The sequence below is a fragment of the Candidatus Campbellbacteria bacterium genome (assembly GCA_034521025.1).
Classification (GTDB): domain Bacteria; phylum Patescibacteriota; class Minisyncoccia; order Phycocordibacterales; family JAXHMZ01; genus JAXHMZ01.
The window spans coordinates 1-57,671 of sequence record JAXHMZ010000005.1 but is presented as its reverse complement, the minus strand read 5'-3'; the positions used below and the strand labels follow the sequence as shown (position 1 = coordinate 57,671).

Annotated in this window: 57 protein-coding genes, 2 tRNA genes, 1 other RNA gene and 1 pseudogene (1 of these 61 running past the window's edge); 39 read left to right on the top strand and 22 right to left on the bottom strand. The window is 45.9% G+C overall.

All coding sequences use genetic code 11. The annotated features are described in order from the left end of the window. From U5L75_02655 to rpsR, 13 genes are all read left to right on the top strand, one after another. Nucleotides 1–819, top strand: the end of a protein-coding gene (locus U5L75_02655; GenBank protein ID MDZ7726457.1) for a class I tRNA ligase family protein. It extends 2,844 nt beyond the left edge of the window; only the last 819 of its 3,663 coding nucleotides appear in the window; its start codon lies beyond the left edge, outside the window; the stop codon is at nt 817–819. 9 nt (nt 820–828) lie between these two features. Then, nucleotides 829–1,413, top strand: a complete 585-nt coding sequence (recO, locus tag U5L75_02650; protein ID MDZ7726456.1) for a DNA repair protein RecO — start codon at nt 829–831, stop codon at nt 1,411–1,413. Nucleotides 1,414–1,459: 46 nt separating this feature from the next. After that, complete coding sequence (locus U5L75_02645) at nt 1,460–3,361, top strand: hypothetical protein (protein ID MDZ7726455.1); 1,902 nt, start codon at nt 1,460–1,462, stop codon at nt 3,359–3,361. Nucleotides 3,362–3,366: 5 nt separating this feature from the next. Continuing rightward, a complete protein-coding gene (locus U5L75_02640; GenBank protein ID MDZ7726454.1) occupies nt 3,367–4,737 on the top strand; it encodes a glycine--tRNA ligase in 1,371 nt (456 codons plus the stop codon). 2 nt (nt 4,738–4,739) lie between these two features. After that, nucleotides 4,740–6,017 carry a pitrilysin family protein gene (locus U5L75_02635; protein MDZ7726453.1) on the top strand — a complete coding sequence of 426 codons (1,278 nt, stop codon included), beginning with the start codon at nt 4,740–4,742 and terminating at the stop codon, nt 6,015–6,017. Nucleotides 6,018–6,069: 52 nt separating this feature from the next. Further along, nucleotides 6,070–7,149 (top strand): AI-2E family transporter, encoded by a 1,080-nt coding sequence (locus U5L75_02630; GenBank protein ID MDZ7726452.1) that lies wholly within the window; start codon nt 6,070–6,072, stop codon nt 7,147–7,149. A 23-nt stretch (nt 7,150–7,172) separates the two neighbouring features. Further along, a complete protein-coding gene (metG, locus tag U5L75_02625; GenBank protein ID MDZ7726451.1) occupies nt 7,173–8,615 on the top strand; it encodes a methionine--tRNA ligase in 1,443 nt (480 codons plus the stop codon). 68 nt (nt 8,616–8,683) lie between these two features. Beyond that, nucleotides 8,684–8,971 (top strand): AAA family ATPase, encoded by a 288-nt coding sequence (locus tag U5L75_02620; protein MDZ7726450.1) that lies wholly within the window; start codon nt 8,684–8,686, stop codon nt 8,969–8,971. Then, nucleotides 8,968–9,834, top strand: coding sequence for a replication-associated recombination protein A (locus U5L75_02615; protein ID MDZ7726449.1), 867 nt, complete (start codon nt 8,968–8,970; stop codon nt 9,832–9,834). Before U5L75_02620 ends, U5L75_02615 begins: the two co-directional genes overlap by 4 nt. Nucleotides 9,835–9,881: 47 nt before the next feature. Beyond that, a complete protein-coding gene (locus U5L75_02610; protein ID MDZ7726448.1) occupies nt 9,882–10,682 on the top strand; it encodes a TatD family hydrolase in 801 nt (266 codons plus the stop codon). Nucleotides 10,683–10,883: 201 nt separating this feature from the next. Beyond that, complete coding sequence (locus U5L75_02605; protein ID MDZ7726447.1) at nt 10,884–11,318, top strand: 30S ribosomal protein S6; 435 nt, start codon at nt 10,884–10,886, stop codon at nt 11,316–11,318. A 4-nt stretch (nt 11,319–11,322) separates the two neighbouring features. Next, a complete protein-coding gene (locus U5L75_02600) occupies nt 11,323–11,811 on the top strand; it encodes a single-stranded DNA-binding protein (protein MDZ7726446.1) in 489 nt (162 codons plus the stop codon). Between the two features lie 22 nt (nt 11,812–11,833). Continuing rightward, nucleotides 11,834–12,067, top strand: coding sequence for a 30S ribosomal protein S18 (gene rpsR, locus U5L75_02595; protein ID MDZ7726445.1), 234 nt, complete (start codon nt 11,834–11,836; stop codon nt 12,065–12,067). A 63-nt stretch (nt 12,068–12,130) separates the two neighbouring features. Here the strand turns inward: rpsR and U5L75_02590 are convergent, their stop codons facing one another. Genes U5L75_02590 through U5L75_02575 form a run of 4 tightly spaced genes read right to left on the bottom strand, consistent with a single transcriptional unit; the run spans nt 12,131 to nt 16,544 of the window. Beyond that, nucleotides 12,131–12,700 carry an elongation factor P gene (locus U5L75_02590; protein MDZ7726444.1) on the bottom strand — a complete coding sequence of 190 codons (570 nt, stop codon included), beginning with the start codon at nt 12,698–12,700 and terminating at the stop codon, nt 12,131–12,133. A 46-nt stretch (nt 12,701–12,746) separates the two neighbouring features. Further along, entirely contained in the window at nt 12,747–13,802 is a 1,056-nt protein-coding gene (gene recA / locus U5L75_02585) for a recombinase RecA (GenBank protein MDZ7726443.1), read from the bottom strand. Nucleotides 13,803–13,811: 9 nt separating this feature from the next. Then, nucleotides 13,812–14,174 carry a hypothetical protein gene (locus U5L75_02580; protein ID MDZ7726442.1) on the bottom strand — a complete coding sequence of 121 codons (363 nt, stop codon included), beginning with the start codon at nt 14,172–14,174 and terminating at the stop codon, nt 13,812–13,814. 18 nt (nt 14,175–14,192) lie between these two features. After that, nucleotides 14,193–16,544 (bottom strand): DNA translocase FtsK, encoded by a 2,352-nt coding sequence (locus U5L75_02575; protein ID MDZ7726441.1) that lies wholly within the window; start codon nt 16,542–16,544, stop codon nt 14,193–14,195. Between the two features lie 209 nt (nt 16,545–16,753). Between U5L75_02575 and U5L75_02570 the strand changes: the two genes are divergently transcribed. From U5L75_02570 to U5L75_02535, 8 genes are all read left to right on the top strand, one after another. After that, complete coding sequence (locus U5L75_02570; GenBank protein ID MDZ7726440.1) at nt 16,754–17,617, top strand: hypothetical protein; 864 nt, start codon at nt 16,754–16,756, stop codon at nt 17,615–17,617. A gap of 919 nt (nt 17,618–18,536) precedes the next feature. Further along, complete coding sequence (locus U5L75_02565) at nt 18,537–20,546, top strand: peptidoglycan-binding protein (GenBank protein MDZ7726439.1); 2,010 nt, start codon at nt 18,537–18,539, stop codon at nt 20,544–20,546. 479 nt (nt 20,547–21,025) lie between these two features. Beyond that, nucleotides 21,026–21,763 (top strand): peptidoglycan-binding domain-containing protein, encoded by a 738-nt coding sequence (locus tag U5L75_02560; protein ID MDZ7726438.1) that lies wholly within the window; start codon nt 21,026–21,028, stop codon nt 21,761–21,763. Nucleotides 21,764–21,975: 212 nt separating this feature from the next. After that, a complete protein-coding gene (locus tag U5L75_02555) occupies nt 21,976–22,269 on the top strand; it encodes a hypothetical protein (protein MDZ7726437.1) in 294 nt (97 codons plus the stop codon). A 118-nt stretch (nt 22,270–22,387) separates the two neighbouring features. Then, complete coding sequence (locus U5L75_02550) at nt 22,388–23,281, top strand: hypothetical protein (GenBank protein MDZ7726436.1); 894 nt, start codon at nt 22,388–22,390, stop codon at nt 23,279–23,281. Between the two features lie 183 nt (nt 23,282–23,464). Next, nucleotides 23,465–25,108, top strand: coding sequence for a peptidoglycan-binding domain-containing protein (locus tag U5L75_02545; protein ID MDZ7726435.1), 1,644 nt, complete (start codon nt 23,465–23,467; stop codon nt 25,106–25,108). A 125-nt stretch (nt 25,109–25,233) separates the two neighbouring features. Beyond that, nucleotides 25,234–25,923, top strand: coding sequence for a tetratricopeptide repeat protein (locus U5L75_02540; protein ID MDZ7726434.1), 690 nt, complete (start codon nt 25,234–25,236; stop codon nt 25,921–25,923). 70 nt (nt 25,924–25,993) lie between these two features. Continuing rightward, nucleotides 25,994–26,164, top strand: a complete 171-nt coding sequence (locus U5L75_02535) for a hypothetical protein (GenBank protein MDZ7726433.1) — start codon at nt 25,994–25,996, stop codon at nt 26,162–26,164. A gap of 13 nt (nt 26,165–26,177) precedes the next feature. Here U5L75_02535 and U5L75_02530 read toward each other — a convergent pair whose 3' ends face one another. Both U5L75_02530 and U5L75_02525 read right to left on the bottom strand, forming a co-directional pair. Beyond that, nucleotides 26,178–28,658 carry an AAA family ATPase gene (locus U5L75_02530; GenBank protein MDZ7726432.1) on the bottom strand — a complete coding sequence of 827 codons (2,481 nt, stop codon included), beginning with the start codon at nt 28,656–28,658 and terminating at the stop codon, nt 26,178–26,180. A gap of 2 nt (nt 28,659–28,660) precedes the next feature. After that, nucleotides 28,661–29,041 (bottom strand): hypothetical protein, encoded by a 381-nt coding sequence (locus U5L75_02525; GenBank protein ID MDZ7726431.1) that lies wholly within the window; start codon nt 29,039–29,041, stop codon nt 28,661–28,663. Between the two features lie 377 nt (nt 29,042–29,418). Between U5L75_02525 and rplJ the strand changes: the two genes are divergently transcribed. The 3 genes and pseudogenes from rplJ to U5L75_02510 all read left to right on the top strand — a co-directional run bounded on the left by rplJ (nt 29,419) and on the right by U5L75_02510 (nt 31,210). Next, complete coding sequence (rplJ, locus tag U5L75_02520) at nt 29,419–29,910, top strand: 50S ribosomal protein L10 (GenBank protein MDZ7726430.1); 492 nt, start codon at nt 29,419–29,421, stop codon at nt 29,908–29,910. Nucleotides 29,911–30,137: 227 nt separating this feature from the next. Continuing rightward, a pseudogene (gene rplL, locus U5L75_02515) lies at nt 30,138–30,494 on the top strand (50S ribosomal protein L7/L12). 89 nt (nt 30,495–30,583) lie between these two features. Beyond that, complete coding sequence (locus U5L75_02510) at nt 30,584–31,210, top strand: hypothetical protein (GenBank protein ID MDZ7726429.1); 627 nt, start codon at nt 30,584–30,586, stop codon at nt 31,208–31,210. 73 nt (nt 31,211–31,283) lie between these two features. Here the strand turns inward: U5L75_02510 and U5L75_02505 are convergent, their stop codons facing one another. The 4 genes from U5L75_02505 to secG form a co-directional block, all read right to left on the bottom strand. Further along, nucleotides 31,284–32,468 (bottom strand): MFS transporter, encoded by a 1,185-nt coding sequence (locus tag U5L75_02505; protein ID MDZ7726428.1) that lies wholly within the window; start codon nt 32,466–32,468, stop codon nt 31,284–31,286. A gap of 1 nt (nt 32,469) precedes the next feature. Next, nucleotides 32,470–34,389 carry a ribonuclease J gene (locus U5L75_02500; GenBank protein ID MDZ7726427.1) on the bottom strand — a complete coding sequence of 640 codons (1,920 nt, stop codon included), beginning with the start codon at nt 34,387–34,389 and terminating at the stop codon, nt 32,470–32,472. Between the two features lie 30 nt (nt 34,390–34,419). Beyond that, nucleotides 34,420–36,099 (bottom strand): peptide ABC transporter substrate-binding protein, encoded by a 1,680-nt coding sequence (locus tag U5L75_02495; GenBank protein MDZ7726426.1) that lies wholly within the window; start codon nt 36,097–36,099, stop codon nt 34,420–34,422. Nucleotides 36,100–36,183: 84 nt separating this feature from the next. After that, nucleotides 36,184–36,423, bottom strand: a complete 240-nt coding sequence (gene secG / locus U5L75_02490) for a preprotein translocase subunit SecG (protein ID MDZ7726425.1) — start codon at nt 36,421–36,423, stop codon at nt 36,184–36,186. 103 nt (nt 36,424–36,526) lie between these two features. Between secG and U5L75_02485 the strand changes: the two genes are divergently transcribed. The 8 genes from U5L75_02485 (at nt 36,527) to U5L75_02450 (ending at nt 43,306) form a co-directional block, all read left to right on the top strand. Further along, nucleotides 36,527–36,976, top strand: a complete 450-nt coding sequence (locus U5L75_02485; GenBank protein MDZ7726424.1) for an NUDIX domain-containing protein — start codon at nt 36,527–36,529, stop codon at nt 36,974–36,976. A 282-nt stretch (nt 36,977–37,258) separates the two neighbouring features. After that, nucleotides 37,259–37,594 (top strand): co-chaperone GroES, encoded by a 336-nt coding sequence (locus tag U5L75_02480; GenBank protein ID MDZ7726423.1) that lies wholly within the window; start codon nt 37,259–37,261, stop codon nt 37,592–37,594. A 6-nt stretch (nt 37,595–37,600) separates the two neighbouring features. Further along, entirely contained in the window at nt 37,601–39,265 is a 1,665-nt protein-coding gene (groL, locus tag U5L75_02475; GenBank protein MDZ7726422.1) for a chaperonin GroEL, read from the top strand. Between the two features lie 91 nt (nt 39,266–39,356). Continuing rightward, a complete protein-coding gene (locus U5L75_02470; protein ID MDZ7726421.1) occupies nt 39,357–39,977 on the top strand; it encodes a LemA family protein in 621 nt (206 codons plus the stop codon). Nucleotides 39,978–40,053: 76 nt separating this feature from the next. Further along, the gene (locus U5L75_02465; protein MDZ7726420.1) at nt 40,054–40,953 is read left to right on the top strand and encodes a M48 family metallopeptidase; all 900 of its coding nucleotides are present in this window, start codon (nt 40,054–40,056) and stop codon (nt 40,951–40,953) included. 236 nt (nt 40,954–41,189) lie between these two features. Next, a complete protein-coding gene (locus U5L75_02460) occupies nt 41,190–41,576 on the top strand; it encodes a hypothetical protein (protein ID MDZ7726419.1) in 387 nt (128 codons plus the stop codon). 6 nt (nt 41,577–41,582) lie between these two features. Further along, nucleotides 41,583–42,959 carry an MBL fold metallo-hydrolase gene (locus U5L75_02455; protein ID MDZ7726418.1) on the top strand — a complete coding sequence of 459 codons (1,377 nt, stop codon included), beginning with the start codon at nt 41,583–41,585 and terminating at the stop codon, nt 42,957–42,959. Nucleotides 42,960–43,045: 86 nt separating this feature from the next. Beyond that, nucleotides 43,046–43,306 carry a hypothetical protein gene (locus tag U5L75_02450; GenBank protein MDZ7726417.1) on the top strand — a complete coding sequence of 87 codons (261 nt, stop codon included), beginning with the start codon at nt 43,046–43,048 and terminating at the stop codon, nt 43,304–43,306. A gap of 171 nt (nt 43,307–43,477) precedes the next feature. Here the strand turns inward: U5L75_02450 and rplT are convergent, their stop codons facing one another. From rplT to U5L75_02430, 4 genes are all read right to left on the bottom strand, one after another. Continuing rightward, nucleotides 43,478–43,822: a 50S ribosomal protein L20 gene (gene rplT / locus U5L75_02445; protein ID MDZ7726416.1), complete on the bottom strand. Its 345-nt coding sequence runs from the start codon at nt 43,820–43,822 to the stop codon at nt 43,478–43,480. A 31-nt stretch (nt 43,823–43,853) separates the two neighbouring features. Then, nucleotides 43,854–44,045: a hypothetical protein gene (locus tag U5L75_02440; protein ID MDZ7726415.1), complete on the bottom strand. Its 192-nt coding sequence runs from the start codon at nt 44,043–44,045 to the stop codon at nt 43,854–43,856. 10 nt (nt 44,046–44,055) lie between these two features. Beyond that, nucleotides 44,056–44,598, bottom strand: coding sequence for a translation initiation factor IF-3 (gene infC / locus U5L75_02435; protein MDZ7726414.1), 543 nt, complete (start codon nt 44,596–44,598; stop codon nt 44,056–44,058). 119 nt (nt 44,599–44,717) lie between these two features. Continuing rightward, complete coding sequence (locus tag U5L75_02430) at nt 44,718–45,800, bottom strand: serine hydrolase (GenBank protein ID MDZ7726413.1); 1,083 nt, start codon at nt 45,798–45,800, stop codon at nt 44,718–44,720. A 107-nt stretch (nt 45,801–45,907) separates the two neighbouring features. Here U5L75_02430 and U5L75_02425 point away from each other — a divergent pair, with 107 nt between their 5' ends. The 4 genes from U5L75_02425 (at nt 45,908) to U5L75_02410 (ending at nt 48,040) form a co-directional block, all read left to right on the top strand. Next, nucleotides 45,908–46,543: a hypothetical protein gene (locus tag U5L75_02425; protein ID MDZ7726412.1), complete on the top strand. Its 636-nt coding sequence runs from the start codon at nt 45,908–45,910 to the stop codon at nt 46,541–46,543. 145 nt (nt 46,544–46,688) lie between these two features. After that, on the top strand, nt 46,689–47,351 hold the full coding sequence (locus tag U5L75_02420; protein ID MDZ7726411.1) for a hypothetical protein: 663 nt from the start codon (nt 46,689–46,691) through the stop codon (nt 47,349–47,351). 22 nt (nt 47,352–47,373) lie between these two features. Beyond that, complete coding sequence (locus U5L75_02415) at nt 47,374–47,748, top strand: hypothetical protein (GenBank protein ID MDZ7726410.1); 375 nt, start codon at nt 47,374–47,376, stop codon at nt 47,746–47,748. A gap of 25 nt (nt 47,749–47,773) precedes the next feature. Beyond that, the gene (locus U5L75_02410; GenBank protein ID MDZ7726409.1) at nt 47,774–48,040 is read left to right on the top strand and encodes a hypothetical protein; all 267 of its coding nucleotides are present in this window, start codon (nt 47,774–47,776) and stop codon (nt 48,038–48,040) included. 308 nt (nt 48,041–48,348) lie between these two features. Here the strand turns inward: U5L75_02410 and U5L75_02405 are convergent, their stop codons facing one another. After that, the gene (locus U5L75_02405; protein MDZ7726408.1) at nt 48,349–48,951 is read right to left on the bottom strand and encodes a hypothetical protein; all 603 of its coding nucleotides are present in this window, start codon (nt 48,949–48,951) and stop codon (nt 48,349–48,351) included. A 709-nt stretch (nt 48,952–49,660) separates the two neighbouring features. Here U5L75_02405 and U5L75_02400 point away from each other — a divergent pair. Continuing rightward, nucleotides 49,661–50,026, top strand: coding sequence for a hypothetical protein (locus tag U5L75_02400; protein ID MDZ7726407.1), 366 nt, complete (start codon nt 49,661–49,663; stop codon nt 50,024–50,026). A gap of 330 nt (nt 50,027–50,356) precedes the next feature. On the opposite strand, the gene ssrA is transcribed toward U5L75_02400, so the two are convergent. Together ssrA and smpB are read right to left on the bottom strand one after the other, a co-directional pair. Continuing rightward, nucleotides 50,357–50,744, bottom strand: a transfer-messenger RNA (tmRNA) gene (gene ssrA / locus U5L75_02395). Between the two features lie 146 nt (nt 50,745–50,890). Next, a complete protein-coding gene (smpB, locus tag U5L75_02390; protein MDZ7726406.1) occupies nt 50,891–51,343 on the bottom strand; it encodes an SsrA-binding protein SmpB in 453 nt (150 codons plus the stop codon). A 104-nt stretch (nt 51,344–51,447) separates the two neighbouring features. Between smpB and ftsH the strand changes: the two genes are divergently transcribed. Continuing rightward, a complete protein-coding gene (gene ftsH / locus U5L75_02385) occupies nt 51,448–53,421 on the top strand; it encodes an ATP-dependent zinc metalloprotease FtsH (GenBank protein ID MDZ7726405.1) in 1,974 nt (657 codons plus the stop codon). 37 nt (nt 53,422–53,458) lie between these two features. On the opposite strand, the gene U5L75_02380 is transcribed toward ftsH, so the two are convergent. The 5 genes from U5L75_02380 to U5L75_02360 all read right to left on the bottom strand — a co-directional run bounded on the left by U5L75_02380 (nt 53,459) and on the right by U5L75_02360 (nt 57,251). Continuing rightward, nucleotides 53,459–53,935, bottom strand: a complete 477-nt coding sequence (locus U5L75_02380; GenBank protein MDZ7726404.1) for a hypothetical protein — start codon at nt 53,933–53,935, stop codon at nt 53,459–53,461. Nucleotides 53,936–53,999: 64 nt separating this feature from the next. Further along, the gene (locus tag U5L75_02375; GenBank protein MDZ7726403.1) at nt 54,000–54,368 is read right to left on the bottom strand and encodes a hypothetical protein; all 369 of its coding nucleotides are present in this window, start codon (nt 54,366–54,368) and stop codon (nt 54,000–54,002) included. A gap of 91 nt (nt 54,369–54,459) precedes the next feature. Beyond that, nucleotides 54,460–54,532: transfer RNA gene (locus tag U5L75_02370), tRNA-Ile, on the bottom strand. A 130-nt stretch (nt 54,533–54,662) separates the two neighbouring features. Then, nucleotides 54,663–56,816 (bottom strand): ATP-dependent DNA helicase RecG, encoded by a 2,154-nt coding sequence (gene recG / locus U5L75_02365; protein ID MDZ7726402.1) that lies wholly within the window; start codon nt 56,814–56,816, stop codon nt 54,663–54,665. Nucleotides 56,817–56,834: 18 nt separating this feature from the next. Continuing rightward, the gene (locus U5L75_02360) at nt 56,835–57,251 is read right to left on the bottom strand and encodes a hypothetical protein (GenBank protein ID MDZ7726401.1); all 417 of its coding nucleotides are present in this window, start codon (nt 57,249–57,251) and stop codon (nt 56,835–56,837) included. A 334-nt stretch (nt 57,252–57,585) separates the two neighbouring features. On the opposite strand from U5L75_02360, the gene U5L75_02355 reads away from it, so the two are divergent. Next, nucleotides 57,586–57,671: transfer RNA gene (locus tag U5L75_02355), tRNA-Ser, on the top strand.

Sequence of the window (57,671 nt, the reverse complement as noted above, 5' to 3'; positions counted from 1 at the left end):
TCTAGACTCTCCAAAACCGAGCAAATGGTGCGACACTCGCTTGACAACTACGAGTTAGATAAAGCCACGAGACCCCTCTTTGATTTTGTGGAAGATCTGTCTACTTGGTATCTTCGCCGTTCCAGAGATCGTTTCAAGGGTGAAAATTCAGAAGATGGAAAGATGTCTCGTCGCGTGCTTTATACTACTCTAAAGACTTTTGCTTTGATATCAGCTCCGTTTATGCCATTTTATGCCGACTACCTATATCGTTCTCTCAGGGGTGAGAGCGATCCGGAAAGTGTACACCTCGAGTCTTGGCCTACTTTAAAGAAGCCAAACGGAGATATCTTAGAGAAGATGAAAAGAGTTCGTGAAATAGTCTCCGAAGGACTTGAGGAGCGGAATAAAGAGGGGATAAAAGTGCGCCAACCTCTCGCCTCGCTTTCTTATGGGGGCGAAAAGTTAGACGATACTATGGAATCTATAATCTCCGATGAGATGAATGTTAAGTCGGTCAAATATGAAGAAGGCAAAAGCGAGGTTGAAATAGATAGTCATATAACAGAAGAGCTCAGAAAAGAAGGTATCGCCCGCGAGGTCATCAGGACTGTCCAAAATGAACGCAAAAACTTAGGTTTGAATCCGCGCGACCTGGTCAACGTCTATTTCCATTCGGACAAAGAAGAATTCGACTCTATAGTTGAGGAGTATAAAGAGGAGATAAAAGAAGCTTCTAATGCCGAAAAGTTAATTGTCGGTCCTATAGACAATACTCAAACAGGCACAACCCAATCAATAGGAGATTTCGAGGTAACGCTAGTGGTAGAGAAGCTTTAATGGAGGTTTATGGCAAATACAGTTTATACCACAGACTCTTTCGTGCTGTCGGCTCGTAATGTCGGAGAAGCCAACAGAATTTTCACTCTATTAACCAAAGACATTGGGACAATAACCGCGTCCGCGAGAAGCATTCGCCTGCAAAAGTCAAAGTTACGCTACGCTTTACAGCCGTTCTCCTTTGTGGAAGTGTCTCTCGTTGAAGGTAAAGGCGGGTGGAGGATCACTAACGCATATCCGTTTGAGAATATGTTCTTTGCCACGACGGAGGGCGAAAAAAGAACGCTTGTGGTAAAGATCTCGGTTCTTTTAAAACGCCTTTTGGTGGGGGAGTCGCCGGACATTGAACTATACGAAGTCGTGGAAAAGGGTTTTCTTGGAATGAAAAATGTATCCAATGACCACCTCGATATCTACGAGCTTGTATTTGTCTCCAAAATTCTTCAGGTGTTGGGATACGGAACCGACTCCGATGTTTTTTTGCGGGTGTCAAATATGCCTCTGGGAGAGAACGAGAGCGAATACATTGATGGAAAAGAAAGAAGGACTCTCATAAAGGAAATAAACGAAGTACTCGCCGTCAGCGGTTTGTAGCTGGTGTTGTTTATATTTTTTGCTCAGTCTTTGCTATACTCAGTGTATGTACGAAGATGATGATTCTTTGGATAAAATGAAAAGAGGTTTGTATTCGCGTAAGTCCGTGCGTAACTCAAAGCGAGCGCGCCGCGAGAAAAGCGATGAAAGCGATGGAGAGGACCTGGCTAAAGATTGGGAATATAAAGAGCCGGAACGCCCAAAAGAGACAATACAGAGAGAAAAGCCAAAGTCAAACGTAAACTACCTCAAAATATTTTTTATAATTTCGACTGTACTTTTAATAGTAACTGCCGGAACCGTATTTTATAAATTCTTTATAGCTGGTTCTTTGATCTCTTCCCGTAATGTCAATATAGATATTGATGGACCAACTACAGCCAGAGCGGGAGATGAGATCAAACTAACGGTTTCTATAGAGAATACGAATAAAAGCGCTCTGTCTAATCCTTCCTTGGCTATGACATTCCCGGAAAATTCTCTTTCGTCTGATGAAAGCGGAGAGGAGATGGACCGTGTCGTACGAGAATTAGGGACGATAGAGGAAGGAGAGACCGTAGAGGAGGAATTCTCGGTATTTCTTTTTGGTGAAGAAGGAGAGGATATAGAAATAGATCTTTTGCTCGAATATACAACTAACGTTTCCTCCGCTGAATTCTCTAATGAAGATAAGCATATCGTGCGCATTAGCTCATCGCCCCTGTCCCTTTTGGTGGCGCCTAGCGTGGATGAGGCGCAATCCAGAGATACTTTTGAAATAGAAATCGATGCTTCTTCAAACACTAGCGCAAACCTGAAAGATATACTTGTTGAAGCTGAATATCCCGGTGGTTTTAGCTTTGTCTCCTCAAACCCCAGTCCGATTGAAGGAAACAACACGTGGAGGATTGGCGATATTGAACCTCGGCGCACAGAGTCTATTACTATAGAGGGTTACCTGGAAGGACAAAATAACGAAGAAAGACACTTCACTTTTAATTCAGGCGTAGAAGGCAGTGTAAACGGACAAATCGGGCGCCTCTATGCTTCTTCGCGGGCAATAGTTACTATTACACTTCCGCAACTTTCTCTAACAACGAACATAAACAAAAGTAGCGCTCCGACTGTGTCTGTATCAACTGGAGAAAGAGTAAGGGTTGATATTAACTGGGAAAACACAACAGCTAATACGTTGCAAGATCTTGAAATAAAAGCATTTCTCGACAGCGAGTTTATAGAAAGAAACTCTATCAGTGTAAGGAATGGATTTTATCAATCAGCTGAAAATACTATTACTTGGAATCAATCCACGGATTCTGACCTAAGATCGGTCGGGCCAAGAGATAATGGGTCTGTATCTTTTTCCTTTGAGACTGTAGGAGGAAATGAGCTGGGCGGAGCCTCTAATCCCGAAATAGACATAGATGTAGATGCGAGCGCCAGTGAAGCTCAAGCTCCCGGAAACAGACGCAATGTAGAAAGTGAACTTGAAAGAGTTGTGAGAATCGCGTCTGACCTGGCGGTAACACAAAACTTAACTTACAGTAGTGGTCCTTTCACTAATTCAGGTCCTACGCCGCCAAGGGTAGAAGAGGAAACGACCTATACCGTCAACTGGTCGGTCAACAACACGGGCAATACGGCTACAGATACTACTGTAAGAGCCGCGTTACCGGCGTATGTGGAGCTGGTTGAGGTTGAAGACAGTGCTTCGGTTAGCTATAGCCAGTTGACGAACGAAGTGGTGTGGAATGTCGGCAGAGTAGAAGAAAATACCCGAGGAGAGACCACTTCATTCCAGATCTCAATTACTCCTAGCAGTACTCAGGCGGGTACAGCGCCTACTCTCGTTCGTGAAGCTGTGATAGAAGGTACCGACTCCTTTGCGGGCTCAACTCTTCGAGGTTCGGCAGAATCCTTAAATACCGAAGATCTAGCTGAATTTGGAGCCGGAGTTGTGGTAGAGTAGTGACTATGAGTGAAAACAAAAAGGAAGAAATGGATACACTGGTTGCACTACTGAAACGTCGTGGTTTTATCTATCCAACCGCTCTGATCTATGACGGAGTCGCCGGATTTTTTGACTACGGACCGTACGGAGCGGCAATGAAAGAAAATATCAAGCGCGTATGGTGGGAGCAGTTTGTCTCTTCAAGAGAAAATATATATGGCATAGACGGAGCTATAGTTCTGCCTAGAGTAATGCTTGAAGCGTCAGGACACGTAGGCGGCTTTTCTGATCCCATCACGGAAGACACAGAGACCGGGGAGCGTTTTCGCGCCGACCATCTATTGGAAGAAGCTGGAGTAGACACGGAAGGTATGTCAACTGAAGATATGACGGAAGCAATAGAAGAGGGAGAGATAAAAAGCCCGGCTGGTAACCCACTCTCGGAGGCGCGCGATTTTAATCTAATGCTCAAAACTCAATTGGGGTCTGATAGCGGTCCCAGAGGAGAAGCTTACCTGCGCCCGGAGACCGCGCAAAGTATTTTTGTTAATTTTAAAAATATACTTGATTCTTTTTCTCCCAAGCTTCCTTTTGGGATAGCCCAAATTGGGAAGGCCTTTCGCAACGAAATATCACCTCGTAACTTTGTTTTTCGCATACGCGAGCTAGAACAGATGGAGGTAGAGTATTTTGTGCGCGAAGAGGAGTGGTCAGAGCACTTTAGTGAGTGGCAGAACATTATGAATGAGTTCGCCTCAAGGGTAGGTATTGATCCGGACAAACTCCACGAAGTGGAAGTGAGCGAAGCGGATCGCGCCCACTATAGCAAACGCACTATAGATTTTGAGTTTGAGTATCCGTTCGGCCAAAAAGAACTGTGGGGTCTTGCTTATCGTACGGATTACGACCTTTCGCGTCACATTGAGCACTCGGGCGCGAAGCTGGAGTATTTTGACCAAGAATCGGGAGAGCGTTTTGTTCCTCATGTTATTGAACCTTCTCTTGGTATAGAACGAACTATGCTCGCAATTTTCCTCTCGGCTTATTCCACGGATGAAACAGGCGAGGAGTCGCGCGTGTTTCTAAAGCTCCCTTATGAGATCGCTCCAGTGAAAGTCGCTGTTTTCCCGCTTCTCAAAAACAAACCGCAACTTACGTCCAAAGCAAGAGAGATCTTCTCCGAGATCAAAAAAGAAATACCGGCAACTCATTTTGACGACAACGGTAATATCGGCAAACGCTATCGCAGGCAGGATGAAATAGGTACGCCATTTTGTATCACCGTTGACTTTGACACTCTTGAAGACGATTCGGTGACCGTTCGCCATCGCGATACGGGAGAGCAAGAGCGAGTCGCGGTTTCGGATATTATCGCCAAGATAAAAAATAGTTAATTATGACAGCAAAAGAGGAAGTAATAGAACTCAAAAATGGAGTGCGCATTCTATATGTGCCCATAAAAGGTAACCCCGCAGTGACGGTGATGACCTTGGTTAACGTAGGTTCTGAATTTGAGCGCAAAAACGAAAGTGGCTTATCCCACTTTCTCGAGCATATGATATTTAAGGGCACGGAGAAGCGTCCGCGCGCTATGGACATTTCACTCGAGCTCGACAGCATCGGAGCCGGTTACAATGCTTTTACGTCTCACGAATATACCGGCTACTATATCAAGGCAGCGAAAAGACATTTTGAAAAAGTTACCGAGGTACTTGCCGATATGACCTTGAATCCGGCTCTGCGCGAAGAAGATATAAATATGGAAAGAGGGGTCATTCTAGAAGAGATCAATATGTATCGAGACACGCCCCAAGACAAAGTCTATGATAATTTTGTCTCGCTTATTTATGGTGATCAGCCGGCTGGTCGGGATATACTAGGGAACAAGGACACGATAAAAAACTTTTCTCGACGTGATTTTGTCTCGTTTGTTGATCGTTATTACAAAGCCAACAATACCGTAATTGTGGTAGCCGGAGACATCAAAAAAGAAAAAGTCGTTGATACTATTAGCGCTCTTTTCAAGGGATTAGAGAAAGGAAAGGAGGCCAAAAAACCAAAAGTACATTTCAAACAAAAAGAGCCACGACTTCACCTGGAGCGCAAGAAAACAGACCAAACCCACTTGATCCTGGGAAGTGAGACCGTATCGCTTGACCATAAGGACGCTTCACCTCTTCACTTGTTTGATACTATTTTGGGCGGCGGTATGAGCTCTCGCGTCTCTCAGAAGTTGCGTGAGGAAATGGGAGTTGCGTATTACGCCGGTTCAGGTCTCCACCTGGGGAGTGACCATGGAATAGGAGCGATATTTGCCGGCGTAACTCGTTCTCGCGCAAAAGAGGTTGTCTCGATATTGACGGAAGAACTGAGGAAATTAAGAGAGGAGGTAGTTTCTGAAGAAGAGCTTAATAAGGCCAAAGAGTATATTTTAGGACGCTTGCTTTTGGGGCTTGAGACCTCCGATTCTTTGGCGAGGTTTTACGGACTTAGAGAGGTTTTGAAAAAAGAGAGAAAAAGCATTGAAGAAATAAAAAAGGAGATCAATGCTGTTTCCGCCGAAGATGTACGGCGTGTTGCTAAGAAATATTTCTCACCCGAGAGACTCAACTTGGCGATAATTGGAAACCATAGCACAGAAAACAGTTTCAATAAGATCTTATTAGAGAAGTAATTTTCTTGGTTATTACAGATGACTAACAAAATTGACGTGCTACAATTTGGGTATGAATAACAAAACTGTCATTTCCATTGATACGGCAACAATGATCAGAGCGGCGGTGGTTGTTATAAGCATCCTTCTGCTTTTTGTCGTTCGTGATATTCTACTCATTCTTTTAGTAGCGGTTGTTCTCGCTTCCGCCGCTAGTCCTGCCGTGGATCTTTTAGTAGAGAGAAAAATACCCAGAGTTGTTTCTGCCGGTATTATTTACGCGACTGCCATAGGAATGTTTGTTCTGTTTTTCTACTACTTTGTTCCCATATTGGCGAGCGAAGTTTCCGGTTTTTTGAATTCGGTACCCGAATATTCTTCCGAGCTTTCGGAGGTAGCCAACAGTGAAGACGTAGAGGTACTTTCCCTCGAGAACCTCACGGAAGGTATTCGTAATATGATGAGTAATCTTACGGATGGTATTTTGGGCAGTATCGCGACTGTTTTTGGAGGGCTGTTTAACTTTATCCTGATTCTAACTATTTCGTTCTATCTTTCTATTCAGAAAAATGGCGTTGATAATTTTCTCGCCTATGTAACGCCGGCGCAATATTCTGAATACGTGGCAAATCTATGGAAAAACTCTCAGAGAAAGATCGGAAAGTGGTTTCAGGGTACCTTGGTTTCTTCCGCTCTGGTTGGGCTGTTGGTCTATACGGGGCTGTTGATACTCGGAGTTCCTTATGCGTTCTTCTTTGCCGTTCTTTCGGGTCTTTTGAATTTTATACCGATCGTTGGTCCTACGCTTATGACCATACCGGCCGCTATCGTTGGTTTGGTAGAAGGCGGACTTGTTTTGGGAGTTTTAGTGGTAGTGCTCTTTATATTAGTTCAAGCAATTGAAGGCAATTTTGTATATCCACTGGTGGTAGGAAGGGCGGTTGGAGTATCGCCGATCGTGATCATTATGGCTGTTGGTATTGGAGCTAAGCTTGCTGGCTTTCTCGGTGTTATATTGGCCGTACCTGTTTCGGCGGTTCTTGTCGAATTCATTACAGATATGCAGAATAGTGGCAAAAAAGAGAAAGAAACAAAAGAGCTAGAAGGTAACAATGAAGAAGATGAAGAAAGCGAAAGAGAAATTCCCACCTAGTAGATAAGTAAACAAAAAAGATAATGTCAGAAAAAGCCAATACCAGATACGTTACTACTACGTTGCCATATGTTAATGCCGACCCTCACTTGGGGCACGCGCTTGAATTCGTGCAAGCCGATTGTTTTGTGCGTCACTCCCGATTATCCGGATATGAGACATTCTTCAATATCGGAACCGATGAGCACGGACTCAAAGTATTGCGAAAAGCAGAAGAGAACGATCTAGAGCCACAAGAATATGTGGACCAATACGCCGAGAGATTCCGTTCTTTTGCCGATGAGCTCAACATAGATTATACGAACTTTATTCGTACCACGGACTCCTATCACAAACACGCCGCGCGCGAATTTTGGAAAAAAGCCAAAGAGGGCGGCTTTATATATAAAAAACATTATAGAGTAAAATATTGCGTGGGATGTGAGTTGGAGAAGACCGATTCCGAGTTGGTCAACGGCCGTTGTCCGGTTCACCCTAATATGGAGATAGAGCTCATAGACGAAGAGAATTACTTTTTCACTTTTTCACGTTTTGCCGAAGATCTTATAAAGCTCTACGAGGAAAGGCCGGATTTTGTTTTGCCGGACTATCGATTGAATGAGATAAAGTTGTTTACCGAGCGTGGCTTAAATGATTTTTCAATTTCGCGCCTCAAAGAGAAGATGCCTTGGGGTGTTGAAGTGCCGGATGACGAAGAGCATGTAATGTACGTCTGGTTTGATGCTTTGGTCAACTATATTTCTACCCTGGGGTGGCCTGACGAGGAAGAGACCTTTAATTCGTTTTGGCCGGTTATCCAGTTCGCGGGCAAAGACAATCTCCGACAGCAGTCAGCTATGTGGCAGGCAATGTTGATGGCGGCGGGAATAGAGCCTTCAAAACAAGTGGTTATCCACGGCTTTATTCTCAACGACGGCGAAAAGATGTCAAAATCCCTCGGCAACGTGATAGACCCGCTTGATCTGGTCAACTCTTTCAGCGCTGAGGCATTGCGTTATTATCTATTGCGCCACGTGCATCCTTTCGAGGATTCCAGTATGAGCGTAGAGTCGTTTGGCGAAAGCTATAACGGAAACCTTACAAATGGCCTGGGTAACTTGGTGTCTCGCATACTCAAAATGTATATCCAATACGAAGTAGAAGTCAGTCTCGAGACCGTTGAAGATATTTATCTTTCAGAAGAGTCTAAAGAATTCAGAGAATTATTGGATGCTTATGAATTCAATCGAGCTATGGATTATCTGTGGAGGGAAATGTCCGAGTTAGATGAGATCATCCAAGAAGAAGAACCATTCAAGCTGATAAAAACCGATCCGGACAAAGCTAAAGAAACAGTGGCGTACTTAGCTATACGTCTCGGCGACATTGCCGCGCTTCTAACAGTAGCAATGCCGGAGACAGGGAAGAGGATCCGCGAACTACTGGAAGAAAGAGAAATGCCCGAACCTCTTTTTCCCAGGAAATAAAAAGAAAAATAAAGTACAAAGCAAAACTTTGTACTTTATTTTTTGCTGCAAAGGCGTAATATCGGGTTATGGAACCCTTAGCTGCAAAAATAAGACCAAAAAATTTAGACGAATTTATAGGTCAAGATCACCTTACCGGCAAAGGGAAGCCCTTGTATCACGCTATAAAGGAGAAAAAGATATTTTCCTTTATCCTTTGGGGGCCGCCGGGGGTGGGCAAAACCACGATTGCGCGAATCTACGCGGAAGCGATCGGCGCGGACTTTTTTGAACTTTCAGCGGTATCCGCCGGTAAGGCCGACATAAAGAACGTAATCGCGAAAGATGGTGGGAGTAAAAGTTCTTTTTCTAGATGAGATACATCGTTTCAATAAAGCACAGCAAGACTATCTTCTTGCCGTATGTGGAGTCCGGTGAAATAGTTCTCATAGGTGCTACCACGGAGAATCCTTCCTTTGAGATAATCTCTCCTCTTTTGTCTCGAGTCAGAGTTTTTTCTTTGAACCAGCTCACCGAGGAGGAGATCAGCCGCATCATTGATAGGGCGGATATAGATATAAGCGACGAAGCCCGAGAGTATCTTTTGAATTTCTCGAACGGTGATGCGAGGGAAGTCTTGATGCTTTTGGAAAATACATACTCGCTTTACGGTGAAATAAACCTGGAGAGTCTGGAGGCAACTGCGATGAAGAATTTGCGCTACGATCGCGCCGGCGAGGAGCACTATAATACTATAAGTGCGTTTATAAAAAGCATGCGAGCCGGTGATAAAGATGCCGCTATGTATTACCTCGCGCGAATGATCTCGGCCGGAGAGGATCCAAAGTTCATAGCCAGGCGAATGGTCATTTTTGCCTCCGAAGACATCGGGTTGGCGCAACCGACAGCTCTGGTGGTGGCAAACGCCGTTTTCCGCGCGGTTGAGACAGTCGGCCTGCCGGAGGCGGGGATAAATCTCGCTCACGGGGTCTCTTACTTGGCCTCCGCGAAAAAAGATCGCAGTGCCTACGACGCTTATAAAGCCGTCCTGGCTGATGCCGAAAAATACGGGAATCTGGCAATTCCATTGCACATCCGCAATGCACCGACCGAGCTTATGAAAAAGGAAGGATACGGCAAGGATTACGAAATGTATCCCGACAAAAAAGGCAAGCAGGCGAGTTTTTTACCGGATAAACTGTCCGGCAAAAAGTATTTCCGTCGAAAAGGGGACAAGTGATGTGATAGTATGCTCGTATTGTGACAAAAATTACTAATTTCTAAGGTATGGAAAACGCAATAAAATACATTGATATTCATTCCCATCTGCATTTTGATAGCTATGATGAAGATCGCGAAGAGTTATTGTCCCGAATGAACGAAGAGGGAGTAGCTACTATATCTATAGGGATAGATTCTGCCACCAGCGTAGAAGAAGTAGAGCTCTCCGAGAACAACGACAATATTTTTACTTCAATAGGTATACATCCGGGAGACTCAAGCGAGCTATTTGAAGACAAGCGAGAAACATTTGAGAGATTGCTAAGATCAGAAAAGGTAGTCTCTATCGGGGAGTGCGGATTTGACTACTCTCACCTTGAGGGCGACATCGAGAAGGCAAAACGTCTACAGGAGAAGAACTTTGAGGCGCAGGTAGATTTTGCTGTTCTGAATGATCTGCCGGTAATGATACACACCCGAGACGCCGACGAAGACACGGTGTCTTTTCTTGAAAGCAAGAAAAGGGAACATGGCGACCGCCTTCGCGGAAACGTGCATTTTTTCACTCAGTCGCTCGAAAACGCTCGGCGATATCTAGAAATAGATTTCACCATCTCTTTTACCGGAGTTATTACTTTCACGGATAATTACAACGAGCCGATCGAATTCGCGCCACTCGACAAGATCCACGGTGAAACCGACGCGCCTTTTGTCGCTCCCGTGCCCAATCGAGGCAAGCGCAATGAGCCAACCTTTGTAAAATACGTCTACGATAGGATCGCGGACATTCGCGGAGAAGATAGGGAAAAAGTACGAAAACAGCTTCTCTCCAACGCGCGCCGTGATTTTGGATTAAACCGGCCGTAGGGCTGTAATTAGCCATTCTAAATGCTTCAATCTATAGATTGAAGCATTAATTGAGGTGTCAACCTGCCAGGTCGACCTGGCAGGTTGACACCTTTTGGTTGTTGAACAACTTCCGAAGTTGTTCAAAGGCGCTATTTAATGGTGTACTCATCTAGTACAAACTATTGAAACCAGACTGTCTCTGTGCTAGAGTAGCCCAGTATGAATGATAAAAACACAGAAGGAGTCGTTTACGAGATCGGTTTCCATCTCATCCCCCTCGTATCAGAAGACGAGGTTGCGTCTCACGTGTCTAAGATCAAGTCTATTTTGGATGACGCGAGCGCGGAGATAGTTTCCGAGGAGTTCCCAAAGCTAATAGAACTCGCGTATCCGATCTCCAAGAAAGTAAAAGGTGGAAGAGAGGATTTTGACACGGCATATTTTGGCTGGATCAAATTCGAATCAGCCACTGACAAGATAGGGCAGATAGATCAAGAGGTGCGAAATATTGACGAAGTTCTTCGTCATATAGTTGTAAAAACACTTCGTGAAGATACCAGGATAAATACAGAGAAAGAGGAAGAAGAACCGGACGAAGAAGAAGTCTCCGAGGAGGAGATGGACAAGACAATTGATGATCTCGTGATAGAATAAAAGTATGTATCTAAATAAAGCAATCATAGTTGGAAACCTTACCCGCGATCCGGAACTAAAATCTCTGCCGTCGGGGGCAAAAGTGACTACGTTCGGCGTGGCTACCAACAGAGTTTGGATGAAGGACGGCGCGAGGCAAGAAGCGACAGAATTTCACAATATAGTGGTATTTGGCAGGCAAGCCGAAACGTCGGCTCAGTATCTTAAAAAAGGCCAGCAGGTAATGATCGAAGGCCGAATTCAGACCCGATCGTGGGAAGGCAATGATGGACAAAAGCGGTATCGAACCGAGATCGTTGCCGATCGCGTACAATTCGGCAACAAAGCCGGAGCCGGAAGCGGTGACAATTACAACCAAAATGACAATGATCAGTCGAGCGATCAATCCGGAGGAAGTAGTAGCAACTCGGGAGGTAATCAGAACGGGGGAGAAGAGCTAGACACTATAGAATATCCGGAAGACGATATTAATCCGGACGATATTCCGTTTTAGTATTGAATAAAGTAAGAATAATATGCAGAACACAACTACTAAAGAAAAAAGAGCAAAGCAAAGCCAATACTTCAATTCCAATCGAGTGAAGTACGTAGACTACAAAGACGTGGACGTTCTTGAACAGTTCGTAGATACGCACGCGCGCATTGTACCCAAACACAAAACAAGAGTTTCCGCTCGTAATCAGCGCCTGATAGCTTCAGCTATCAAGAGGGCGCGCTTTATGGCGTTGATGCCTTACGTGGCTAAATAGGATAGATCCTATCTATCTAGCAAAAACAAAACCGCCGGATATGGCGGTCTTGTTTTTTATTGACTACGCTTTCTCAACCCGTTCGACGTATTCGCCGGTTTCGGTGTTTATGCGCAATATATCACCCGGATTGATAAAGAGGGGCGCGTTTACTGTATATCCGGTTTCCAGAGTTACGGACTTATTGCCACCGGAGGAAGTGTTTCCTTTGATATTGGGTGGCGCTTCTCTCACTTCCAATTCCACCTTGATCGGCAGTTTGATCCCGACTACCTCGTCTTCGTATATTAGCGCGGTAACAATATCGTCTTCACGGATGAATGGTTTGCTGTCCTCGATCCTTTCGTCAGGAATAGAAAAACGGTCGCTCGGATCATCGACTTCGCAAAACCAACTTTCTCCACGTCTGGAGTACAGATACTTTATATCTCTCGTTTCAATGGAGGCCGGTTCCACCTTTTCTGATTGATGTATTGTCGTTTCAGTTTGTTTGCCCGTTATAAGGTTTTTTAGCTTTATCTGATTGACCGGTTTGCGCTGTTGCTTGCGGAATATCTTGGATGACAATACCTCGTTGGGCTCGCCTTGGTGTACTATGTAAGACCTTTCGCGGACTTCGTTGTATGAAAGCATATCTATCTTTGCCGGTTATTTGGTTATTTCTAATCTATAAGTTCTCTTAGGTGCTGAAGTAGTATTCTCTGAGTTTCTTTTTTAGGTCTTTTATAATTCTATTAGTTAGTTTCTTGTCTTCTTTGAGATATACGCGAGCGGCGTCATAACCGCGTCCGAGTTTGATCTCTTCTTCCGGTTCTTCGCCCTCTTTTTTGGGTGGGGGAGCGTAGGAGTAGAACGCTCCGGATTTCTTTATCAAACCGTGTTTTTCGCCGATGGTGAGGATCTCTCCTTCGCGCGAAATTCCTTCGTAATATATGAGATCAAATTCGGTCTGTTTGAAAGGTGCCGCTACTTTGTTCTTTACTACTTTGACTCTGGTTCGCGCGCCGATAACTTCTTCGCCTTTTTTGATCTGTGCGATCCGACGAATGTCGAGACGTACTGAAGTGTAGAACTTCAGTGCTTTTCCGCCCGTGGTTGTCTCCGGAGATCCGAACATAACGCCTATCTTCATTCGGATCTGGTTGATGAATATAACTACAGTTCCGGATTGCGCAGAGATCGCGGTTAGTTTGCGCAGAGCTTGAGACATAAGACGGGCCTGTTTTCCGACTTGAGCGTCTCCCATTTCGCCCTCTATTTCGTCTTTGGGAGTCAGAGCCGCTACCGAGTCTACTACTATCACGGATATTTTACCCGATCGGACCAATGACTCTGTTATCTCGAGAGCTTGTTCGCCCGAGTTGGGCTGGGAGATGAGAAGGTCTTTGACATTTACGCCCAGTTTTCTCGAGTAATCCGGATCGAGAGCGTGTTCGGCGTCAATAAAGGCGCAGACACCGCCTTCTTTTTGCGCTTCCGCCACCACGTGTAAAGCGAGGGTGGATTTACCACTGCTTTCCGGTCCGTATATTTCAACGATCCTTCCTTTTGGCAGACCGCCAATGCCGAGCGCGGTATCTAGGCCGATAGAGCCGGTTGAAACCGAGTCGACGTTGACCTTAGGGCGGTCGCCCAGTTTCATTATTGATTCATCTCCAAACTTGGTTTTTATTTGATCCAGTGTATCTTCAATAGAAGCTCCGCTTTCTTTTTCGGTTTTTTTTGATTTTGCCATAAAAATATATTACTCACCTTCGTACATAAGGTTGAGTCTTTTAGTAGTAACTCTTCCAAAACGATCCTCTGCCTGTAGCTCTATTATATTATGACCGGGAAGTAAGGGCAATTTCTCCTCGAAAACTCCGCTTTCGTTGATATAAATTTGCCGGCCATTAAGTTTGATAAAAGAAATGCGCTCGGCGGTGCCGGTGATCTCGATAGGGGACTCCTTAATAACATCGCCGTTTTCGGGATCACTAAAGGCGATTTCCGGTCCGGCCATAAGCGGTTGTGATTGATAGTAGGCGTAAGACGCCACACCTGAGGCGATCGCGATAAGCAAGATCGCCTTCATTATATTGCGAGCGTTAAAGGCGTTTCCGTTCATGGTTGTTTATATATTCTACTACAAGTCTTCCTCGCTGAGGCCTTTCTGGTTATCTTCTTCCGTGTTCTCTTCGTAGCTCTCGGAGCTGTCTTCCTCAGACTCTTCTCCTTTGGCGAGTACTTCTCGTGGCTTGGAGCCATTTTGTGGTCCAATGATGCCTTGTTCTTCCAGCATATCAATTAACTTGGCGGCTCGTGAATAGCCAACGCCCAATTTGCGCTGTAAGTACGAGGTCGAAGCCCTACCGGCTTCCATAACCGTTTGCTTGGCTTCTTCGAATTTTTCGTCTTCTTCGCTGGATTCGTCGGCAACCACGGAGCTGAAAATGCTGTCAGTGTTGTTTTCGCGTGTCTCGCTATCGAGATCAATGGTATCTGGCAATTGTCCCGAATAGTGCTTAATGAGCCAATCAACAACCCTTTTGATCTCTTCTTCGGTCACGAAACCGGATTGAATACGCGCCGGTTTGGCCATTTCTCCTCCTTGATAAAGCATATCTCCTTTACCGAGAAGTCTTTCCGCTCCCGCTTTGTCTATGATGGTGCGAGAGTCGATCTGTGAAGACACTTGGAGTGCGATACGGGATGGAATGTTGGCTTTGATCAGTCCGGTTATGACGCGTACGTCGGGCCTTTGGGTAGATAGTATTAGGTGAATACCGACTGCACGGCTCATCTGCGCCAATCGCACGATAGCCGCCTCGAGCTCTTTGGGGTAGGCCGACATAATATCAGCCAACTCGTCTATGACGATTACAATATATGGCATTGATTCCGGTAGTTCGTCTTCCACTTCTTCGGAGTCCTTGTTCTTTCGTTTCTTTTCAATGTCTTTTATGGCCGGTTCCAGTATGTTTTTGTGATAAGAGTCTATATTTTGTACTCTATAGCTTTCCAATATGTCGTACCGTCTTTCCATTTCCTTAGCAGCCCACTTCAAAGCGAGGATCGCTTTTTTGGCGTTCTTTATAACCGGAGTTAGCAGGTGAGGGATGTCGTTGTACGGAGTTAGCTCTACTCGCTTGGGGTCAACCATGATAAATCTAAGGTTCTCCGGCGAGTTCCTATACAGGAGAGAAGCTATTAGCATATGCACCGTCACAGACTTTCCGGCGCCGGTAGCTCCCGCTACCAAGAGGTGAGGCATTTTGCCAAAGTCAGCGAATTCGGCTTCTCCGGAGAGATTTCGTCCGAGGGCGACCAGGAGCGGATTGTCGCTTTGAGCAAAGGCGGGATCAGAGAAGAGGGAAGCCAGACCGACTGTTGCTTTAGAGATATTTGGTACTTCTATACCGACCAGGGACTTGCCCGGGATCGGTGCTTCTATCCTTATCGACTTGGCCGCGAGTGCCGCTTGTATTTCTTTTTGCAGTCCCTCTATTCGCGAAAGCTTTACTCCTTCGGCCGGCTTCAAGGCGTAGCGAGTAACAGTGGGTCCGACCGACACCTCGTCCATTTCTACGTCAATACCAAAGTTACTGAGAGTGCGCTTTATAACATTGGCGTTGGTTTTAACATCGCCGACGGACGGCTTGCCGCTGTCCTTGGTCAAAAGCTTCAGTGGTGGAGGAGTAAATGGCGCGCCCAGTCGCGAAGTATCTATCGAAAGCTTGCTGTCTATATCGAGCTCTTTGTCTTTGTTTTGTTTTCCGACCAATCCGCTGAGTATTCCACCTGAAGGTTTCTCCGGCCTTCCTTCTTCCTTGGTGCTCTTTTCGGCGTTCTTGCGTTCTTCTTCGGCCATAGCTCTCTCGGCCTGTTCCGCTCCCGCGGGATGGGCGATAGAGGCGGCGAGATAGTCTTTGTCCTCCTCGTCTTTCTTCCAGAACTTAAGAGAGTTGAAATCAATAGAGGAAAGTTTCAAGTCAAAGAGAAGTACGAACGAAAGGATCATCATTGCCGCTAGAAGTACAAACGTCACATAGAGATCGAACAAAGGCAGAAGCGGGTCCGAGACCAAATTGCCAATGACTCCGCCTTTGCTGTCGGTGGCGATGTTTATAAGTCCAAGTCCGGAGATCATAAAGAGCGTGATCCCGGCTCCGCTTGAGACGGCGAAGTTAACTTTTAGCTTCCGCAAAAAATTTATAGAAAGAATGAACATTGAAAGCGGAAGCAAGAAATATCCGTAACCGAGAAGTCTTTCAAAAAGAGAAAATGCGTGCTCGCCGGCGATGCCCGCTTGCTCAAAATAGGAGAGGGTAAAGAAAACCGCCAACACAAAAAACAAAAGCGCCAAGAGGGCTTGTGCCACGTGTTCCTCAAGGTTCCAGATCAGCATTCCTTCATCTTTCTCGGACTTCTTGTTCTTCTTTTTGGATGACTCTTTAGAGTTCTTGTTTTTCTCTGATTTTGATTTCTTGCGTGCCATTTAGGTTTCTAAGGTAATGATTAAATTTCCACTCTATTGTAACCCCATAGCGCCTCCGCTACAAACGCGACAGAGAGGTGTTAATAACTTTACTTCTGTCCTTTATATTTGTATAATGTCCTTTATAGAGGAATGTGTCTCTAAAGGACAAAAGGACAATTTTTATAAAGGACAAATTATCCTAAAGGACACGATAATATATAAAAGACATGGCAGAAAATACAACCCAGGAACTGCAGTCATACACTCTTAACAAAGCCTTTTTTTACTACGCAGTAAAAAAGACAGAACGTCTCGCCCGTGCCGTATATCTCATAACGAACTTCTTCTCAGAGAGCGAACCCCTCAAGTGGAAGCTACGGTCTGACAACTTAACTCTGCTTGAATATTTCTCCATACTGGCTGATTCTATCGAATCCGAGAGATCAATTGACTTGTCTTTTATAAAAAACTCGCTTTCGACAATTCTTGCCACTCTGGGTGTAGCTCATACTGCCGGACTGATCTCGGAAATGAATTTCTCCGTCTTGCGTCAAGAATACGAAACCCTTTTAAACGCACTTGAAGACCAGGCGGACAAGGAGGGAAAGCACGATCCTGTGTTGTTTCCCCAGAACTTTTTCAATGTCAGCGAGGAAAGACAGACAACGGACTCACTCGAGAAATATCTATTTGGGATAGCTTTTGAAAATCGTTCAGGTGGCAAACTTGAATCAAGCGCGAGCAATAAAGTACAAGGAATAAGTTCTCCCGAAAAAGAGAAAACCGAGAATGCGGAGGAAAGTTCTAAAGGACAAAAAACAAATCAAAAGGACATAAAGGACAACAAAAAGACAAAAATCAAAAGGACACAATTACAGCCGAGCACACTCTCAAAGACACAGAGAAGAGATATCATCATTCAGCTTGTTAAGGACAAAAAGGAGATCACCGTAAAAGACGCCGCTCGCGAGATCCAGGACTGTAGTGAAAAAACGCTACAAAGAGAGATTGTTGGCATGGTTGAAGAAGGCGTACTCGAACGCCTCGGCAGTCGTCGCTGGAGTCGTTATCGCCTCAACAGTTCTTCTTAAGGACACATAAAAGACATTCTTAACGATTTAGTAATTATAGTTTCAAATATTTTCTCCTTTATGTCTTTTATAAATATTAAATGTCCTTTATAGCTTTTTAGTTTTGGTAATTTTTGAACGTTTTGTTGTTGCGTTTTGTTAGAAGAGGATCGCTAACGAGCGCATCTCAAAATAAGGGTAGAATTAAGATTTTGGAATTGACGGTGCGTTGTAAGAAAAGCTTTTTAGGTTCGTCAGAAGTAGTAGAACTGCGAGCACGTGGTACAGACGCGCTTGCTTTGTAAATTTTATGGATAGAAGTCAGTGGGCGTGCCTCTTTAACACCCTATAGGCAAAAGGCGTGTACAAAAGAGGCAAGCGATTTAAAAGCATTTGTCTTTTATAAATCCTTGTATGGCGCGCTCATATGTATGTTTTATCCACACAAATATTTGCAAGAGCAAACGTCTGTACTATAATTGTCTCTAGGTTCAGAGGCGGGGATCGTTTTCCACAATACGTGGGAACACGATCTGTTGCCTGACAAGGGAACTGTGCTAAGATTGAAGGCAAACCTTGTTTAATACAGGTTTTGTTTAGACAGAGCACCGTTCAACCAAAGTTAGGCATAGCGCCACCGTTGAACGATACGGAATGAACGTTGAAAACAGAATATCCCGACAAACATACCGAACGACTGAATACCCGTACGACAAACGTGCATCTAACTCGTTTTCTCCTGGTCGAAATATTAGGAGTAGGCGAGATAGTATGAGCCCAATAAATTGCCGGTGGCGCGCACAGCCTAGGCAACTACGGGCAACATTACAAGGAATTATAAGTAGCGCGGTGCACCTTAGCGGGTGTGCCGCAAAAATGTTTTGCAAAGCATTATATTAATCAAAACGCAAAGCATTCTAATAAGTAGAAAATCATAATTATGAGTTTATACGAAATGCGAAATGCAATTACCTACAAGGTAGTTGGGTTCGTTGCGGTCCTCGCTCTTGTAGCGACATTCGCTTTTGCCGGTGCTTACCAAGCACAAGCACAAAGCGATGCAGACGACCTAGCAGCGATCATTGCACAACTCGAAGCACAGATCGCCGATTTGCAAGCGCAAATTGACGGCCAAGCTTCAGTTAGTGGAGACTTCACTCCGTTCACCCGCTCCATGGGAGTAGGTGCTACCGGAACTGAAGTATTGAGACTCCAAGAGTTCCTCAACGCTAACGGCTTTACAGTAGCCACTAGCGGAGCAGGATCTCCTGGACAGGAGACAAGCTACTATGGACCACTTACAGCAGCCGCTGTAACTGACTTCCAAGGAGCTTACTCTTCACAGATCCTTGCACCCCTCGGTCTTTCCGCGGGAACAGGATACTTTGGACCATCTTCTCGCGCTCAAGCCAACGCTATCATCACCGCAGGTGATGGTGACGACGGTGACGACGGCGACGACGGAGATGATGGTGACGACAGCGATGACTCCGACGACTCGGACGACGAAGGTCTATCCGGAGGTGAAGGATTCCTCGACTTTAACGACCTCAGCGTCGGATCGGTCGAGATCGACACGGGAGACACTGACGTAGCTGTTGAACTCGAAGCTACGGCAGAAGACTCTGACGTCGAGATGAACCGCGTCGACTTTATGTTCGACTCACGTCCATGGCTCTACTTCAATGAAGTCCGACTTATGGTCGACGGAACCGAAGTAGCAGTTCTTGGAGACGATTCAGGTGACTACTCTGAAGTTGGCTCTGAATGGAGAGCACGCTTCTCCGGCCTCGATGAGGTTGTACGAGAAGGTGATACTGTCGAGCTTGCGCTCGAAGTAGAGGTGCACAGCACTCTCGCTGGTACGCGTGATACCGACACAGTCGTCGCTACGATGGATGAAGACGGCGTACGCTTCCTAGACGGAGCAGGTATCATCGGATACGGCCCTAGCGCGGATGGCGACATCGGCGACGTTGACGTCACGTTTGACGACAACTTCGGACAAGGATCACTTGATCTCAGCACGAGCGCTAACACGCCCGACGAGACCGTATTCGTCGTTGACGACACCAACCGAACCGACAACCAAGAGGTGCTTGTGTTCAACGCAGAAGCGGAGAACCAGGACATCGAGATCGACGAGGTTGATGTAAACCTCTCGACCACGACAAGCGCCGTAGAGGATATGGTTCGCCGTGCACGACTCTACGCTGACGGTGATCTCGTCGGAACCGAGACAACAAGCGGCCTCAGTGGTACATCGAACCAGACCGTTACGTTCGACAACCTCGAGTACACGATCCCTGAAGGTGAAGAGCAAGAGATGTCAGTCGAAGTTGACTTCTACGCAACATCAAACACAGGATTCAGCGTAGCCGACACCATCGAAGCTGAGCTTGATGAAATTCGAGCAGAGGACGAAGACTTCGAAGCTGCTAACGAAACGTCGATCGGCATCGGTGCAGGAACAACGCATGATGTTGTAACGACGACGGTGGTAACAGGTGACTGGTCGCAGAGCACCGATATCAACGACGATGCCGACCGAGCGACTCTCAAGCTCACGTTTGACCTTACCGCTATCGAAGATGATTATTATATCAACAATGCTGTTGCGACTGGTGACCGAACAACGGATTCGATTACGACCTCCTCGGAGGAAACTCACGGATCTCGAGAATTCGACATTGACATCACCTTCGGTGCTGATCAGGACAACTCAGTGATGCATATCTCGTTCGCGCGGGAGAGACCGAAACATTCCGCATTCGTGTCGTCGCTGAGAACACTAATACTGTCGGTGTCGCCGGATTCTACGGAATTCAGCTCGCTGACTACAGATCACGACGAACAGCACTGGTGCGAGCGGTTTGACCGAAGTGGATGTAACTGGCGAAAGTATCGAGACCAGATCAAGAGTATCTCAACGACGGATCCTAATCACTAGGGTTCTCGTATAGAGACTCACGTCTCTTGAACAAAACAGCTGAGCGAGGCTCACAAAAAATCCCCAATTCGGGGATTTTTTGTTTTGATCTCATTTATCAAAAAGCCCGATAAAGCGGGCTTTTTGGAATAATCCACACATCAGAGTATGTTGACGGTAAAAATAGATGTATAATATACGGTACGGTAGTACTAATACCGCTTTATAAGACTTACTATTAGAAATAACTTTATGAGTTTATACGAAATGCGAAATGCAATTACCTACAAGGTCCATTGGGTTCGTCGCGGTCCTCGCTCTTGTAGCGACATTCGCTTTTGCCGGTGCTTACCAAGCACAAGAGCACAAAGCGATTCAGAAGACCTAGCAGCGATCATTGCACAACTCGAAGCGAAGATCGCCGAGTATGCAAGCGCAAATTGACGGCCAAGCATCAGTGGCATGAACTTTCACTCCGTTCACCCGCTCCATGGGAGTAGGTGCTACCCGGAACTGAAGTAATGAGACTCCAAGAGTTCCTCAACGCCAACGGCTTTACGACTGTAGCCGCTAGCGGAGCGGGATCTCCTGGACAGGAGACAAGCTACTATGGACCACTTACAGCAGCCGCTGTAACTGACTTCCAAGGAGCTTACTCTTCACAGATCCTTGCACCCCTCGGTCTTTCCGCGGGAACGGGATACTTTGGACCATCAACCCGTACTCAAGCTAACGCCCTCATCACCGCAGGTGATGGTGACGACAGTGAGGACAGCGACGATGGAGACGACAGTGACGATTCAGACGACAGCGACGACAGCGATGACTCCGATGACGAAGGCCTCTCCGGAGGTGAAGGGTTCATCAACGTCAGTGACCTCAGTGTCGGATCCGTTGAGATCGACACAGGTGACTCTGACCTAACGGTTGAAGCAGACGTTGAAGCACAAGATGCAGACGTCGAGCTCAACCGCGTTGACTTTATGTTTGATTCACGTCCATGGCTATACTTCAGTGAAGTCCGACTTATGGTCGACGGAACTGAAGTAGCAGCGCTTGAAGACGATTCAGACAACTTCTCAGAAGTCGGCTCTGAATGGCGAGCACGCTTCTCCGGTCTCGATGAGATCGTACGAGAAGGTGAGACTGTCGAGCTTTCACTCGAAGTCGAGGTACACGATACCCTCGCGGGTAGCCGTGCTAGGCGCCACGGTTGTCGCCGACCATCGATTTCTTGACCGTATCGCGCTTCGTGGACGGAGCAGGTCTCATCGGATACGGACCCGGCAATGACAACGATGTTGCTGATGTCGACATCGACTTCGACGGCGAGCTTCGGAGCCGGAACGCTCGACGTTTCGTCAAGCACGAACTTCGCCCTGATGAGACAATATTCCAGGTTGATGCAAACAACCGAACGAATGACGTACACGTACTCTCGTTCGACGCAATGGCAGAAGACCAGGATATCACTGTCAACACAGTTGATGTGAACTTCAACACGACATCAAGTCCCGTAGAAGACATGGTTCGTCGTGCCCGACTCTACGCTGACGGTGATCTTATTGACACGACGTCAACGAGTGGACTCAGTGGTACGAGCAATCAAACCGTTACCTTCAATGGCAGCGGCGACCTTGAGTACCTCATTGAGCAGGACAGCGAGGTTGAGTTCTCTGTAGAAGTTGACTTCTACGCAACATCGAATACCGGATTCACCGACGGTGATCCCCTTCGAGGTTGACCTTGAAGCGATGACCGCAGAGATCAAGAACTTCGAAACTGTTCCAGGCCTCAGCATCAGCAAACCTTGATATCGGTCGCGGGAACGCAGGCACCAGATGTGACGACAACGACCGTTGTTGTGGAGTGATTGGTCGCAGACGAGCAGCGTCAATGATGCTGCTGATCAGTCGACGCTCAAGCTCACGTTTGACCTGACTGCGATCGAAAGATGGGCTGCTTACATCCAGACGACGCGGCTCGGCAACGTGCGCAAGAACGCTGTCGCAAGTGACAACGGATTCTTCTATACGCTTACCGGTGAAGCAACTCAGGTGGATAGTGAATCAACGTCACTTGCCACAGCAGCTGACACAACCGGTTCTGAGGTCGCGGCAACATCGACCCTTACGGTAGATACGCAGGCGAACCTCGCGAACAATGACTACTTTATTCTCCACGAGGCGAGCAACAACCCTGCCGCCGCAACCGCTGTCTGTTTCTGGTTTGACACGGATGCTGGGTTAACAGACGACACGAGTACGGCAGCAGAATGTCAGGCAGCAAACGGTATCGCGGGTGGTGTAGAAGTTGCCATTGACGGAGATACGACTGCGGCAAATGTCGCAGCGACGCTTGACACAGCAATCGATGGCACCGGCGCTGCGCTTGACGTAACGTCAACCGATAACAGTGACGGTACGTTGACGCTCACGCAAGATACGGTTGGAAGCGTTGGTAACATCTCTCTCAACTCAGCTTATCTAGCTGAAGCGGCTAGCGGAGCTGCGGCTCTCACTGCCTTTACCGGCGGTACGGATACGAGCTATCTCGTTCGTGAAGGACAGAGCGAAACATTTACGCTTACGGCTGTCGTAGATCCCGATATACCTACTCCTGACGCGGCCGGATTCTACGGACTTCAACTCTCCGAATACTGGATCACAACGAATAGCGACGGTACGACAAGTACGGCAGAAGTGGATGTAACCAGTGAGAACATCGAGACGGATAAAGAGCATATCGGATCCTAAGTAAGTTTACTCTCTTACGCGCACAGCTGAGCGAGGCTCAACAAAACCCCCTCCCACATACGTGGCGAGGGGGTTTTTGTGTTGGGATAATCCACATTTTGGACTACGAGAAAAACTGTATGCGGTATAATATTGGAACAACACATTTATACGAGTTTAATCGAATATCAAGATTACAAATTTATGAATTTAGACAAAAATCAAAACACATTCGCGCTGAGATTTCTCGGCCTCGCGCTTGTGGTTGCCTTTATGGCAATGGGGACTTTCTTTAGCTTCAACAAAACAGAGACAGTGAAAGCGCAGAATGATCCGGCAGAGCTATTGAAGGTTATAGAGCAGCTTGAGCTCGCTATTGAGAGACTTCAAGCCCAAGTGGACGCTCAGAACGCTTCAGTTAGTGGAGACTTCACTCCGTTCACCCGCTCCATGGGAGTAGGTTCTACCGGAACTGAAGTATTAAGACTCCAAGAGTTCCTCAATGCGAGAGGCTTTAGAGTTTCTGCAAGCGGAGCAGGATCTCCTGGACAGGAGACAAGTTACTACGGACCACTTACAGCAGCCGCTGTAACTGACTTCCAAGGAGCTTACTCTTCACAGATCCTTACACCCCTCGGTCTTTCCGCGGGAACAGGATACTTCGGACCATCAACCCGTGCTCAAGCCAACGCTATCATCACCGCAGGTGATGGTGACGATGGCGACGACGGAGATGATGGTGACGATGGAGACGAAGAAAGCTCGGAAGAAGAGTCGGAGACGGATGAAGGATCAACCGACGATGAAACCGATGACACAGGGGACGACACCGACGATGATACGACTAACGACGACACAGACGATGAAGAGCCGGGAGAAGAAGACGACACAGAGGACGACACGGCAACTAACGAGACCGAGTCCGGCACGCTCAGCGTTGACCCGAACTCGAACTCCCCAGAGCAAAGCACATTTGTCGTGGAAGATAACTCAGCTACGACTGATGTAGAACTACTCAAGTATAATGTTAGCGCCCAGATCCAGGATATAACTATCAAATCTGTAGAAGTTATATTGAGAACAGATTCTAGCAACGTGGGAGATATGATCTCAGAAGCTCGTCTTTATGGTGATGGTACTCTCTTGAGCTCGGTTTCACCAAGTTCATCCTCCTCTGTAGAGACGGTCACTTTTAATAGTTTGGATTATGAGTTAGTCGAAAATCTAGAGGAGCCGATGACGGTTGAAGTAGACTTTAATCAGGCTTCAAACTTCTCAACACCAGACACCATTGAAGCGGAGCTTGATGAAATTACCGCGCTTGATGAAAACCTTAATGGTGCTGATCAAGAAAACATCGGAATTGGCTCCGGTGTAATACACGATGTGATCTCTGACATTCTGACCATCACGCAGGCTGCCCAAAGTGCGCAAGCAACGGATGAAGGAACTGTTGGAATATTCGAAGTTGTAGTGGAGATCACTTCCAAGTCAGGTACGCACTACATCAGTGACGACGTAGATAATGTGACAAACGGTGGAGACAGTGGATTCTTCTACACGATGACCGGACACGACAACCAAGTAGCGAGTGAGACCGCTTCTATCTCTAGCTCCTCGGCTACTCTTTCTGGGGGCGCCTATGAAATAGCCGAGGGCGCGACTGAAACCTTTGGAATTGAAGTAGAGGCGGACCCTGATGGAGCTAGTGATAACGGTACCGGTACCTACGGAATGAAATTAGAGTCATATTTCGTAAGCACTAACTCAGATGGTACGACCAGCACTACAGAAATAGACGTAAGCGGTGAAAGTATAGACACCGATCAAGTTAATATCTCAGAGTAGACAGATAAAGGTTGAGACGATAAAGACAATAAAACCCGCTATACTTGCGGGTTTTATTGTCTTTTGTTTCTCTTTTGCTACAATTGGGGGCATAGCAAAAGAGACAAAAACTAAACGGAACAAAAATGAAAGAAAAAATTAGAATTATACTTGTAGCCGGTACGGTTCTGGTGGCACTCATAGCGGTGGCCCTGCTGGTGCCGGAAAACGCCCTTGAGAGACGCGATACCGGACTATCCTCAGAGGAGATAGCGCAACAGGAAGAGGTTATCTCTGAGTCTAGAGAGGCGATCAGGGATTTTGACAGAAGGGAAGAAGAGAACGACAAGGCCTACTACAACGAATATATGATAATCGGTAACGCAAGCGCGCGTATAGGGGATTTGCGAGCGGCGCGAAGCGCCTACGAAAACGCCATAGAGTACACCGAAGATCCACAGGAAGCGATCAGGGCTATCTATGATATGGAGGCAGAAGCGGAGAACTATGATCGCGCGAGAGACGTCTTGGTGGAAGCGACCGAAAATCATCCGGAGAACTTCGCCTATTGGAACCTTCTTATAGAGCTCGAGAAAAACCAGTTTGACGTGGGAGGCGAAGAGCTTAAAGCGAGGATAGAGCAAGCCATAGAAGCGACAGATCGCGCTACCGGCTCTCTTGTTACTTACGCCTATTACCTAGAAGACCAAGGGGAATTCGAGGAGGCACTGCAGTACTGGCAAGAGGCGGCCGCGCTGAATCCTCAGTATGACGCCATATATGCTGAGCAGATCGCTCGTCTGGAAGCATTGATAAACGAAGAGAACAACCAATAGAGTTTTCAACAAAACTCCCTCCGCCGGACATTTGGCGGAGGGAGTTTTTTGGTATACTTGAGGTAACTTTATGAAAGACTATCTCAACAGTACTTCACTCAAGTTTATGGTGGTCTTTGTAGTTATCATAATAATCTCGCTGTCTCTCTTTGAGGTACTGTCATACTTGGAAGAAAATAACTCCGGAGTGGAGGTATCGCCGGCCGGGCCCGATAATACAGAGCAAAATATAGTGGAGTAGGGTAAGGACGAGTTTACAGGGCTTTTTCCAGCTCCTCTCTTGAAAGTGACACGGTTGAGCCGGGAAGCGCTTCACCCTTTAATATTTTCTCGGAGAGTACGCGTTCTATGGAGTCTTGTATTACGCGCTTCATTTCTCTTGCTCCGAAACGCGGGTCGTATCCTTTCTCGGCGAGGAATTCTACAAGTTCGTCGGTTATATTTATACGCACTCTGGTTGACTCTGTCCGTTCCGCCAGTTTTTCGAGCTCAAGCTTTGCGATGGCTCGCAGATCATCTTTTGATAACGGCTCGAACAATACGACTTCGTCAAAGCGGTTTAGGAGTTCCGGCCGGAATATCTGATCGTTTATAAGGGTGGAGATCAGTTCGTCTTTGAAAGCCGAGAGATCAGTTGATGACTTGGCGGCCGCTTGTATTTCCTGGTTGCCGGCGTTCGAGGTGGCGATAATTATCAGATTGCTCATATTAACTCTTTTGCCGTGGGAGTTAGCAAAGAATCCTTCGTCCAATATCTGCAAAAACAGGTTATGAACGTTTCCGTGTGCCTTTTCGAATTCATCCAGAAGAAGGATACCGTAAGGGGAGCGATTGATCTTTTCTTCCAATATTCCCGGTGATTTTGAGTCTATGCTTCCGATTAGACGGTCTAGAGCGTTTTCATTCTGGAATTCTGACATATCCAAACGGTGCATAACTCCATTCTCGTCAAAAAGGGTCGCTTCCAAGGAGCGCGCTACTTGGGTTTTGCCAACTCCGGTAGGGCCGAGGAAGAGGAAAGAGCCCATCGGGCGATCGTCTTCTCCGATGCCGGCTCGGTTTCTTCTGAGCGCGTTTGATACGGCCTTGAGTGCGTCAGTTTGGCCGACCACCATAGAGGACAGGTTCTCTTCTAGTTTTAGCAGTTCTTCGCGTTCAGACGCGCTCGCTTTGCCGACTGGTATGCCGGTGCGGTTTGATATCAGAGTCTCTATCTCCGTTTCAGTGATGATAGGAGAGTTACTTGTCTTGGCTCCCGCGGCGGCCTCGTAGAGTATATCTACAGCGTCATCAGGGAGAGTGGAGTCAACTAGCGCGCTCCGTGCCAGATCAGCAGTTTTAGCGAGACTCTGGAAGGTGAAAAATACATCAGAGCGAGCTTCAATATTCAAAGCGGCGTAGGATAACAGCGAGATAAGCTCTTTATTATCGTCTATTTTTACTCTTATCTTTTCAAACCTGGTACGCGTGAAAGGGAAGTCCCTTAGCGAAGTTTCAACTTCTTCGGGGGTGGCGGTAGCTACGAGTTGAAGAGAGTCGCTCGCGAGGAACGGATCAAAGATCTCTCTTACGTCAACGCCGATCGATCTCGCGTTGAGGAGAAAGTCGGATATGTTGTCTATGACGAGAATTATATTGCCGGCGCGAACGCTGTCGTTCAAAAGCTTTAAAAGCTCGCTTTCAAAAGAATGCTTGTCGGGATTGTTGGTGGACAGAGCCACAGAATCCAGTCGGAATATATGCTTTCCTTCAAGCGGCGCCGGAGACTTGCCTTCGTAAACACGAGCGGCAAAATCAGATATTACTTGGTCTCGTCCGCCTCCTCGCGCTCCTACCAAAAGCGCGTTCGCTTCACGTGACTTGGAAAGTATGGTTTCTATTTCATCTCGCGCGTGCAGTACGGAAGTACCGGCATGTGTACGGCGTGCGCGAATTTCTGTCGCGTAGCGGCGCAAAGTATACGCCCCGCCGTACGCCCAGTCCTTGGCGATACCGGATATCTCTCCGAGATTGATACGTGACCACCAGGTAAGGTTGCGCAGGCGCTCGCGGCGCATAACCTCTGTCCATTCCAAAGCGCCGTAGAAAATATCGGAATTTACACCCCGTTTGAAGAAGAAGTCTTGTATGGCGGGGCTTTTGTGGTATGAAAGAGCAATTATATCTCTGATCAAGATCATTTTGCCGTTTTCTCGCAGAGGGAACTCTTTGGGAATACCAAGATCATTTTCCTTGAGAAAATTCCTGAGCTCTCTAAAGGGAATGCCCAAACGGTTTACCAATTCGTGGGCTTGAGCTGATCGGAAGGCGATTTGCGCCAGGTCTTTCTCGTTTCTATGCCCGTCAAGTAGTTTTAAAAGAGCAAAACTCAATCCGTCTCGTCGTTTGTATAGCTCTATGCGACTGATGGTGCTTTTGAACCCGTCGAAATAGTTGGAGTAGTAGAAAAAATCTAGAGTTACGAGAATTAACCACAAGACGGTGAGGATAAATAGGGCGCCGACGAAGCGTGTTATCTCAAGGGCTAGATTATTGAGAATAGAGGGAACGTCGCTCTCGTTTATAAAGTCGCTATTGCCCAAAAAGAACAACATTGCCGTAAATAAACCGAATATAACGATCATTATCGTTACGATTCGGCGAGCGTTGCCTCTGACGCGTCTAGGGAAGACCCGTTCGAGTGTTAGTACGGCGCTGTTTCTTCTCAATGTTCTTTGTATTTCTCTTTCGTTCATATTTACGCGATGAGAAGACTAAAGCCAAAGAATAATAGCACTCCAATGACCGCCGGCCACAGCAACCAAAAGGCGAGATCGATTATCAAACCGAGGAGAGCGAGCGCGAGAACAGCTAGCCCCACGGCTATCATAGTCAGGCGCATAAAGAAGCCGACGAGGCGCATCATTATGTTCACCAATATGGCGGAGAAGAAATCTTCGAGGTCAAAGCCATCTTTGGGCTCCTCGTGCAATCTCTTCCAAGGAGAGAATAGGGTGGAGGCGAGTAAGGGTATGGAGAAAAAGTGCGAAAGAAACCATATAAAATTAGACCAGAGTACAACGATGTCGTGCACTCCCCGCGAGTAATGCCAACTGACATATTGAAGAGCAAACTGCATACATCTTCAGTATATCACCTGTCCGCCCTCAATGTATCCACGTCTGAGACTGTCAGAAAGAACGCAAAATGGCGTGTTAGCGTTTGACTTGTTGGGGTTTGTGGAGTAGTATCTCTCCTGTAAGGCTTGAGACAGCAGGTGGCGGGCAATCTCCCGCGTAAATGACCTGCCGAGGCAACGCTAGCGCCAAAGGGCGCGATGATGCATGCTTTGATTTGAGCCTTTTTACAAAGGTCTTTTTTATTGCCGACGTAGAGCGAGAGGAATACCGAGGCGAAGCCTTGAGTATTTCCGAGCCGAGGAGAGCAATATGAGCTTTAATACCGATTATTAGAAAACCCTAAGTAGAGCAGCAGGTAAGACACTTACCAGAAAATATGGCAATTACACGAGACAAGAAAAAGGAGGTGGCAAAGACAGTAGAAGATATTCTTGATAATTCTTCTACCGTCGTCTTTGTCAACTTCAAAGGACTCGGTGTAGAGGACTCAACGAAGATGCGCCACGATTTGCGCGAAAAAAGCGTCGGCTACTATGTAGCCAAAAAGACCCTTATTCATCGCGCGCTTGATAATAAATCGTTTGAGGGAGAAAAGCCGCCTCTAGAAGGCGAGATCGCCCTGGCTTACTCAGAGGATCATCTGGCTCCGGCCCGAGAAATCTATGAGTTCGGCAAGGGTCTGGGTGGAGCGCTCTCAATAGTTGGCGGTGTATTCGATGGAGTATATTACGATCGATCTTCTATGGTCGATATCGCTACCATTCCATCGCGAGAAACCCTTCTCACGCAGTTCGTTAACGTTATCAATTCACCGATACAAGGATTCGCTTCCGCTCTGCATCAGATAGCGGAGACAAGGGAAGCTTAGTTTAAACAATTATTATGGCAGAAGAAAAAGAAACAAAAACAACAAAAGAAGAAGTCAAACCGGAAGAGGCAACCGAGGAAACGAAAGAAGAGGCTGCTTCTAAAACAGAAGAAGCTCCGGCTGAAAAAGAAGAAGTAAAGGAAGAAGCTCCGGCTGAGGCAGAAGCCGCAGAAAAAGAGGAGTCTTCAGAAGAAAGTGGAGAGAACGTAGAAGTTCCGGAAAAGTTCAAAGCTCTAGTAGAGCAAGTAGAGAATATGACGGTTCTGGAGTTAAACGAACTTGTAAAACTTCTAGAAAATAAATTCGGAGTTTCCGCTCAAGCCGTAGCAGCTGCTCCGGCCGCCGGAGGCGCCGAGGAAGAAGACGAGGAAAAAAGCTCGTATGATGTTGAACTCACCGATGTCGGTGATCAAAAAATAGGAGTTATAAAGGCAGTTAAGGCGGCTCTGGGACTTGGTCTAAAAGAGGCGAAAGACTTGGTTGAAGGAGCGCCGGCAGTACTCAAAGAAGGAATGGCGAAAGAAGAAGCTGAAGAGCTCAAAGGAACGGTTGAAGAGCTCGGTGGAACTATTACACTGAAATAGTTTATCGAGAATCAAGAGAGAGTTCAAAAGAAAACCCGCACCCGCGGGTTTTCTTTTTTTGAATCACTAAATTTGCTATACTCACCGGTATGGATATACTATCGCAACTGTTCGGGGGAGTGGCACGCGTAAAGGTTATGCGCCTTTTCTTGTTTAACGAGAATAAGTATTATACTACCGTTGATATTGCCTCCAAAACCCGCCTTACCAAAACAACCATAAGAAAAGAGCTTAGGGTTCTTGAAAAGACCGGAATGTTAAAAAGAAAAGAGGCGTCCAAGAAGAAAACTAAAGGAGATAAAAAAACGAAAAGTAAACGGTCGAGCAAGCAGGAAACTGAATATATATTGAACCCACGCTTTGTTTACGCGGACGCGCTGAAGCGACTCTTGTCTTTTGATGATACAGTGGCACGCAAAGATATAGCCGAAAAACTCAAAAAGGCCGGAAAACTCAAGTTTGTCGTAATGGCCGGTATTTTCTTGGGAAGAGCAAGCGACCGAGTGGACCTATTAGTCGTTGGAGATAATATCCGCAAAAAGGATATAGAACGCACTCTGCAAATGATCGAAAGCGACATCGGCCGGGAAATAGCGTACGCCTACTTTGATACAGAGGACTTTTACTATCGCTTATCCGTAAAGGATCGCTTGGTGCGCGATATATTGGATTATCCTCACGAGAGGGTAATTGAAAAGATACAAATTAGCTTTTAGGTACGCTAAATAAATGCTTCAATCTATAGATTGAAGCATTTAAATTCGCTTAAATTAGGCCTTTTGGCTTATTTTATCTGGTATCGTGAATTCCCACAGCGTAGATTATTCCGGTGAATACAACAGCTGAAAGTATTATGAACGTATAACGAATGTCCATAAACAGGAGAGCTATAGTCGATACGACCGGAGCCGCTATATAGGCTAGGGGGTTAATACCTCGGAAAAGAGCCACAAGCTCGGATTCTTCCGAGGATATTTTTTTGAAAAAGTATGCCTCGCTCATAACCTCAACCATACTAGCGCCGAAGCGAGTCAAGAAAAGAATTGACGCCCACAACACTACGCTCGGGGTGGTGATGAAGGCCAGAGCAAAAGTCGCGATAGAGGTAATCACAAAACCGGATATCAATAGTTCTTTTTCTCCTATATATTTATCAGCGATCTTTCCGAATGGAATTTCAAAAAGTATAAAAGGAAGTAGCATCACGGTGAAGATCGGTCCGATCTCTGTCCAGTTGAATCCGATTGTTTGTATAAGGTAAATGGGAGTGTAGATCACCATCCACGCGTAAAAAAAGCGAAGCAGAAAGTGGGACGCGAACACATTAAACAGATCTTTATCCTTGAACACTCTGGCGCTCGCATCTAGTGCTTTAATGGGTTCATAAGTCGGATCCTTAAAGTTTCTGAAGTTGCGTAGCAAAAGCAGTACCGCCGGAAGCAGAAAGACAACTGAGACAAGATACATTCTACGGAAAAGTTCTTCCTCGCCAATAATAAAGCTCACCAAAAGTGGGGAGAGCATAAGTGAGGCGTTGAATATGGTCAAAAGTAGACCGCGAATCGACCCCGTGTCACCGTCGAACGACAGACTTTCTATAAAGATATCAAGAGTATAGAAAAGCGCGCGAGCGAGAAAAAGATGTACCACGAAAGCTCCTATGGTCAGCCAAATAATACCGGTCGTACCGAGAACTATGAGAGTCACCGCTTCTAGTATTATCAGACCTAAAACAGTATTGAATATACCGAGTCGTGAAAGAAGGGTTGGAAGGTTAAATAATACTAAGAGCGTCAGTATAGACGCCACGGCAAAGACTACACCTACCGTTTGCGGCGTTAGAAAGGTTTCAAGGAAAGTAGAGTTCGCGTAAGAGGGCAGGAACGCGTGGAACGATAGGAAGAAAGCAAACACGTAAAGAGTTTGCAGTTGGGTGAAAGATATTCTTCCTCCTTGCCTAAATGGGTTCCACATACTATACCCCTATCATAACAGGAATTATTATAGGTTGTTTAGCTGTCTTTTGGTAGAGAAACTTGCCCACTTTATCGCTCACGTCGTTTTTGAGGATGTCAAAGTCGATCGGATTCATATTCTGGGTAGTTTTCTCTACCGTATCTTTTATGATGTTACGCGCTTCGTGCAGAAGGTCTTGGGATTCACGTAGGTAAATGAATCCGCGGGAAATAATATCGGGTGATTTGCGGAGCTTACCTGTTTTTGGATTGATAGAAGCTACAATAACGAACATTCCGTCATCCGATAACGCTTTGCGGTCGCGAATAACAACATCGTGCATTGTGCCGATAGTGAATCCGTCCACCATCATAGGGTCGTGGGGTACGCTCTCTTTTAATTTTCTGATCTTCTCTCCGTTGTCGCTTATTTCTATAACAGAACCGTTGTCGGGGATCACCACGTTGTCTTTGGGCATACCCAACCTTGTCGTGGCCATGTCGGCGTGGACGTTGAGCATATAGTGGTTTCCGTGAACGGGTACAAAGAACTTAGGATTGATCTGTTTGTGTATCCAGACGGCTTCTTCTTGGTTCGCGTGTCCGGAGGCGTGTACGTCAGAGACGCGATAGTGGATTATCTTAACGCCTCTTCGGGCTAAGTTATCTTTTAGCTTTTGTACGGAATTTTCGTTTCCGGGAATGACCGATGAAGAGAGTAGAACCGTGTCGCGTGGAGTAAGCTTGAATTGTTTATGGGTCTTTATAGCCATACGCATAAGAGCGGCGAATTCGTCTCCTTGAGCTCCGGTGGCAAGGCAAACTATTTTGTCCGGCGGGTAATCGCTCATCTCGGAGTTAGAGATGAAGGTTCCGGGTTTCGGCTGTAGTATGTTCAAGTGTCTGATGATCTCCAAGTTTTGCTTCATTGAGCGTCCCTCAACCACGATTTTTTTGTTGTGGCGCTCGGCTATCTCGACGATCTTTACAATACGGTCCATTTGCGAAGCAAAGGTACCGATAATGAGCCGCCCCGGCGTTTCGGCGATTATCTTTTCAAGGGTTTCGTGCACTCTCCACTCGGGTATAGACCAGCCCGGGTTCTCGACATTGGTTGAGTCGGCGATCAAAGCCAAAACTTTTCTGTCTTTGAAGATGGAATAGGCCTTTTCTTCTTTATCCGAAGGTACGCCGTCAACGTGATCAAGCTTCATATCGCCGGTAACGACAATAGATCCGTAGGGTGTATCTACGATGATACCCATAGCTTCCGGTATGGTGTGAGATACCGCGTAGAAGTTGAGTTTGGTATTTCCTAGAGTGATCGAATCGTTGCTCTCGACTGTTCTTATATTGAGCTTGGGTTGGTGAGGGAACTCTGACTGGCGCTTTTCTATCATTACCGTGGTAAGTTGTCGTGAATAGATCGTGGGGTTACCCAAGCGGTGCATAACGTAAGGTATCGCGCCGATGTGGTCGAGGTGTCCGTGGGTGACAACCAAGCCACGGATCTTGTCTTTATTTTCTTCCAAATAAGTTATGTTAGGTAAAACATAATCAATTCCGGGAGTGCTTTCGTCGTGGAATTGAAATCCGGCGTCGATTATAAGGATATCGTCCTTTGTCTCTATGGCGGTCATATTGCGACCAACTTCCTCTACGCCACCGAGCGGAATTATACGAATATCACCATCTTTTATTGGAGATAGTTTTTGATGATTGCGGTCAATATGACTTGCGCTTTGCTCTCGAAACTTTCCACGCGCGTTTCCGCGATGGTTACGTCTATTGTTAGACGAGCCGCCGCGTTTGTTGTTTCTGTTGTTGTTACGTTGATTTCTTCCGTTTTTGTTTTGGTTTTGTCGCGGGCCGGAATTTTGGTGTCCGCCGTTATTTCTTCTTTGTGAAGATCTGTTTCTGTTATCTCTTGTTTCGTTCATAATTATTAATTTTTCTGTTAATTGTTTTGTCTAATCAAGGAATGCGTTCCAAACTGTATCTGTATATACAAACCATTCGTGAACATTTGCAAATCTATTTGCCGAGCGCACTATAGGCGGTATTGAAATGTTTTTGATCCGCTTGTCTTGAATGTATATAAATTCCGGTGAGTATAGAAATACAGCCGGTACGTCCTCTCTCAATTCTTTAACGATCGCATTTAAAAGCTCTCGGCGCTCTCTTTCGTCGCGCTCGCTGCGCAGATCTTCGAGTCTTTCGTCAACGTCGCTTGAAGTATAACGAGCCACGTTCAAGCCCGGGTCGTCTCGTTCCGAAGAGTGCCAAAATGGATACATATCTATGACTCTATCGTATGCCTCTCCAAAGAGAAGCGCCTCATATTCTCTCGGACGTATTACGTCTTGGTTTAGAACCGCTATGTCAAAAGTTTCTATAGTCACACTAAAACCTACTTGTTCTAAAGAGTGTTTTATAAAGTTCGCGACCTCACCAAACATATCGGAGTCAGCCGTAGCAATGGAAAACGAAAGTTCTTCCTCGTCCTTTTCCCGTATGCCTGTCAGAGGGTTTTTTATCCATCCTTCTTCCTCTAGCAATGCGTTGGGATCGGAATTTACTTCGTCGCTCTGGCTAACTGCTACGTCTGTTCCGAAAGGGAGAGGTGTCTCGATGGGTAGAGCATACCCCGAAAAAATACTTTCAGCAAGATTCTCGCGGTTGATCGTCATATCTATCGCTTTTCGTACTGCATCTTCGCTCAATATTTCTGATTCTGCTTGGTTGAAGAACAGTCCGAACGAACGAAGCATTGGGGCGGTAAGTATTCTTTTTCGTGCCAGATTCTGGTTTTCAAGAGAGCGAGGAGAAACCAAAGCCGCTGAATCTATTCTGCCTTTGTCCAGCGCTTCCAGAAGCTCGGCTTCGTTAGAGAAGAAGCGTATTTCTATGTTGTTTAGGTAAGGCCGTCCTTGGGTATAGTCGTCAAACGCCGTTAGCGTGTAGTTTGTGGGTACGCCGACATCCGTACTACGCTCTACGTTCTTTATTTTAAACGGTCCGGAGCCGATGGGAGAGCTTGAGTGCTCTATGAATTCCAGTGAATCTTGAGTTACATTTTCCCAGATGTGTCGTGGGACTATGCCGACCGTGGTTTGCTCCAGAAAACCGGCGTATGGTTCTTCTAAGCTAAACTCAACGGTGGAAGCGTCTAGGGCGCTCACTTCTACATCCAAGAAAGTTGACCTGAGAGGGCTCTCTGAGGCCGGATTTTTAATTTCTTCGATCGTGAATACCACGTCGGAAGCTGTTATCGGTGTGCCGTCATGAAATACCGCGTCGTCCCTGATAGTAAAGGTATAACTGTTCCCGTCCTCACTTATCTCGTAGCTCTCGGCAAGGTCGGTAACAATATCGCCATCTCCGTCTACTCTCATGAGGCCTGAATAGATCAGCGCGGTAAGATCATGCTCGGCGTTGGATTCCGCGTAAATTGGACTTATACTTTCGGGGAAACCGACTATACCCTCGGTGAAAGTACCGCCTTGAGTCGGCACCACCGTACTAAATTGGCTTGAAATTCTTTCTACTCCCAAGAGTAAGGCGATAAACAGGAAAAACAAGATCGCAGAGTACAGGATCTTCTCCACCGAAGAGCTATTTTTGATAAAGGTTAGGAGTCGCTTAGCCAAGCGCGAGCTCTTGAATATTATAGAATTCACAATAAATAGTCCTATTTAGTCAAAACCAAAGTGGGAGTACCGTTTAGTGATAGATTAAAAGAGAAAAGAGACAATGTTAGATAGCGCAAACAGCACAGCTAAAATAACTGTCGCGTTGAACATTTGTCTTTCCGCTCCTCTCCGTGAGAATTGAGTGGAAGGCCCATCTCCTCCGCCTCCGCCGGCGAGCGCTCCGCCCATGCTAGCGTCAGATCTCTGCAATAGTATCCCTCCGACAAGCAAAACAGAGAGTATTATCTGAATATATGGTAGTAATGAAGTGAAAATTTCCATAGCCTGGATTCTAGCATACGGCAATGGTTTGGCAAGACAGTGTACTCTTCTAGTAATACAGACGCTTTACATAGGGCGCAAACTGTTATAATGTTCAGCCAACATGTCTGAATTTAGAGGCCCAAATTCTCATATTCATAATATTGCACGGGGGCTTTTAGTGCAGGGTGGCGACATTATTTTATGTCGTACAAAAAACGCTGAATGGTTTTTCTTGCCCGGTGGTCACATCGAGGATGGAGAATCTGCACATACGGCACTAAAACGTGAGTTAGAGGAAGAGATGGGAGGTATGGACTATTCTGTGTCATCGTTTATCGGCGCATGTGAAAACATATTTCCGCTCGAAGACAATGTTTTTCAACATGAGTTAAATATTGTTTTCAGGGTTGAAGTATCACAGGATTCCCGTATCGGTTCTGTGGAAGATCATATTGAGTTTGTAAACGTGTCCAGTAAAGAATTTCAAGAAGTGAAAGTCCTTCCGCGAGCGCTTCACGAAGGATTGATTGCGTGGCAAGAGACAGGCACTCCATTTTTTAAAGAATTGTAGGTATGTTTATTTGTACAGAAGATGAGATGTTAAGCCAATAATCGCGCTTCGATCATACCCCATTCGGGAGATCGGGGGTATTTTACCGATGTATCTCATCTTTTGCAGACAGAAAACGTCGTTGACAGTGGCAATGGTTTATATAAAATGAATGTGTCGCGGTTTTCTCTCTATTATTGTTATTGTAGTAAATCAGAGCTTCTTATCAGCGGGTGGTATTGCTTGGTGGGAACCGCGGAATTTTATATTATTAACAAAATACGAACGTAATATTAATAAAATATGGCAGGAAAAACAGGGAAAAAGAAGGACAAGGCATCAATAGTTCCGCTCGGTGACAGAGTGCTGATTCGTCCGTTTACACCGGAAGAAACGGAGAGCAAATCTTCTTCCGGTATCATAATACCGGACACGGTTTCCAAAGAACGCCCGGAGCGCGGCACGGTTGTCGCCGTCGGGGAAGGACGACTAGATGAAGACGGAGAAAAAAGAATTCCGGTTTCTGTTAAAGTAGGCGATACCGTGGTGTTTTCTAAATACGGTTTTGATGAGTTGGAGCTAGATGGAGATGAATACATCATTGTTAGGGAAGAAAATATCTTGGCAGTAGTAAAGTAAACAAATATGGCAAAAAAGATCGTATACAACGAAGAAGCAAAACGTGGGCTTAAAAGTGGAATAGATCAAGTGGCAAACGCGGTGAGAACCACCATCGGTCCTCGCGGACGAAACGTGGTTCTTGATAAGGGCTACGGTAGTCCAATGATCACCAACGACGGCGTTTCAATAGCGAAAGAGATCACGCTTCATGACAAGACGGAAAATATGGGCGCTGAAATTGTCAAAGAAGTCGCTAACAAAACGAACGATCAGGCGGGAGACGGTACGACTACGTCAGTCGTGCTTATGCAAGCGATCGTGGATGAAGGAATGAAACACACGACCCTCGGGGTTAGCGCTATGTCTTTGCGCCGTGGCATAGAGAGAGGCTCTGAAGAAGCGGTCAAAGCACTAAAACAAATAGCAAAACCGGTCAAAGGGCGTGAAGAGATCCAGCAGGTAGCTACCATAGCCGCTGAATCTGAAGAGTTGGGCAAAATAATCGCCGACACGATCGATAAGGTTGGCACCGATGGCGTGGTAACAGTGGAAGAATCACAATCTTTCGGGGTTGAGAGCGAGGTTGTTGAAGGGCTTGAATTTGACCAGGGCTATGTCTCTCCATATATGATCTCCAATTCAGAGCGTATGGAGGCAGAAATGAAAAACGCCTCTATTCTCATAACCGACAAGAAAATATCGAGTGTAAAAGAGGTACTGCCGCTACTCGAAAAGCTTTCTGAGTCGGGTAAAAAAGATCTGGTTATCATAGCTGATGAAGTCGAAGGCGAGGCCTTGGCGACGTTTGTTGTTAACAAACTGCGCGGATCGTTCAACGTGCTCGCCATCAAAGCTCCTGGCTATGGAGAGCGCAAGAAAGAGCAGTTGGCTGATATAGCTTTGACGGTTGGGGGTACAGTGATATCTGAGGATGTTGGACTTACCTTTGAAAATGCCGAACTTTCTATGCTGGGTTCGGCGAACAAGGTGGTTTCAACCAAGGACTCTACCGTAATAGTCGGTGGTAAGGGAACCAAGAAAGATATAGAAAGCCGAGTTGCCAGCCTCCGCAAGCAAATGGAGAACTCTGACTCTAAATTTGACAGTGAAAAGCTAGAAGAAAGAATAGCGAAACTTGCCGGCGGTGTGGCTGTGATAAGAGTGGGAGCTTCAACTGAAACTGAGATGAAGTACCTGAAGCTCAAAATCGAAGACGCCGTTAACGCTACCAAAGCCGCTATTGAAGAGGGAATCGTCCCCGGCGGTGGAAGCGCTCTCATCAAAGCAATAGATATATTGAATAAAGTAAAATTAGACGACCTGAACGAAGACGAGAGAACGGGCTTTGATGTTTTGAAGCGAGCGCTTGAATCTCCATTGCGTCAAATAGTTGTGAATTCCGGCAAGCCCGATGGGTCGGTGGTCGTGGAGCGAGTTCGGTCAAATGAATTTGACGGTTATGATGCCGGCAAGGACCAAATGGTTAAAGATATGGTCAAGGCGGGAATCATTGACCCTGTGAAAGTTACCCGCAGTGCTATACAAAACGCGGCTTCAGCGGCTGCCGTGCTTCTTACCACAGAAGTAGCCATAGCTGATCTGCCCGAAGAAAACAATTCGGATGACTCCGGCGCCGGCGGCGGTATGGCCGGAATGGGCGGCGGCATGGGAATGCCCGGAATGATGTAGAATTCTTAAAACTCTCTAAAACCCGCCCGTATAGACTGGCGGGTTTTAGTTTTGTATAATTAAGACAACCTTAATAATTAATAAATAAGATATGTCAGGAATAATTTTAGGAATAGTTGTAGTTCTGCTTCTCGTAAGCGGGGGCTTCAACGTGATCCCATGGGGGGTTAATATCCCCGTGATCGCGGTACTCGTAGTTGCTTGGGCGGTATTTATTTACAACCGTTTGGTGCGTTTGGATAACCGTACAGACGAAGCTTGGGCCGATATAGACGTTCAGCTCAAGCGTCGTTATGACCTTATCCCAAACCTTATAAACACAGTCAAGGGATATGCTGAACACGAAAGAGGTGTATTTGAGAGAGTAACCGAAGCTCGTTCGCAGGCTATGAACGCCGAAGGCGCGGCCGAGCAAGGAGAGGCAGAAAATATGCTTACCGGAGCGCTCAAATCTCTTTTCGCTGTGGCAGAAGACTATCCTGATCTGAAGGCGAACGAGAACTTTCTTGAGTTGCAACGTGAACTTACCGATACAGAGGACAAGATAATGTCCGCTCGTCGCTTTTACAACGCGAATGTGCAGGATCTTAATAATGCAGTTGAAATGTTCCCGTCAAATGTCGTGGCCGGAATGTTCAGCTACAAACAACGTGAATACTTTGAGCTGGAAGAAAGTTCGGCGGCTAGAGAGCCGGTTGATGTAGAATTTTAAGTCTATTTGAGATATAGATCTTTTGATTTGGAGCACCCAAGGTTTCCGGTAGAAACACCGGAGACTTACTAAACTTATGGCTACGGCATACACAAGAAGGAGTAATAATATAGCAAAAACGTGGTTGTTAATGACCTCGTTTTTGGTGATGATAATCGGGTTAGGATTTGCTGCTACTTGGTATTTTGGGTCTAGTTTGATCCTTTATATAGCCATCGCTTTCTCTCTTCTAATGAACATCACGAGCTATTGGTTCTCTGACAGAATTGTTCTCGGTATGTCCGGGGCGAAGCCGGCTAGTCGAGAGGAGTACTTCGATCTTTGGAATGCGGTGGAAAATCTCTCCATAACGGCTGGGCTTCCTATGCCCAAGGTATATGTCATTGAGGAGGAAGTACCCAATGCTTTCGCGACCGGCAGAAATAAAGAAAAGGCAACCGTGGCGGTTACTACCGGACTTCTAAAGATCCTCGATAAAAGCGAATTGGAAGGAGTAATAGCGCACGAACTGGCGCATATACAAAACAACGACATCTTGCTTCAGACGGTGGTTGTTGTCCTGGTTGGATTCGTTACTTTGCTTTCGGATTTCTTTCTTCGTTTCGCTTTCTTTGGTGGCGGGGGAGACAGAGGAGGGCAGGCCAAACTTATAGGAATAGTTATTGGGATCACTCTGGCCATCCTCGCGCCCTTGGTGGCTGTTGTTATTCAACTGGCGATCTCTCGCAAGCGAGAATTTATGGCTGACGCGTCCGGCGCTCTTTTGACGCGTTACCCGGAAGGTCTTGCCGGAGCTCTTGAAAAGATCGGAGGTTATGCCGGTGAAATGAAACGAGCAAATCACGCAACCGCTCACCTATATATCTCCAATCCTTTTGGGAGTGAGCACAAAGGGAAAAAGAAAAAATCTTTTGTTAACCGTATGTTTTCCACACATCCTCCTATTGAAGACAGAATTAGAGCATTGCTTGAGTAATTGCGCTAGTGTGCTTTTTTGAAAAAAGTAGTATAATTACGGCAGGGTTGTTTGAGTAATATCTAGATACCATTTTCTGGGAGTCTCAAATTAGACTTGTCTGGCGATTCGTTCGCGGATAAATTCTTGCGGACACCCACCTAGTTTTTTGCTAGGGAAATTCTCAAGCAGCCCTTATAGAAAACGCCCTGAATTCCTCAGGGCGTTTTCTATTTTAACTGCTATAATATAAAACTATGACACGTTCCCAGGTGCTAAAGATCTCATTTCTGTCTGTCTTCTTCCTCTTGATCGTCAATCAAGTGGCTTTGTCTATAAATCTGTTTTGGGCGGTTTGGTGGATGGATCTAGTGCTTCACTTCTTAGGTGGTTTAGTTATTGGTAGCGTCATCATTTCACTTTTTCTGCGCAGATCTGACCCATTTTTGTATATGGCCGGCGTTGTTACGACTATAACTATGATAGTAGCTCTTGGGTGGGAGGGGTATGAATTTTTCGCGCAGATCGCCTACGCGCGAAACTACATAGTTGATACACTTACGGATATAGGGTTTGGCTTAGCAGGCGCGCTCACTATGACCATATTTGCCCACGCAATACTTAATCGAAAAAAGAAAAATTAGATGAATATGAACGAGAAAAATAGCAAACTAAAATTCTACGGAGGAGCGGGCGCTGTTACGGGGGCGAACTTTATGCTTAAAACAGACGAGAAAAAGATCTTGATCGACTGCGGTATGGTGCAAGGTTCTGAGGAAGAAGAGGAAAAGAACTGGGCAGATTTTGAATACGACCCCAAAGATGTGGATGTTGTTTTTATTACTCATGCTCACGCTGACCATATTGGAAGAATTCCCAAATTGGTGCGCGATGGATTTAAGGGGGTAATATATTCAACTGACGCTACGCGTGAGTTGGCGAGTGTAATGTTCGAAGATTCTCTTTCCATAGCTCGGTTTGAAGAGAAAAAGACCGGACGCGAGCATTATTATGACCACAGAGATGTTGATCGTGCCTTAGATCTGTGGAAAACAATTGACTATCACTCAGAGACGGAAATAGGGGGCGGCTTTAGTGTGTATTTCCGCGATGCCGGACACATACTTGGTTCGGCGATCATAGAAATTACGAGAAACGGAAGAAAGATAGCGTTTACCGGCGACCTCGGAAATTCGCCGACTCCGCTCCTCAGACCGACGGAGTTCGTAACAGACGCTAACTATCTTTTAATGGAGAGTGTCTATGGTGACAGGGATCACGAAAATGTTGCGGAACGCACGGAAAAGCTGAAAGCAATGATATTGGACACTCACGATCGAGGCGGGGCTCTGGTTATGCCGACTTTTTCAATTGAGAGAACACAAGTAATGCTCTATGAGTTGAACGAATTGATAGAGTCGGGAGAAGTTCCCACTATGCCGGTGTTTTTGGATTCGCCGTTAGCGATTGAAGTAACCGAAATTTATAAAAAATACCAGCAATATTTTAATAAAGATATCAAAAGAGACATCAGGGAAGGAGATAACATATTTAATTTTCCCGGATTTCAGTTATCAAACACCCGAGAAGATTCTCGGCGTATAAATAACGAGCCTAATCCCAAAATAGTAATGGCCGGTTCCGGAATGAGTGAAGGAGGGCGGATTCTTTATCATTATCAGCAGTATATTTCAGATCCCAGTTCCACTATACTGCTTGTTGGGTATCAGCCGGTAGGGGGTTTGGGACACGCGCTTTTGAATGGAGAAAAAGAGATCACTTTATTTGGAGAAAAAATACAAGTAAATGCCAAGATAGAGTCAATTCTTTCTTACTCAGCTCATATGCAATCAAGCGATCTTCAAGAGTTTGCTGAGAGAGCCGCAGAGAAGGGAGATCTTGAGCGAGTTTTTGTCGCGATGGGAGAACCGAAGAGCTCATTGTTTTTAGTCCAGCGACTGCGAGATCATTTCGGTATTGACGCGGTGGCTCCTGAGGAAGGAGAAGAGATAGAGATCGACTTTTAGCGCTATTGACGAATAATATTATAGATTGTATAATATTAAAGGAAATAAATTCTTCGTCGTTGTGCAAAATCCTTAGGAGGTCAGTAATGGATACTAAAGCAACCGATCTGGATTTCGAGCTGGTTCTCATGGAAATGAGCGGACAAACCCAGGTGAGCCCCGAAACTGCGCGTTTCATCAAGCGCCGCGGAGGAGAGGAAGAAGCGAGGAGAGAGTTGAGAGGGGTTGTCAGTGCTATCGAATCTCGATTCGATAAATTGACTTGCCCGAACACCTTGCGCAGTAGCAACTCTGGTTTCGGCTATGGTGCCGCGTCCTCTAAGAACACAGGAAAGAGAATTATATAGTCTTACTATATAATTCTCTTTACCCCAACCCCTGATCTTTCGGGGGTTGTTTTTATTTCCGAGCTGAGGAGAGCAATATGAGGTTTAATACCCCGCCCCTCTGGGGCGGTCAAAGGGTGAGCGAAGCGAACACCCTTTGAGTCCAGGGCTTGCCCTGGGGTTTAATACCGATTATTTAACCGATTCTACAATTTTTGCAAAAATATCCGGCTGGTTCTCAGCGAGGTTCGCGAGAGTTTTGCGGTCGAGGTTGACGTTGTTTTCTTTGAGCGCGTGCATGAATTTGCTGTAGCTCATACCGTGCTCTCTTATACGCGCGTTTATTTTACCTTGCCACAGGCGGCGGAATACATTTTTCTTGTCGCGGCGATGAGCGAAGGCGTGATTGCCGGCATGATAAAGCCCTTCGCGCGCCTGGCGCTCTTTTGTCGATCGAGCGTTTCTAAATCCCTTGGCACGCTTTAGTATAGTTCGCCGTCTTTTTATTGATGTTGTTCCTCGTTTTACTCGTGTCATATTTTTCTAATTATTCAAAACCAGCCGATCACTACGCGTCGGTGCGCGGTAGAAATCGAGCTTTCTGTTTGCTTGTCATCTTAAATTCGCGCATTCGTTTCTTATCCAACTGCTTCTCGCCGTCTTCTCTGGCATTAAAGTGGTTCTGCCCGGTCTTACGCGCAAGGACTTTGCCGCTTTTTGTTATTTTTAGTCTTTTTGTGTATGACTTATTTGTTTTCATATAAACTTTTCTACGCTTTCTCTATGATCATTGTGCGACCTTTCGGGCTTTTCTTGGCTTCCTCGGCGACCTTATAATCAACGGACATAAGCTCCAGCATACGCTCCAATCGTTCCCGCAAGAACTTCTCCTCCATATACTTTGTTCGCCCCGGCAAGAAAAGATCAAATTTTATTCTATGTCCCTCTTTTAGCCATTCATCCGCCTTTCTTGCTTTTAGCTCGAGGTCGTGCTTGCCGGTATTTATCTTTACCTGAATGTTCTTTACTTCGGTTGTAGATGATTTGGCCTTGTGGGCTGATTTTTTCTTCTTTTGTTCGTACTGAAATTTACCATAATCGGTGATCTTTGCAACCGGTGGTCGGGCGCCTGGAGATATTTCGATCAGATCAAGCTCGAACTCACGCGCCTTGCTAAGGGCTTCCGCAGAGTCCAATACCCCAAAGTTTTCTCCTTCGGGGCCTATCACTCGTACTTCACGAGCTTTTATTTGTTCATTTGTTCTGGGTCCGGGATCTCTTCTAACCGGTCCGCGTCTTCTAAATTTTGACAATGCTTGTTTAGTTCTTCTTTAAATTAAGCTGCTAAATTATAAGTTCGAGCAGTGGGATATTTATACCATACTTTTTTAGGAGAACCAACAGGTTTTGTCGGCAAGTCTGGATTTCGTCCCTACAGTGCGTCCTTGATCCAGGAAAGCAAAGACAGGGTATCTGACGTACTGTTGTCTGAGCCCAAGACTATGATAGCTATATTTCTCTTATTATTTTTCGAGTCCTCGATCTCGAAGGTTGTGATAAGGGTTTGGCGTGACTCGTTTATGTATCCATTTTTACCCCCTCTGTATTCTTCCAGATTTCGCAGTTGGTGTATATTTCTGAAAGTCTCGGTTCTTTCACTTCCGTTCGGTGTTGTCAGTGTAACGCTTCCTGATTCAGCTTGGGTTATTTCCAAGATCACCTCTTCGTTCTCTTTTATATGACGAGCGAGCTTGTAGATGTCGTAGGCGGTGGAAACGTTCTTTTCGGACAGACCGGACGGTTCTACGAAATAGGAATTTATCATTCCTATTTTGCGAGCTTGTCTATTCATAAGTTGAGCGAACCGTCCTTTTCCATAGTAGTCGGATATAGATAAAGCGGCATCGTTTGCTGAACTTAAGAGTAGGGGATAGAGAATCTCTTCTAGTGTTAATTTTTCTCCATAAGAAAGGTTCGCGCTTATGCCGAAAGAATTAACAGCAGTTTCGGTTGCTGTTATTTCTCGGTCTTTCGGGAGAGATTTTATAGCTGTTAGAGCGGTCATAAGTTTTGATATTGAGGCTATGGGACGGACGGTCTGGGATCTCTTTTCGGCGTATATCTGACCGCTATCCATATCCGCGACCAAGTAAGACGAAGCGTCAACATAGGGCGGATTATTGTTTTTCAATTCAACTGTTTTGTCTTCTTCTTTTTCAACTCTTGCCAAAAAAGAGGTTTCGTTGGTGACCTCTTTGTTTTTGTTGCCATCCTCGCCGGCGGCAAAAGCAACCTGCCCCGAGCCGCTAAGGTCGCGTGCTTCGTCTGTGCTGGCGCTGTTATTTTGCAGGTGAGCTGTCTCGTAATTGAATTCGATGTCATTCATCGGCAAAAATTTGACAGTGCTATCTGCCAAGTATTCAGCAGAAAATGCCGCTATCATTACAACGGCAAAGAACTTTACGATAAAAAGGAAGTTGCTTTGGTCAAATTTGCCTGAGCGCGGGGTAGACATATATGTCTATATACTACAGTGGAGATTGTTCTATATCAAATTTACATTTGTCTTTCGTATGTTCAAAAAGTGTTATACTAAAACCATTAGAAGTAAGAGAAAAATTTATGAATAAAACAACACTGATCATAATACTCCTCGTCGTAGGCCTGCTTTTGGTGCTATGGCTACGTGGAGGAGATGAAGCAACCGATAATGGCTCTCCAGATCCAGACAACGAAACCAACGGTGAAGTTCAAGAAGAGACAGAGGAACCCGAAGAAACTGACGACTCTGCAATGGATGAAGATGAAGTCAGGGCGCAGTTGGAGTCAGCTACTGTTACTGTACCTGACGTGGACTCACAGGTGACGCTAGAAGGCGGAGAAGGTTCGTTTGAGGTAGACGGTACTGTTCAGACCGAAGGATTCGCGATCCTTGGAGACAAGTTTCAAGTAGCAGAAGCAAACGGGGAAACCTATGTTCTCGCCCACATGTCGTTTAATACCGGAGGTACGGGAACCTTTGATTATTTGGTTTCTTTTGTCCAGTCAGACGCAGGACTGGAACAAGTAGACGCTGAAATTCTTGGAGATAGCATTATCGTAAGATCCCTCGAATTTAACGCCGAGTCTGAAGGATCTATGCAAGCTACGGTTGAGATCTATACTCGAGAAGAAGGAGAATCTATTTCGGTAGAACCTACCGTTGAAGAAACGCTTGAGTTTACAATAACAGCGGAAGGAGAGATAGAGACTGAGTAAGATCTAGAGAAAATTGATGAAGCGGAAAAATAAAAAGCGCCCTTTATATGTGGGCGTTTTTTATTTGGAAGCAAGGCTTCCAAAATTCGCTTTAGTAATTGTGTTATAGTGCCGGTATGAATTTTGCAATTAATAATCTACGTATATGAATAAAAAAGGATTATTTTTGATCTTATTGGTGGCTCTGGTCGGAGTTTTTGTCTGGGTGAACTACTTTGCGTCCGAAGATCAAGGTAACGGCTCTGGTGATGAGGGAGTAACAATCACTGATCCGCAAACATTTGAAAGCTCTGATTACGGTTTTTCCTTTGACAGACCGTACGATTGGCAATTTGAGTCCTCTTCGGAAATAACTCCTATGTTCAGCGCATATGTAAAACCGGCTGGAGTACCGGTTACGCCTCCGTTTGATCATTTTGCGAACGTGACTCATGTTTCCGTATATCCTGAAGGTATACCGACCGAGGGATTGATAGGCGAGACAGAGCCGATTGATTTTGATCCTGGCTTTGAGTTGACTCAGGAGTCACAGATGTATGTCCTAGAAGACGGTACGCCATTCGCTGCCTATCTCGTGCCCGAAAACAAGCCTGAAAGTTGGGGAGAGTCAGGGTATATCTGGATGCGGGTGCGCGTTGAAGATTTGACTACGGAATGCTTTGGGGGAGAAGAGTTAATCCCTGAAGAAGAGTGCGATCCTATGACAGAAGACCACATAATAGTCCGCGAAGGAGAGATCAATGAATCCTTGTGGAGCTTGGAAAAAGAAATGGTACGAACGTTTAGTCTGGGATATCTGATAAACTAAAAGCATCTATCGTAGCTTACATATGGACTCAACAGAAGAATTAAAACTCAGCGCAGAGGACCCGACCAAAGACACGCTTGATGTGGGGACGCTTGACGCGCTCAAGCACGAGGCGGACAGGTGTATGACGTTCAGTGGATATATCCGCGGTGCTTCGTTGGAAGAAGATACAATTGAAGCTATTAAACATAAAGAAGGAGAAGGAAGCGCTAAAAAAATTGAAGAAAAATTAAAAGAGATAGGTCATCCTATCGATCTATTTGAGTTTCAAATATCACGAGTGGTACCCGTTGGGTTACTCAGGAGCGATACTGCTCACTGCCACCCATTTGTTTTCCTGGGCAACCGAAGATATCGAGGAACTCGGAGCGATTGGCTTAAAGAACTCATTTTTTAAATCTATTATATTCAGATTTGCTTCTATGGGTGGTATCTATAAAGCCGGCCCAAATGCATGGAACAAAGTGTACGATGCCGGTGAATTTGTAGGAGTGGAATTTTCAGGAGAGAGACATGTACTCGTTATGGATTTATTACACTATCGGAATCACTTGTTGCTTGAGTATTATCACAAAGGATATTTTGAGAAAATGGTAGCTCTCGGATCGGGCTCAGAGGAAGCGCATATGGAAATTCTGCAATCTATACATAGAGGAGACGATCGATACAGGTATAAGTTTACGTGGTAGTTTAAACAGTCAACCTGGCAGGTTGACTGTTTTAAAGGTTTATCTGCAAATAAAAACCCCCTACACCAAAATGGCGTAGGGGGTTTTGAACTGAGGACGCGTGAAAATCAGAACGCCCAGCAAGAACCACAGCTTGCGCTACCAGCAGCGGTAACGCTCACGAGAGCGAGAAACAGTACGGCGGTGAAAATCTTCTTCATCATTTCCTTCCTTTCCGGACTCTCGAGTCCTCGGAGAGGATAACAAAAAGTCCAAATCTTGCAACTTTTGTCCAGACTCCCACTGTTTTGTCTCTCCCGAGGTTAAACCTAGGGAGAAGTACAGACACCACTGCCGTATCCAAATCCCCACGCATAGGGCATGCCGGTACAAGGGGCTCCTCCTACTCTGACGGCGTAATACACTGCCTCCGCAATCGTTTCATACAGAAAGATAGCTTCTTCGTTTGTGCTGAGGTTGGTCCTCCGCTTAATTTCTTCGGTGTTATTTATGCCGTAAGAAATGATCTCTGCTCTTAGTGCGTTGTCGGCTTGTAGTCTTCTGCCATAGCCGCCTTCACCTTTGTGGTAGATCTTATCGTGCTGTATGCACGCTTCCTCGAACGGGATGTTTTCAGCGTTTGCGTATCGCTCAGCAATAGCCGGCGAGATCTTTGATAGACCTTTTACGGAAGTGCTCCACCCTTGTGAAATATTAAAAGAGCATCCGTCCGATTCGAACGCTTTTAGTTCGTAGTGTGGCTTTGCTGCTTCGAGTTGTGCCATCCTTTTTTTCTCAGCGATAGGGCCTAAGGTTGCCGTTCGAAAAAACAGGAAGTAGAGCAGGGTGGCTCCAGCAGCTAAAAATATTAACACGATAATGGTTCTTCTCCTGCGGCGGAATACGCTCGCGGCTGACTTGGATGAATTCATGCTTTGTATTATGCCACAGTTTTTACTATAAATTCCTATGTTTCTGACGACCGCTTCTAAATATGACGCATTGTTTCCTAACTTTCCCCCTAGGTTTAACCTAGGGGGAAGTAGTTATTTTATTAAAAAACGGCCTCGCGACTTAGTCGCGAGGCCGAAAATTTACTCGTTACCTGTGAACTTGATGGCCTTCGAAAGACATTTGGAGACTAGCTACGCCAAAAGTCATCGAACTCTGCATCTCGGTTAGCTTACTGGTGTCAAGATCGTCATGAACTTGTTTCATAACATCCTGGACATCTCTTCCGAAATTATTTGTGAAGAACGGGGGAAGTAGCCCATCTTTCTTAAAGGTCTTCCATCCCTTAATTAAGGCCGTTAGGCGCTCACACCAAACAACGCTTTCTTCGCCGTTTGATTGTATTGCGTTTTTATACACATGTAGAAGGAGCGCGTGGGACTTAGGAAATGTCGGTTCGTATTGCGACTTAGCCTGACTCATTACATCCTCCTTTGGGTAGAGGTTTAATACGACACAGCCCGTCTGAATTGGACTATACCGCACTTTCTCTAGCGGTCAACCTGGCAGGTTGGCCACCTGGAAAATTTTTCATACGAAAAACACTTGTTTGATTTGACGAATTATTATAAATATGCTCTAATAAAGATAGAAGTGACCAACTCCAATTGGTCCTTTATGGGAGGCTCTATGAAGCAGATGGTGTCAATCGAAGGACTCTCTCGCCGTAAGGTCTTCGCTGCACTTTACAACGCGGCTAGGCCTGTAGGTATGGGGGCGTTGCGATACGATCCCCAGCCCATCGTGGCAGAGGAACTCGGAGAATTTCCCAACGGGGAAGTTGAGTTCGACTACGTCAAAGGTCGCGCCCTCAAGCTTTCGTTCGCGGATGTTGATGAACTCAACGTCTACTGGTACAACGAGAACAACGGAGAGGGTGTCGCCGAGAGGGTAATCGATATCCTTCGACAGACCGGCGACCCATGTGCAAAGGAGATCATCGGTATTCATGAAAGAAATATCCTTGTATCTATGGCCGAGGCTCGTGGTTCGTAGATACGATGTAGTTTTAAACCCTAACGCAGCAATGCGTTAGGGTTCTGTTTTTTTGCGTGGCGGGAATCGGCGTCAGCTCGCCTCGATATAATTGTTCGCTAACACCCTAGGCTAAACCTAGGGAGAACTGGTGGCATTTGTTGCTTTCGTGCGGGAATCGGTCACAAGTTACTAAGTGTTCTCGATTACTTCGTAATCTGCGATCACAAAGTACTTGCGACCCCGCCTCAGCCCTTATTCGTCCCCCGGATGCGGGCTTCCGGCTTTCGATTCCCTCACTATTCTACAGGCAAAAGAAAAAACCCGAGGCAAGCTCGGGCGTTTCTTTTGCTGTGGAGATGGCGGGAATCGAACCCGCGTGCGAATGAAGAGTGAGTGTGCGTCTACGTTGCCTAGTAGACGTTTGTAAGTTTAAGAGACGAACCTCAAACGACTACTAAATAGTCCGTCTCCGATCTCTAAAGGTCTCGAGAACGTGACTCGAGAAATCAGTTCTCCAGCCCGAATGTTATGCCGCGAGAGACGCTGTATCGGGCGTCAAACGCTCTCACGTCGCCAAGTTACGCTACTGCGTAGGCGAAATCACTTGCCTGATAAGGCGAAGCGACAGATCCTGAATTTGTGTTTGCAGGTATCTTTATGGTGCTTTGTTGTGGAAGCGCACCGCTCCCGCAACGCACAGCACTCACGTCTTCAAACGTCGAAGCCGATCATCCCCAAAGGTTCGCTTCGTGTATAGACCTCGCTCTCGAGCGACAAACTTGGCTCTCAGTAATTAGTACGATCGATTGAGCCGTACACTGATGAAGCGATGCTCGAAGAGCGAGACTATAAACTACGCTCTAAGGTAATAGACGAACAGACTTAAAATCTGACGTTTTGTTTTATTTCTCTTTCAATGTTCCGTTCCTCGTCTCGTTTTTTGATCTGCTCTCGCTTGTCGTGTTTCTTTCTTCCGCGCGCTAGAGCAACATCAACCTTTATCAAACCTCTCCTATTATACAACGATATAGGTATTAGAGTCAATCCAGGGGTGCCCAGCTTTTGAGACAGCGAGACCAACTCTTTTTTGTGAAATAAAAGCCGACGTGGGCGCTCCGGATCATAGTCTTCAGAGACATTTTGGGCTTGAAAAGGGGGAATATTAGCTTTTTGCAGTATAGCTCCGAAAGGATTTACTGTTACGTAAGACCCAGCCAAAGATCCTTGGCCTGAACGCAAGCTTTTGACCTCAAAGCCAAAAAGCTCGATACCAGCTTCGAACTTATCGATCACTTCATAGTCTCGCAGGGCTTTTTTGTTGTGTATTAATGTCATTTTCTATATAGTAGGGAAATTGTATCACGTCCATGGCGCCAACTTTACTATTTGGCGTAGGTGATCAGCTATTATGGGTGGATATTAAAGTGTATAATACTTATATGAGCGAACAAATGCCAGGCAACAATCAGAATAAAAACAAAAAGGATATTAAACCGCCAAAACCAAACGGCAACTCCGGCGGACCGGAAAAACCGGAAAACGACAACAATTTTTGGAAGAATGTGTTAACAGTAACACTGATCTTGGTGTTGTTTTCTTTGGTTTGGTCACTTGTGGCCGAGGAAACCCAACCGGAGCAAATTGCCATTTCAACTCTTGCTAGTGACATCAGGCGGGGCGAGATCACAGAGATCGTGGTTGAGGGGAATATGGCTACCGTTACTTATCAAGACGATAGGGAAAGGCGAGTTCGCAAAGAAGACGGCACCGCTCTTTCTGAGACGTTAGGTAACTATGGAGTTGATCTTTCGGAAGATAATTCACCCGAGATCACTATAAAGAGCCCTAGCGGTATTATGGTTTTCTTAACAACCATGGCTCCTTTCTTGATACCTCTTGCCTTTATTGTGCTTTTGTTCTGGTACTTATCAAGACAGGTCAAGGGCTCGGGAATGCAGGCGTTTAACTTTGGGCAATCCAAAGCCAGGTTAACTGAGCCGGGCGACAAGAAGCAAAGAGTTACTTTCAAGGGAGTAGCAGGAAACAAAGAGGCAAAAGAAGAATTAACCGAGATCGTGGATTTTCTGAAAAATCCTAAAAAGTTCTTGCAGATCGGAGCGCGTATACCAAAAGGCGTGCTTTTGATGGGACCTCCAGGTTCCGGTAAGACTTTGATGGCAAGGGCAGTGGCAGGAGAAGCAGGTGTGCCCTTCTTTTCTATTTCCGGCTCTGAGTTCGTTGAAATGTTCGTCGGAGTCGGCGCCAGTAGGGTTCGCGATCTATTTAAGCTCGCAAAGAAAGCCGCGCCGGCGATCATATTCGTCGACGAAATAGACGCCGTTGGCCGCGTTCGTGGTGGTGGTACAGGCGGTGGAAACGACGAAAGAGAGCAAACACTGAATCAGATCCTTGTTGAGATGGACGGCTTTGAACCCAACGAAAAGGTTATCGTTATGGCGGCTACTAACCGTCCGGACGTGTTGGATCCGGCGCTTTTGCGCCCCGGTCGATTTGATCGACGAGTGGTCATCTCGCTACCGGATCGTGATGACAGGAAAGAGATTTTGAAAGTACACGTGGGCCAGATACCTTTAGCTGAGGACGTTAATCTAGAAGTGATTGCGGATAGAACTCCCGGATTTTCCGGAGCAGATCTTTATTCTCTTATGAACGAAGGTGCTATATTGGCGGCGCGAGAGAGCAGAAAGAAAGTGTCTCAATACGACCTGATTCGCTCAATTGAAAAAGTGATGCTTGGACCTGAACGCAAAAGTCATCTTCTTTCGAAAAAAGAAAAAGAGATCACGGCGTATCACGAAGCCGGACACGCCATAATCGCATCTCTGCTGCCTTATGCTGATCCTGTGCGCAAAGTATCTATCATATCTCGGGGAAGTGCCGCGGGTTACGTATTACGCCTTCCTCTTGAAGAGCGCAAATTCCAGTCCAAGAGAGAATTTCTGGATACGATAGCCGTTTCGCTTGGTGGTTATGTGGCCGAGCAAATGCTTTTTGATGATCTGACCACCGGTCCGTCAAATGACCTTCAGGTGTCTACCGGTCTGGCGCGAGATATGGTGACCAAGTATGGAATGTCAGAGAAGATCGGTCCTATAGCACTGAAAACCAATGAAGGCAAACCGGTTTATGGCGCCGTTAATGAAAGCGATTATTCCGAGGAGGTTTCGGCGAATATAGATTCTGAAGTATCGCGAATAATGAATGAATCAGAGGAACGTGCTCGCGAGATAATAACTGAACATATGGATCTTCTTCGCGCAGTTGCCAAGAAATTGATAGACACCGAGACAATAGAACATGAAGAATTCGAACTTCTGCTTGAGGCTCACGGAGTAACCCCGAAGCGGGTTGATAAGAATCCTTTGGAACCCAAAGAACCAGCGGAAGAATAAAACAAAAAACCGGATCATTCCGGTTTTTTTGTTTTTCTTACTCTTGAGCTCTTTTCTTCCCGTCGTCTCGTAGGTAGTCCACCGCGTGGTGCAATAGGTCGTGATGCAGTTTGGATGAACCTTCTGCCAGTTCGGATAAGCTCTCTATTTCTAGCTCTTCGCTCGCGCCCTGTACTAATTCCGAGTGGGCGTAACCAGCTCCGTAAAAGAAGCTTGACCACTCCAGTACTTCTACCGGGTCTTGCCAGTCTTCCTCTGAGGTAAGGTAAGTTTCTCGCATCTGGCGTAGCTTATCTGAAGTTTTAGAGCATTTATCGGAAACCGCGTCCTTTAAACCTTCACGCTCGGAAAGAGCAATAAGTTCGTCGTGAACGTCTCTGAATGTGTCTCTGGTTTCTTCAAACGACTCTCCATAAACCTCTCTCAGCGCGCTCTCCGCTCTCGTGATAGTTTCGTTTGCTACGTTCGCGAAAGCGCATACTTCTCCGATCTTTTTTGCTACAAATGAGTTCATAAATTTAAAAAGATTATTTCTAATGCGTTAAGTATAACAAAAAGAAAGAGCCGCTTGGTGCGGCTCAGACGTAGGCTTGTTCCACTCGAACAAACCTTCTTTGTACGGGCAGGTCAAAAAGGTAGGCATCAAGGATCTTCTGGAAATGGGCTTGCTTGAACTCCGACCACCTCACGTCTCCTGTATCTTCCTCTGCAGGAATAGAGAACAAGAGCTGACGAGTACCTGGAATCTTTTCCGTATAAGGCTCCGGACCATCGGGGTGGACGAAGGAATAGACTCTCTTTAGGAGAATCTCGCAGTGAACCACCGCCTCCTCGCTGAAACCTTTCTCACGGAATGTCAGACAGACGATGTTATCTTTGTTTCGACTGCCATAGTCAATAACCTTGATCCCACTCAGCTTATCTTTGTGAGGTATATTGTGGCCCATAAAAACCTCCCTCTCTTCGCTATATTACTCATATTAAGTATTAGCGCAACAACCGAGTTGCGGTCTATTTGTTTATGGGAAAAACAGCTTGTGCGCGCACCTGGACTCGAACCAGGGACCACAGAGGTATAAGCTCTGCGCTCTACCAACTGAGCTATGCGCGCACAAGACATTTTTTGAATAAGCCCATATTGTTTTCTATTTTACCAAACTGCTCTTTTTCGAGATGAGTCCGATTACCACTATATCAGAGTGTGCCAAAATAGGTAGGGGGTTAGCGAGATTACCACAATTTTATTCGAAGTGGAGTTCTTTCAAGGTGTTTATTCTTTCTTTCAAAAGAGGATATTTTTTGATATCTCGGTCTTCGGAGACAATTTTTTGCGCTTCCTCACGAGCCGCTTCTACCATTTTTATATTTTTTATAGCCTCCATTCCTATGTCGGATATACCGGATTGTTTGCGTCCGTATAACTCGCCGGCTCCGCGTATCTCCAGGTCATATTCCGCCAATTCAAAACCGCTTCGAGCTTCTTCTAGAGCTCTCAATCTTTTGATCGTCTTTTGAGAACTGCTTTCGGTAAATACGTAACAGAATGATTGGAATGTGGAGCGTGCGACTCTTCCGCGCAGTTGGTGAAGTTGCGCCAGTCCAAAGCGTTCCGCGCCCTCTATTACTATTACGGTCGCGTTTGGAACGTTGACCCCCACCTCTATAACCGAAGTGGTTACTAGTATATCGATCTCACCTTCGGCAAAAGATCGCATTGTTTTGTCTTTCTCCTTTGGGGTCATTTTCCCGTGAAGCTCGCCGACACTGTATTCGGGAAAAACATCTTTTTTGATCCGTTTGGATTCTTCTTTGACTGACTTAGCCGCGACGGCGTTCTCTTTTGCCGGATCCGGTTCGTCTATACGCGGGCAAAGTATATACATCTGTCGTCCGCTTTCAAGCTCTTTTCTGATATCTTCGTAGGTTTTCTCGCGCTTGTTGGGAGTGACTATTTTGGTTTTAACCGGTTTGCGTCCTTTGGGCATCTGGTCAATTATAGACAAGTCCAAGTCTCCGTATATGGTAAGAGCCAACGTTCGCGGGATGGGGGTGGCGGTCATAGAGAGAAAGTGGGGAACTATGTCATTTTTCTGCGCCAATTTTTGTCTTTGCTTTGTTCCAAATCTGTGTTGCTCGTCGATTATGACCAAAGCCAGGTGTTTGAACTCCACGGACTTTTGTATCAGTGAGTGCGTTCCTACCAGGACGGCAATTTCTCCGTTTTTAACCAGCTTCAATAGTTTAGCCCGCGACATATTAGTAGCTTCGTCTGGATTTATTTTCGAAGGAAATTTTTTACACCCCGAACCGGTGATGAGCCCCACTTGCAAGTGAGTATGTCGGAAAAGATCGCAAAAACTCTTGAATTGTTGTTCGGCCAGGATCTCTGTCGGTACCATATAGGCAGATTGTAGCGCGCCGAAATCTTGCCGGTCGGGATAGGTGGTGGCGCTGGCGTACATTGCCGCCGCTCCGGCTACGGTTTTCCCGCTTCCTACGTCTCCTTCCAGTAACCGAGACATAGGAGTTTCTTTGCTTAAATCACTCAAGATAGTTTCGATGGCTCCTTCTTGCGCCTTGGTGAGCTTAAAGCCAAAGCTCTTTATGGCCGGTTCTATGTCTTGGCGTGTTTTGTTGATCGAAAAGGCTTTCAATTCTTTCAGGCGGGCGCGTTCGCGTTGTCGGTCTATCTGGATCGCCAATATCTCTTCAAATGACATACGCTTGCGGGCTACCTCGGCGTTTTTGATCTCTTTTGGTTCGTGTATCCAAATGAGGGCGCTTTTAAGATCAGGCAAGCTGTACCGCTCCAATACCTCTTCGGGTACGGGGTCTTCAATGCTTTGAAATTCTTTACTTCGTAAAGCTCTTCTAACTAAATATTTAATATATTGAGAAGTAGCACCTTTGGAGGTCGGATATATTGGATTAAGTATTTGCGTATTGGGCGACTCGCCGAGCGGAAGTTCTCCGTCCAGGGCGGGTAATTCTTCTATTTTTTCTATACGTGGATTGAGAATGGCTAGCTTGCCGTTGCGTTCTGAAACTTTACCCTCTACTTCTACGGGGGTATTTTCGGAGATCATTTTGGCAATGTATGGCTGATTAAACCAGATCAAGTTAATGGATCCGGTTTGGTCGCCAAAGACGCCTTCGGCCATAGGAGTTTTGGCGCGAAAAGATTTGCGGGTATTCAGATTGCTTACGTATCCGTAAAGAGTAACGTGATCGTCTGTCTCTACGTTTTGAACTCGCTTTATCGTACCGGTGTTTTCGTATCGATAGGGAAAATGATACAAAAGGTCTCTAATAGAAGAGATTCCCAAACGCTCCAGGGCTTGCTTGTGTTTTGTATCGATTCTCGCGAGCTTTTCTATCGAAGTGGATAAACTCATTTCCGTATTGTAGCAAGTTTATCTCTCGCTTGGTTTAGTGGATTTTCGTGCCGGCAATATCTCGCGAAACGCGTTCTTTATTCCTCCTTCGGGATAGTGTCCGATGGCGAGCGCGATCGCTACAGAGAGTACGGTTACGTCTCTGAAGATAACGTCTAAGAGAGAGAACTGAGATACTAAAATGCTGAGTATGAAAAGAGCCGCTAATGTGCTGGGTATAAAAATTCTTTTGCCGAAGAGTATCCAAAGAGCGATGATAGATTGCATAACGCCGATCAGAATAAGCAGAGTTTCTTTGTCAGCGACTGCGGTTAAAAAGTTGGGAACGTACCCGACCCACGAGGAGGGATCAAGAATGCCCGCGATAGCCGCGTAAAGAAGAGAAAAGGCGAGACCCGAACGCAGAGTATATTCAACTAACACTTCTTTTTTCATATGGCGGTTATAATAGCGGTCTCTAGTTACTTGAGTGTAACACCTAAATGCTTCAATCTATAGATTGAAGCATTTATTTTATTGAAAAAGAGGCCTAAAAATGGTAAATATATAGGTGTAAGATATTGCGTGAGATAGGGTAGTGGTACCATTATCAAAACAAAGCAAAATACGGAGAGTTGGCTGAGTGGATAAAACAGAAACTGCTTTCTGTTTTATCCGGTTCCGCGAAAGCGGAAACTTCCGTTGTTGAGCGTAGCGAAACAGGAAGTAGGAGGACGAACTTGTTCGAACACTCAGCCAACGGTACTATTGTCAAAACAAAGCAAAATACGGAGAGTTGGCTGAGTGGTCGAAAGCGCCTCACTGCTAACGAGGTAAGGGTTTACACCCTTCGAGGGTTCGAATCCCTCACTCTCC

Coding starts and splice junctions, on each gene's coding strand:
- U5L75_02575 (MDZ7726441.1), bottom strand. CDS start 16,544: ATGGCACGCAAGAAATCAAAATCAGAGAAAAACAAGAACTCTAAAGAG.
- recA (MDZ7726443.1), bottom strand. CDS start 13,802: ATGGCAAAATCAAAAAAAACCGAAAAAGAAAGCGGAGCTTCTATTGAA.
- U5L75_02465 (MDZ7726420.1), top strand. CDS start 40,054: ATGGCTACGGCATACACAAGAAGGAGTAATAATATAGCAAAAACGTGG.
- rpsR (MDZ7726445.1), top strand. CDS start 11,834: ATGCAGAACACAACTACTAAAGAAAAAAGAGCAAAGCAAAGCCAATAC.
- U5L75_02615 (MDZ7726449.1), top strand. CDS start 8,968: ATGAGATACATCGTTTCAATAAAGCACAGCAAGACTATCTTCTTGCCG.
- U5L75_02450 (MDZ7726417.1), top strand. CDS start 43,046: ATGGATACTAAAGCAACCGATCTGGATTTCGAGCTGGTTCTCATGGAA.
- U5L75_02440 (MDZ7726415.1), bottom strand. CDS start 44,045: ATGAAAACAAATAAGTCATACACAAAAAGACTAAAAATAACAAAAAGC.
- U5L75_02590 (MDZ7726444.1), bottom strand. CDS start 12,700: ATGCTTTCATACAACGAAGTCCGCGAAAGGTCTTACATAGTACACCAA.
- U5L75_02470 (MDZ7726421.1), top strand. CDS start 39,357: ATGTCAGGAATAATTTTAGGAATAGTTGTAGTTCTGCTTCTCGTAAGC.
- U5L75_02460 (MDZ7726419.1), top strand. CDS start 41,190: ATGACACGTTCCCAGGTGCTAAAGATCTCATTTCTGTCTGTCTTCTTC.
- U5L75_02580 (MDZ7726442.1), bottom strand. CDS start 14,174: ATGAACGGAAACGCCTTTAACGCTCGCAATATAATGAAGGCGATCTTG.
- U5L75_02500 (MDZ7726427.1), bottom strand. CDS start 34,389: ATGAACGAAACAAGAGATAACAGAAACAGATCTTCACAAAGAAGAAAT.
- secG (MDZ7726425.1), bottom strand. CDS start 36,423: ATGGAAATTTTCACTTCATTACTACCATATATTCAGATAATACTCTCT.
- U5L75_02645 (MDZ7726455.1), top strand. CDS start 1,460: ATGTACGAAGATGATGATTCTTTGGATAAAATGAAAAGAGGTTTGTAT.
- U5L75_02425 (MDZ7726412.1), top strand. CDS start 45,908: ATGAATAAAACAACACTGATCATAATACTCCTCGTCGTAGGCCTGCTT.
- recO (MDZ7726456.1), top strand. CDS start 829: ATGGCAAATACAGTTTATACCACAGACTCTTTCGTGCTGTCGGCTCGT.
- U5L75_02480 (MDZ7726423.1), top strand. CDS start 37,259: ATGGCAGGAAAAACAGGGAAAAAGAAGGACAAGGCATCAATAGTTCCG.
- U5L75_02635 (MDZ7726453.1), top strand. CDS start 4,740: ATGACAGCAAAAGAGGAAGTAATAGAACTCAAAAATGGAGTGCGCATT.
- metG (MDZ7726451.1), top strand. CDS start 7,173: ATGTCAGAAAAAGCCAATACCAGATACGTTACTACTACGTTGCCATAT.
- U5L75_02600 (MDZ7726446.1), top strand. CDS start 11,323: ATGTATCTAAATAAAGCAATCATAGTTGGAAACCTTACCCGCGATCCG.
- rplJ (MDZ7726430.1), top strand. CDS start 29,419: ATGGCAATTACACGAGACAAGAAAAAGGAGGTGGCAAAGACAGTAGAA.
- U5L75_02525 (MDZ7726431.1), bottom strand. CDS start 29,041: ATGCAGTTTGCTCTTCAATATGTCAGTTGGCATTACTCGCGGGGAGTG.
- U5L75_02605 (MDZ7726447.1), top strand. CDS start 10,884: ATGAATGATAAAAACACAGAAGGAGTCGTTTACGAGATCGGTTTCCAT.
- ftsH (MDZ7726405.1), top strand. CDS start 51,448: ATGAGCGAACAAATGCCAGGCAACAATCAGAATAAAAACAAAAAGGAT.
- U5L75_02410 (MDZ7726409.1), top strand. CDS start 47,774: ATGGGTGGTATCTATAAAGCCGGCCCAAATGCATGGAACAAAGTGTAC.
- U5L75_02380 (MDZ7726404.1), bottom strand. CDS start 53,935: ATGAACTCATTTGTAGCAAAAAAGATCGGAGAAGTATGCGCTTTCGCG.
- recG (MDZ7726402.1), bottom strand. CDS start 56,816: ATGAGTTTATCCACTTCGATAGAAAAGCTCGCGAGAATCGATACAAAA.
- U5L75_02540 (MDZ7726434.1), top strand. CDS start 25,234: ATGAAAGAAAAAATTAGAATTATACTTGTAGCCGGTACGGTTCTGGTG.
- rplT (MDZ7726416.1), bottom strand. CDS start 43,822: ATGACACGAGTAAAACGAGGAACAACATCAATAAAAAGACGGCGAACT.
- U5L75_02545 (MDZ7726435.1), top strand. CDS start 23,465: ATGAATTTAGACAAAAATCAAAACACATTCGCGCTGAGATTTCTCGGC.
- U5L75_02565 (MDZ7726439.1), top strand. CDS start 18,537: ATGAGTTTATACGAAATGCGAAATGCAATTACCTACAAGGTAGTTGGG.
- smpB (MDZ7726406.1), bottom strand. CDS start 51,343: ATGACATTAATACACAACAAAAAAGCCCTGCGAGACTATGAAGTGATC.
- U5L75_02415 (MDZ7726410.1), top strand. CDS start 47,374: ATGGACTCAACAGAAGAATTAAAACTCAGCGCAGAGGACCCGACCAAA.
- groL (MDZ7726422.1), top strand. CDS start 37,601: ATGGCAAAAAAGATCGTATACAACGAAGAAGCAAAACGTGGGCTTAAA.
- U5L75_02535 (MDZ7726433.1), top strand. CDS start 25,994: ATGAAAGACTATCTCAACAGTACTTCACTCAAGTTTATGGTGGTCTTT.
- U5L75_02375 (MDZ7726403.1), bottom strand. CDS start 54,368: ATGGGCCACAATATACCTCACAAAGATAAGCTGAGTGGGATCAAGGTT.
- U5L75_02630 (MDZ7726452.1), top strand. CDS start 6,070: ATGAATAACAAAACTGTCATTTCCATTGATACGGCAACAATGATCAGA.
- U5L75_02555 (MDZ7726437.1), top strand. CDS start 21,976: ATGGCAGAAGACCAGGATATCACTGTCAACACAGTTGATGTGAACTTC.
- U5L75_02510 (MDZ7726429.1), top strand. CDS start 30,584: ATGGATATACTATCGCAACTGTTCGGGGGAGTGGCACGCGTAAAGGTT.
- U5L75_02430 (MDZ7726413.1), bottom strand. CDS start 45,800: ATGTCTACCCCGCGCTCAGGCAAATTTGACCAAAGCAACTTCCTTTTT.
- U5L75_02400 (MDZ7726407.1), top strand. CDS start 49,661: ATGAAGCAGATGGTGTCAATCGAAGGACTCTCTCGCCGTAAGGTCTTC.
- U5L75_02405 (MDZ7726408.1), bottom strand. CDS start 48,951: ATGAATTCATCCAAGTCAGCCGCGAGCGTATTCCGCCGCAGGAGAAGA.
- U5L75_02610 (MDZ7726448.1), top strand. CDS start 9,882: ATGGAAAACGCAATAAAATACATTGATATTCATTCCCATCTGCATTTT.
- U5L75_02640 (MDZ7726454.1), top strand. CDS start 3,367: ATGAGTGAAAACAAAAAGGAAGAAATGGATACACTGGTTGCACTACTG.
- U5L75_02420 (MDZ7726411.1), top strand. CDS start 46,689: ATGAATAAAAAAGGATTATTTTTGATCTTATTGGTGGCTCTGGTCGGA.
- U5L75_02455 (MDZ7726418.1), top strand. CDS start 41,583: ATGAACGAGAAAAATAGCAAACTAAAATTCTACGGAGGAGCGGGCGCT.
- U5L75_02360 (MDZ7726401.1), bottom strand. CDS start 57,251: ATGAAAAAAGAAGTGTTAGTTGAATATACTCTGCGTTCGGGTCTCGCC.
- U5L75_02485 (MDZ7726424.1), top strand. CDS start 36,527: ATGTCTGAATTTAGAGGCCCAAATTCTCATATTCATAATATTGCACGG.
- U5L75_02620 (MDZ7726450.1), top strand. CDS start 8,684: ATGGAACCCTTAGCTGCAAAAATAAGACCAAAAAATTTAGACGAATTT.
- U5L75_02505 (MDZ7726428.1), bottom strand. CDS start 32,468: ATGTGGAACCCATTTAGGCAAGGAGGAAGAATATCTTTCACCCAACTG.
- U5L75_02530 (MDZ7726432.1), bottom strand. CDS start 28,658: ATGAACGAAAGAGAAATACAAAGAACATTGAGAAGAAACAGCGCCGTA.
- U5L75_02570 (MDZ7726440.1), top strand. CDS start 16,754: ATGGCAGAAAATACAACCCAGGAACTGCAGTCATACACTCTTAACAAA.